The sequence below is a fragment of the Colwellia sp. 12G3 genome, assembly GCF_002836775.1.
Taxonomy (GTDB): Bacteria; Pseudomonadota; Gammaproteobacteria; order Enterobacterales; family Alteromonadaceae; genus Colwellia.
Genome location: NZ_PJAQ01000054.1, coordinates 115,343 through 173,013, shown reverse-complemented (window position 1 = coordinate 173,013; position 57,671 = coordinate 115,343). Strand labels below are relative to the sequence as shown.

Sequence of the window (57,671 nt, the reverse complement as noted above, 5' to 3'; positions counted from 1 at the left end):
GAAGAGCTGCAAACAGTCAACGCTGAGCTACAATCCAAAGTTGATGATTTATCGTGGGTCAACAACGACATGAACAATCTGCTCGATAGTACCGAAATCGCCACTATATTTCTGGATAACGAGCTGCATGTGCGACGCTTCACCGCCCATGTGTCCCATCTATTCAAATTAATATCAAGTGATGTCGGTCGCCCACTTTCTGACATTTATACTAATCTAAACTATCTCGAACTAGAGCATAATGCGAGGATGGTGTTACAGACTTTGTCATCCATAGAAGAAGATATAACGGCGAGCGATGAACGCTGGTTCAAAGTCCGCATCATGCCATACCGGACACAGGAGAACGTAATTGATGGTGTGGTCATTACCTTTATTGATATCACCGAAAGTAAACGGATAGCAGCGGATATTGAAAGTGCTCGAAAAGAACTGGTGATTATTAATGAATCTGCGAGTCAAGCTCATCAATTTGCAGACTGCCTCATCAATACCGTGCGTGAACCCTTAATTTCTTTGGATCAAAATCTCAGGGTGGTCACCGTCAGCCGTTCTTTCTATGACTTATTCAAAGTAAAGCCGGAACAGACCATCGGGCAACTTATTTATGACTTAGGCAACAAACAGTGGGATATCCCCAAGCTGCGAGAACTGCTGGAAAAAATTCTCCCTGAAAAGACCAGTTTTGACAACTATGAGGTTGAACACGATTTTGCCAGCATAGGCAATCGCACCATGCTTTTGAATGCTCGACAGATTGAACAAGAGAAGGGACAGAAGCGAAGTATTCTGTTGGCTATCGAGGACATCACCGAGCGAAAAAAGAGAGAAGCGGGCCTTTAAAATACCCAAAAATAACTGGAGAACAGTTTAGAATACTTCGAGAGAATTTTTAAGTTGTCAGCATACATGGTTTGTATTGCCTCTCTAGAAGGAACTTTTAGGAAGGTTAGCCCTGCATTTACTGAAACTCTTGGGTTTTCTGAAAAAGAGTTTCTTGCTAAACCTTTTGCTGACTTCGTTCATCCGGCTGACAGAGAATCTACTGAAGATAAAATGGAGCCTCTCGCAAGAGGGTTACCGATTATACGATTCCCAAACCGTTATATATGCAAAGATGGCTCTTATAAATGGCTTGAATGGACAGCTCGCTCTTTTGTCGACGGAGGAGACATATATGCTATTGCCTATGATATCACCAAGCTTAAACTAGCAGAAGAAAGACTCAAACTTGACACTAATGTATTCACCCATGCAACAGAAGGAGTTTTTATCACCGATGCACTAGGTGCCATTATTGATGTAAATGATACATTTACTGCTACAACGGGATATAGCCGTGAAGAGTCAATTGGGCAGAATCAGAGTATGCTTAAATCTGACCGACAAGTCCCCGAGTTTTATGACGACATGTGGCAAGTACTACTGGAAAAAGGGTTTTGGTCTGGTGAACTATGGAACCGTCGTAAAAGTGGGGAAATATATGCCCAAATACTCAACATTAGTTCAGTCGAGGATGTTAGTGGTGAAATAAGTAACTACATCGCATTTTTCACTAATATTACATTGAAGAAATAGCATCAAAATTAATTAAAGCATATTACCCATTATAACGTAATAACAGTAATAACAGTAAATTAGGAGAGTATTTTCTGATTAACACCGAAACAGAAGTTCGAGGCATTCTATAAAAAGTTTTCCATGATAAGTTGACCGCTTGTAGCATTAAGTAGTCTACAATAAATAAATACATTCATTTTAAAGAATATTTATCCTGATGAAAAAGCATAGAACAATCGATGGCGTGGTCATTATCTTTATTGATACTAGCCAAGCTAAAGAACGGACTAAGCTTAATAAGGCCTAGTGAATAGTCATGCAATCAAAGTCATATAAGCCACCCTCAATAGCGATTCGCCAGCAAGCCGAAGCGAAACTGAAAAAACAAGCTCAGGTTGGGCGTAACAAAGGCGCCTCAAGCGAAGAAAGCGCCAAGAAGATGCTACACGAGCTGCAAGTGCATCAAATTGAACTGGAGATGCAGAACGAGGAACTCCAACAAGCACGAATAGTTGAAAGAAAGTCTGCTCAACGCTATACAGCGTTATTTGAGTTTGCACCGATAGGTTACTTTGCGCTCGATATGAGTGGTACCATCAGTCAGGTTAATTTGCGAGGTGCTAGCCTATTGGGTATTGAACGAATCAACTTGGCAGGAAAAAACTTTTTGAATTACATCGCGGATCAACATCAAGAGGTATTCAAGACATTTCTGGTAGCAACATTTGAAGACGAAGGTATACAAACCTGTGAGATTTTAGTGCAGCTTGATACTCGTACGCTGTGGCTCAGTGTTGAGGCTAAATTCGGTGACTTTGGTACTGATTGTCTTATCGCGTTAATTGACATCACCCCAATGAAAGAACATCAAACGCAACTAGAGCACATAGCCCATTTCGATTTACTGACCAACCTACCTAATCGTGTATTACTTTCTGACCGATTATCTCAAGCCATGTTGCATTGTAGTCGAAATAAGCAGTCACTCGCTGTCGTATTTTTAGATTTAGATGGTTTTAAAGCCGTTAATGATACTTATGGGCATGATCTGGGGGATGAGCTGCTAATTGCACTGTCAGTCAGTATGAAGAAGGCGTTACGTGAAGGTGATAGCTTAGCTCGTATTGGCGGTGATGAATTTGTGGCCGTATTAACTGACTTAAACACCGTTGAAGACTGTGAGCCAGTATTAGAGCGATTCTTATTGGCATCGTCTGAGCCTGTTACAATCGATAATGTGGTATTAAATGTATCAGCCAGTATTGGCGTCACCCTCTACCCGCAAGACAATGTGGATGCAGACCAGCTCATGCGCCATGCAGACCAAGCCATGTATGTGGCTAAAGAATCAGGTAAAAACCGTTATCACTTATTTGATACCGTTCAAGATGACGCGGTTAAAGTGCGACGAGAAAGCTTAGAGGGTATTCGCAGCGCATTAGATAATCATCAATTTGTGCTTTATTATCAGCCAAAGGTTAATATGCGAACAGGTAAGGTGATTGGAGCTGAAGCGTTAATCCGTTGGCAACATCCAGAGCGAGGGTTATTAAATCCAATCGAATTTTTACCTGTTATTGAAAATAATCCCATGATGATTGAGCTGGGTGAATGGGTTATTGACAGTGCACTGACACAAATGAGCCAATGGCAAGCCATGTGCCTTAATCTCCCTATAAGTACTAGCGTAAACATTGCCGCAGTTCAATTACAACAGCCTGACTTTGCCCAACGACTAACGACACTGTTGGCGGCCCACCCGGATATTGAACCGCGCTATTTAGAGCTAGAGGTGCTGGAAACAAGTGCTTTAGAGGATGTAAATCATGTTTCAGCAACGATGCATGCTTGTATGGTACTGGGCGTAAACTTTGCCTTAGATGATTTTGGCACAGGCTATTCTTCCCTAACTTACTTAAGACGATTACCAGCAAAAATAATTAAGATAGACCAGACCTTCGTACGCGACATGTTACATGACGCTGATGACTTAGCCATTGTTGAAGGGGTAATAGCCTTAGCTAAATCCTTCAAACGTGAAGTGATTGCTGAGGGTGTGGAAACGATTGAACACGGTACTGAGTTGTTGCAACTGGGCTGTGATTTGGCACAAGGTTATGGCATTGCCAGACCAATGCCTGCAAGTGATATTCCAGCGTGGATTAATGACTGGAAGCCTGTTGCTAGTTGGCAGAGATAAATAAACGACAAGGCTACTTGAAACTAATAGATTAAGTATTAAAGCTAACGTCCGTATTCGTTCTTTTACCCCTAAAAACCTTAAAAATTTACCTTTACTAAGGGCAGCAATGTGTTCACAGTTGCCAATAGCAGCATTAAAATTAACGTCAGCTTATAGGTGTGATGCAGAAGCTTTGATTTTATCACTCTAAGTTTCCGCCTAGCGCACAGAAAAGTCATAAAAACGGAATAGTGAAAGGTCAGCTAACGTATCTAAGTGAACATAAATTTGACTAATTTTGAGGACTAATTTAGCTCAGCAATGTGGCAGATAATGACCTTAGAACAATGAGATCTTTTAAGTTTGTCTTCACCAAAAGCTAACATCAAAAAAGTGCGCTTAGTTGACGTAAGGGATTGAAAATATTAATGTCTCATTAAGTGGCAATAGTGACGTTTTAGCGATATTGTTTATACAATAGAAGTCCAAATAAAATTGCTACACCTATGCTACAAATCAATTACCAACAAGTCCTTAAATGGCCGTTAGGCACCGCTAGTGTCTGAGCTATTTCCGCTGCAAATGGAGCAGATATGACAAAAATTTTTGCACTCGCAACAATTATACTTCTACTTGGCACGTTGCCTGCCATGGCATCAGATAGATTTATAAAAAAATTAACACTTCCCTCTGGCCAAACAATTGTAATTTCAGAGGGGGAATTCGAGGCTAGATCCATAGGCAGTTTCAGTATTCGACTGTACCAAACTGCTCCAGCCGGTGATGAAACGACTTTTTTCATTAGTGGGCTTATCAATGCTCGAGATGGCTTCATAGAGAAGGCAATACTTAGTGATATAGATAGTGACAATAAGCCAGAGGTCATTGTGATCATTCGTTCTGCAGGGACTGGTGGCTACCTTTCTGCTTATGCATTCGAAATAAGCAATGACCAGAAGATGAACTTAATCTCTAAAGTTGAGGGTCTTCAAGCAGAAGCAAACCCTATCTCGGCTCTAAAGAAACCAAGGGCCAGATAAATGCCTAATAAATCACTTAACCGGACGTGCTACGCTAACGCTTCGCACGCCTGTTAGTTCTAACGTTAGCGATACAAAAACTAATCAAAACTCACTTATAGACAGTTAGTTCAATGTCATGAAAGTGGCGACGATTATCATAATTAATTAACTATGGTTTGTTCTTTAGGTCAACGGATAGCCAGCTACTGCCCTTAGAGTTATATTTTAGAAGTTAACTATTTCAAAGTTTAATTAAATTTTTTGAAAGGATTTTCTGTACTTAAACGTAATAATTCCAGTTTCTGACTTTAATTAACGGTTTCCATCTTTATTCAACTCCTAAAATTGCCACTACAAACAAAAAAAGCCCCACTTACAAAGTGAGGCCTTTTATTTAGGATATTGTTTCCATCTTTATTTAGACGTTTCCAACTTTATTCAGAACCCACAATTGCCAGGCTAATCGGTCATCATTACTCGACCGTAACTGATTTCGCCAAGTTACGTGGTTGATCTACATCCGTACCTTTGATTATCGCTACATAATAAGAAAGTAGCTGTAATGGTAAGGTGTAAACGATTGGTGCGATAATATCGTCACAATGCGGTACGTTAATTACTTTCATGGTATTGTCACTTTCAAAGTGCGCATCAACATCGGCAAACACATACATTAAGCCACCACGTGCACGAACTTCTTCAACATTTGATTTAAGTTTTTCGATTAAATCATTTTTTGGTGCGACAACAATGACTGGCATTTCCGCATCAATAAGCGCTAGAGGACCATGTTTAAGTTCACCAGCGGCATAAGCCTCTGCATGAATATAAGAAATCTCTTTCAGCTTCAATGCACCTTCCATTGCGATTGGGTATTGATCACCACGGCCTAAAAATAACGCGTGCTGTTTATCAGCAAAATCTTCGGCTAAATCTTCTATTGAAGAAGCCAGTGCTAATACTTCATCAAGTTTTGCCGGTAACGACATTAATGATTGCGTAATTTCGGCTTGCTTCTCATCAGACATACCATGATGTTGACCAATAGCTACGGTCATCATTAATAAACCAACCAGCTGAGTAGTGAAAGCTTTGGTTGATGCTACACCAATTTCTGCGCCCGCTTTAGTCATGAAAGCAAGATCTGATTCACGAACTAACGATGAACCCGGTACATTACAAATAACTAAGCTTGACTCATAACCTATTTCTTTCGCTAAACGTAAAGCCGCTAAGGTATCTGCAGTTTCGCCTGATTGCGAAATAGTTACCAATAAAGAGTTTTTAGGCACAAAAGATTTACGGTATCTAAACTCACTAGCGATTTCAATATTACAAGAAACACCCGCTAGCTCTTCTAACCAGTATCTTGCAACCATGCCTGAGTGGTAACTCGTACCACAGGCAATAATTTGTACGTGTTCTACATTTTTAAATATCTCATCAGCGCCTTCGCCAAACGTGTTGATATCTAACATGCCATTTACTAAACGACCTTCTAATGAATTACGGATAGCAGTAGGTTGTTCGTACGTTTCTTTTAACATGTAGTGACGGTATTCACCTTTATCACCACTGTCATGCGAAACGTTAGCATCTTTCGCTTCACGTTCAACGGGTTCGCCATTGGTGTCGAATATACTCACGTTGAAGCGACTAATTTGTGCGACATCGCCTTCTTCAAGGTAAGAGAATTTACGTGTTACTGGTAGTAACGCCATAATGTCTGAAGCAATAAAGTTTTCGCCTAAACCATAGCCGATAACTAATGGGCTGCCAGAACGCGCAACAATGATGTTGTCTTTATCGCGACTATCCATGACAACCGTACCGTAAGCACCATCAAGCTGCTTAACAGTTTTTTGTACTGCTGATAATAAAGTATCACTGGTTTTTAGTTCATGATGAACTAAGTGCGTAATAACTTCGGTATCAGTTTGCGATAAAAACTCATAACCTAAACCTTGTAGCTGACTACGTAAGGTTTGATGATTTTCAATAATGCCATTATGCACAACCGCAATAGTACTATTAGAAACATGAGGGTGAGCATTTACTTCGCTTGGTACACCATGTGTAGCCCAGCGTGTATGTGCTATGCCAGTGCCACCCGTTACAGGTTGCTGCTCTAATGCTTGGGCAAGCTCTTGTACTTTACCTAAACGTTTTGTCGTTAATAGTTCGTTATTGCTATTGATCACTGCAACACCAGCAGAATCATAACCGCGATACTCTAATCGCTTTAAACCTTCTACTAAAATATCTGCTACATCGCGTTGCGCTACTGCGCCGACTATACCGCACATAATATTGATTCCTTTTTCATTTTTACATATTTAATTGTTTGAGCTTGGTTAACGTTATTAGCTGTAGTAACTTAGCTAAGTTAACCTTTGGCGATTATTAATTTTACGCCTTGCTCAGTGAGAGCTGTTCGCATTTCTTCAGAGAGACCGTCATCGGTGATCACTGTATGAATTTGCTCCCAGGTGAGTTCTAAATTTGGGATTTTCTTAGATATTTTATCTGATTCAACCATCACGATAACTTCGCGAGCTACTTCAGCCATTACTCGGCTCAAGCCAATTAATTCATTAAAAGTAGTCGTGCCGCGCTTAATATCGATACCATCAGCACCGATAAATAGTTGGTCAAAATCGTACGACCGTAAAACTTGTTCGGCAACTTGTCCCTGAAAAGCTTCAGAGTTAGCATCCCAAGTTCCACCGGTCATCAATAATGTTGGTTCATTTTCTAATGCGTGAATCTCGTTAGCAATGCTAAGTGCATTGGTCATGACCACTAAGCCTTTTTTATTGGCTAATTCACTGACTAAAGCAGAGGTGGTTTGACCGCTATCAATGATAATGCGGTTATGATCACGAATAAGCATCGCTGCTTTTTTCGCAATGAGTAGTTTTTGTTGCGACAGAGGATCTGCTTTTGTTTCAGTAATTTCACTTGGCAAAGCCACCGCGCCACCATAACGTCTTAGCAACAAGCCACTGTTTTCTAGTGCAGCAAGATCTTTTCTGATGGTAACTTCTGACGTATCAAATTGCTTGGCTAAGCTATCTACGCTCACTTCGCCCTGGGCATTTAAGTCGGCAATTATATTATGACGACGTTGTTGAGTATTTCTTTTCGACATGGGATTTAATGGTTAACTTATATAATTAATTTATTGCGAAAAGTTTCGAACTACTTAACTTAGTTTCGCTATTGGTCGTATTATGTTTCATACCGAAAGATAATGCAATTTTTAGTTATAACTTATCTAACAAATAATGCTCGAATTTTAGACATAAAAAAAACGCTATAAAAATAGCGTCTTTAATAAGGGACTTAGTTTTTCAGATAATTAACTCTTTTTTACTGGACGCTGCCAGCCAGCAACATTACGTTGTTTAGCGCGACCAAGTCCTAAATCACTGTCTTCTACTTGTTTAGTTATCACTGAGCCTGCACCAATTGTCGCAGATTTACCAATAGACACTGGCGCTACCAATGAACTATTAGAACCAATAAAGGCATTATCACCAATTACGGTTGTTGATTTATTTACACCATCGTAATTACAGGTAATTGTTCCCGCACCAATATTTACCTTAGTGCCAATTTCTGCATTACCAAGGTAGCTTAAGTGCCCTGCTTTACTACCAGCACCTAAGGTGGTGTTTTTCATTTCAACAAAGTTACCGATATGCGAATCTTTTTTCATTACCGTGCCCGGACGAATACGAGCAAAAGGACCAACAGAGCAATCGGCTTCAATAATGGCATCTTCAATAATACTGTTAGCTTTAATTTCAACATTTTCGCCAATAGTACTATTGATAATAATACAGTTCGCACCAACGAGTACGTTATCAGCCAGTGTTACCTTACCTTCAAAAATACAGTTCACATCAATGCTCACTTCAGTGCCTGTGGTTAAGTTACCACGAACATCAATACGTGCCGGATCACGTAAACTAGCGCCAGCAATCATTAGTTCTTCAGCAACACGGGCTTGAAAAGCACGTTCTAGCGCAGCGAGTTGTACACGGTTATTAGCGCCCTCGACTTCCACTTCAGTGTCAGGGTGTGCGGTAGCAATAACTTTACCTTCCCCATGAGCGGAAGCGATAATATCGGTAAGGTAATATTCGCCTTGAGCATTATCACTTGATAGGTTACTTAACCAACGTTTTAAATCGCCGCCATTAGCTAATAAAATACCGGTATTCGCTTCATTAATTTTAAGTTGCTCTTCACTGGCATCTTTTTGTTCAATAATACCAACGACTTGTTGTTGTCCGGCAATTTCTTCACGAACAATACGGCCGTAGCCCATTGGGTTAGCTAAGTTTACCGTTAATAGCGCCATGCCATTTTCTGGTTTAACCGCTAATAAACGCTCTAGCGTAGATACTTTAGTTAACGGTACGTCACCATAAAGTACTAATACATTTTCATCATCTTTCAAAAAAGGAGATGCTTGGTCAACCGCATGACCTGTACCTAGCTGTTCTACTTGCTCAACAAACGTTAAATCATCACCTGTAACACGCGCTTTTAATACTTCTCCGCCAAAGCCATAAACCACATAGATATTACTAGCACCAAGTTGGCGAGCACTATCGATAACATGAGCAACCATTGGCTTGTCGGCAATACTATGCAGAACTTTAGGTAAAGAAGAGCGCATGCGAGTACCTTTACCCGCAGCAAGAATAACAACAGAAAGTGACATGATAAATCCATTCATTGAGCATTTTTAAGAGCGCGTATTGTAACCAAGTTTCTACTGACTATGCTAGTACGCTTGATTAATATAGTTACTCTTTATTTGTTAGCTGACCGCTAGATCGGTTATTACGGCAATAGGAGCTGCTTGGTATTGGTTAATTAAGCTGGCTAATTCGGGCTTACAAGACCCACATTTAGTGCCACACTGTAGTTTTTCGCCCAAGGCATCAACACTGCTACAACCTTGCCCTATCGCTTTATTAATGGTTTTTTCACCGACATTAAAACAACTACACACCTGTTTACCTTGATTAAACTCTTCACTTGAAATGCCGAGTAAAAGTGATTGTATTGTGGCAAATGCTAGCGTTTCTGTACTAAAAACGTGTTCAAGCCATGACGGTTCAATTTCAGGCCAGCCACTTGAAAAATAGGCTAAAAAGGCAAGTTTACCTGCTTGTAAACAAACAATATAACACTGTTCTCCTTGTTGAAAGGTTAACCACTCTCCAGATAAACCACTCGTTTTTTGGCTCCACAACAAGGCATCATTCGTTGGTTGATGAAGTGCCACTTGATATACATCACCATAAATGGCGGCACTTTTAACCCAAAAGTCTGCGCTGAGATTCACGTCGCTAGTGGTGTGTACGCTGACATATTGTTGATATATTTTTTTGCTTAAGGCAACAGCGCCTTGCTTACATTCAGCCTGTCCTGAAATAGGATCGACAATACTTTGATACAGAGCGCTAACGTTGCCATGTGAGGCATAGCTTTTGTTCCAATGGATTGGCATAAAACATTCGCCAACGCGTTGTTGATTATCAATTTTCACATGAGTAATCGCCTGCCCTGTCTTTGCGTTAATAGTAATCATATCGTTATCTTGCACGGCTAAGTCTTTGGCATCTTTAGGATGTAAATATAGATAAGGCTTGTCTGTATGTGCGGAAAGTTTACTGGTTTTTCCTGTACGGGTCATGGTGTGCCATTGGTCACGCATTCGACCACTGTTTAGCAGGAAAGGAAACTCTGCTGACGTTCGTTGTATTGGCAACTGTGGGCTAACCGCAATAAACTGTGCCTTAGTTGACTGTGTGTTAAATTTACCTTCAGCATAAACCCGAGCACAGCCTTGCGGGTACTGCTCATTAACAGGCCATTGAATAGGCGCTAACTGATGGTATTCTTGCTCGGTTAGTTGACTTAAACCCGATAAATCAAGCAGTCGTTCACCGTTATTTTCAAAAGCAGTTAATTGGGTGTATTCTTTAAAAACATCGCTAACGTCTTCGAAATCAAAGCCATCAAAGCCCATTGCTTGCGCAACATCGCGAATAATTTGCCAATCATGCTTGGCTTGCCCAGCGGGTGAAACCGCATTGCGCTGACGAGAAATTCGTCGCTCTGAATTGGTGACCGTGCCATTTTTTTCCAACCATGGTGTCGCCGGTAATTTTACATCGGCAAAAGCCAAGGTATCGTTTTGCTCAACACAATCTGACACAACTACTAGCTCACACTTTTTCAGGGCTGCGGTGATTTTATCGCGATCAGGTAAACTAACCACAGGGTTGGTTGCCATTATCCATACCGCTTTAATTTCACCACTCGCTATTTTATCAAACAGTTCAACGGCCTTCGCGCCTTGTTTGCTTGCCATAGTGGGTGATTGCCAAAAGCGCTGTACTTTGTCTTGGTGTATAGGGTTATCAATATCCAAATGAGCGGCAAGTTGATTGGCTAAACCGCCCACTTCTCTACCACCCATGGCATTGGGTTGCCCTGTGATTGAAAAAGGTCCACAACCCGCTTTGGCTATTTTTCCGCTGGCTAAATGACAGTTAATAATACTTTGGCATTTATCAACACCAGAAGACGATTGATTGATACCCATAGAATAAAAGGTAACAGCACTTTTGCTTTGACAGAACAATTGATAAACAGCCGTTAGCTCTGCAACGCTCACTTGGCAATACTCAGCCACATTAGCGATTGACCAAATGGCCGCCTCTTTTAGGGTCTCTTCAAAACCCTCGGTGAACTCGTCTATATAATCCGCATCTAAACCGCCATTTTCAGCTAAATAATTCAAAAGACCATTAAAAAATGCCCCATCAGTGCCCGCCTTTAGTTGCACAAAATTATCGGCTAATTCACAGGTGGCGGTTTTTCTTGGATCAATGACTACGACTTTCATCAACGGATTGATTTTTTTAGCGCGCTCAATACGTTGATACAAAACAGGATGTGTCCACGCAGCGTTAGAGCCAGTAAGTAATAGCAGTTCAGTTTGTTCAAGGTCTTCATAAGTACAAGGCACTACATCTTCGCCAAACGCGCGCTTATATGCAGATACCGCTGACGACATACAGAGTCTGGAGTTAGTATCAATATTGCCCGAGCCGATATAACCTTTCATCAATTTATTGGCCAAGTAATAATCTTCAGTCAATAACTGGCCTGACACATAAAAAGCCACGGCGTCTTTACCGTGCTTTTTAATAATATCACTGAACTTATTTGCAACATGGTCTGTCGCTTGTTGCCAGCTCACTTGCTCGCCTGAAATCTCTGGCACTAATAAACGATTAGTTAAATCAATAGTATTAAGTAAGTTACTGCCTTTAACGCACAATCTGCCATAATTTGCCGGATGATCTACTGAGCCAACTAATGACATTGCTTTGCCATCTGCTACGCCAATATCAATCCCGCAACCAACGCCACAGTATGCGCAAGTACTTTGGATAAGTGACGGTGTACTTTCTGTCACAGCGGGTAAAACGTGCGCTGAAGCAGGTATTAATCTGCTCATACTGAACTCCTCAAACAAGGTTTAACCTATCTATCAAACAACTGACTAAATAAGCGTATTTATCGAACGAATAACTTAGGTACAAGTTAATAAAACACTTGTACTTGTTCGTTTTCAATACGAATAGGATAAACCGCAATGCGGTGTTCTTCTTGTAAACATTGACCTGTTTTTAACGAGAAATGCTGTTTGTATAAGGGTGAAGCCACCACTGGTTCATCGTCAATAGAACCAACAATGCCACGATAAAGCACGTTGGCTTTACCGATAGGGTCGTAGTTTCCTACGGCATATATTTTTTCTTCGCTGTTAGGTAAATGAAAAATAGCAATTTGTTCTTCGTTACCTGCTTCGTTAGCAAGTAATGCGCTAATACCTGAATCTTTAACTAAGTCTGCTGATCCGCAGATAGTACGCCATAATTTATCAATTGTTGTAGTCATGTTGTTATGCTCCTATTAAGCTTCTTCAGCTACTGCATCAGCAGTTTCAATCTCGTTTTCCATAGTATCGATCAGGGTTACGGCAATTTTTTCTGCGCCACGTGCAGGTCGAATTTGCTCGCGCTCAGTAACAAACTGGATATTACTATCACCTTTATCTGAGTTAACAAAAGGTTGAAAACGCTTCAAGGCTTCTGGATCTTCTATCGTTGTTTTCCATTCACATTGATAAGTACCAACAATAGCTTCCATTTGCGCTTCGAGCACATCGTTAATGCCTAAGCTGTCTTTCATGATAACGTCTTGTAAGTAAGCTAAACCGCCCTCTAAGTTATCCATCCAAACTGAAGTACGCTGTAATCTGTCACCCGTTTGTACGTAGAACATCAAAATACGATCAACATATTTTACTAAGGTGTCATCATCTAAATCGGTGGCAAATAAATCACCGTGACGTGGTTTCATGCCGCCGTTACCGCCGACAAAAAGGTTCCAACCATTTTCTGTGGCGATAATGCCGATATCTTTACCCTGCGCTTCAGCACATTCACGGGTACAACCTGAAACACCAAATTTAATTTTATGTGGTGCACGTAATCCTTTGTATCTGTGTTCTAAATCGATTGCCATGGTCATGCTATCTTGCACGCCGTAACGACACCAAGTAGAGCCCACACAGGATTTAACTGTACGTAATGATTTACCGTAGGCGTGGCCTGTTTCAAAACCAGCATCCACTAACTCTTTCCAAATGGGTGGTAGCTGTTCTACTCGTGCGCCGAATAAATCAACTCGTGCGCCACCGGTAATTTTGGTATATAAGTTATATTTTTTAGCAACTTCACCAAGTACGATCAATTTATCTGGGGTAATTTCACCACCGGCAATGCGCGGCACCACTGAATAAGTACCATCTTTTTGCATGTTGCCTAGGTAAGTATCGTTGGTATCTTGTAGTGATAAATGAGGTTTTTTAAGAATGTAATCATTCCATACTGAAGCGAGTACTGAAGCAGCTACCGGTTTACAAATTTCACAACCTAAACCACGACCATGTGCGGAAAGTAGTTCATCAAAGGTTTTAATTTTTTCAACACTAATAATGTCAAACAATTCACGGCGTGAATAAGCAAAATGTTCACAAATGTCTTTTTTAACTTCAACACCGCGTTTTTCAAATTCGTTATCGGCAACACTCTTAACTAAGGCAGCACAACCACCACAACCAGAGCCCGCTTTAGTGCCGCTTTTCACTTGACCAACATCAACGGCGCCACAATCAATCGCGGCAATAATGTCGCCTTTAGTAACGTTATGACATGAACAAATTGTTGCGGTATCAGGTAAGGCATCAACACCTAGTGTTGGCTTATCAGCTGCCATTGGCAGAATAAGTCCTTCCGGAGATTCAGGTAATTCAATGGCATTAAGCATGTATTGTAATAAGGTATCGTATTCACTGGTATCACCAATTAGCACGGCACCAAGCAAGGCTTTTTTATCAGCTGAAACGACGATCTTTTTATAAACACCTTCAGGTTGGTTTTCGTAGGTGTAGGTTAATGAGCCTTCAGTTTTGCCATGTGCATCCCCAATTGAACCCACTTCTACGCCCATTAGCTTTAACTTCGTGCTCATATCAGCACCGGTAAATTCACCTTCTTCACCACTAATGTGTTTGGCTGCTACTTTAGCCATGGCATAACCTGGCGCCACTAAACCAAAGATAAAGTTATTCCATAAAGCACATTCACCTATCGCGTAAATGTTTGCATCTGACGTTTGACATTGGTTGTTAACAACAATACCGCCGCGTTCGCCCATTGCTAGGTCAAATTCACGGGCAAGGTTGTCGTACGGGCGAATACCCGCGGAGAATAAAATTAAATCTGTTTCTAATTCTGTGTCATCACTAAAACATAATTTATAACGGCTAGTATTACCTTTTTCGATTACGCTCGTTGCTTTAGAGGTATGAACTTGTACACCTAAGTCTTCAATTTTTTGTCTTAATAAACGACCACCGCCGCCATCGATTTGCACGCCCATTAATTGTGGGGCAAATTCAACAACGTGTGTTTTTAGACCTAGTTGTTTGATAGCGTTTGCCGCTTCAAGACCTAATAAACCACCACCAATAACCACACCGACTTTACTTACTTTAGCGCTGGCGGCGATATCCTCTAAATCATCGATAGTACGATAAACTAAACAATGGTCTTGATCTTTACCTGGAATAGGCGGCACAAACGGATAAGAACCGGTCGCTAGAACAAGCTTGTCATAGTGATATGTTTCACCACTTTGTGTACTAACAAATTTAGCCACTTTATCAATGGCAGTAACTTTGGCATTGGTCTTAAAATTAACGCCCAATTCTTCATAGTGCTCTGGGGTAGTCATCGCTAAATCTTCAGCTGTTTTACCACCAAAATATTCAGACAAGTGAACTCTGTCGTAAGCTAAACGAGACTCTGCCGATAGCACAGTGATGTCGTAATCGGTATTTTGTGCCATTTCTTCAACAAAATGATGGCCAACCATGCCATTACCTACCACAACAACTTTAAACTTTTTTAACAACTGCTTATCTGTACTCATAAGGGCGTAATCCTACTCATAATGCGTGAATGAAATAAAACCAATGAGTAAAGGACACACTCTTTATAAGGTTTTATTCAAGATGCCTTTAGTAGAGCAAGCTGAATGCCAATATTTTTTCCATCATAATAACAATCAGTTACAGCAAACCCACTCTTTAAAAGTGGTATCTTTGCACTAGAGTGAAGACTATTTAGCACTCAGACGGTGCAGTGTCCATCATGCTCATAACCTAACAAATTAATTAAATAATGGGGCTTCCAACTCGAGGTAAAAGTAAATTCTAAGGGGAGGGGTATGAGCTTTCGCTATAATTAACAACAATGTTCTTGATGGTATAAGTGAATAAGTGGCTATAAAACGAAAGCTTATTCCTGTTAAAAGTAGTGCGGCTAACTAAACCTGAAGCAGTTATGGCCCTTAATATATTAATAATCTATACCATCATTATTGGTTAATTAATAAATAAGGCAGATAACCATAATATGAAAAACAGCAGTGTCGCGCCTTGCCAAAATACTATCGGATTACGCTGTAAGAGTGGTTGGCTTTTGTATTCTTCCAATGCTGATGAGGTAGGTTTTCTCAGATCAGCTTTGAATTCAGAATAAGCCTGAAAACGAAATTTAGGGTCAGCTTGGGTTGCTTTGGATAGCACCATATCAAGCCAAAAAGGTAAGTCGCTACGAAATTGCCGAATACTGCGATACTGCCATTGTGAATAGTTATCTAAATGACTCTTTTCGTCATTAATAGCATGACTATGATTATTCATGTCAGCTCTTTGCATCGGTTTGTAAGGCAATTCTCCACACAGCATTTCATAAGCAATAACCCCCAAGGAAAACAAATCACTTTGATGGTCGGCATGTAAAGTCAGTAGTGTTTCTGGCGCGATATAATTCAATGTGCCTTGAGGTACTGTTTCAGTTAACACATCATTATTTTCCGCCAGTGAGGCAATAAGCGCGGTGCCATAATCAATAAGGAACACTTTGCCATAGGCATCAATCATAATGTTGTCAGGCTTTAAATCACGATGAATAACCTCTAAGCGCTGAAACGAACGTAAGGCGATAATAATCTGTTCAATAATATCACGCACTTGTGCAAGCTGAGGTTTTGGATTATCAAACATCCATTGCCCTAAAGTTTGCCCATCAATATATTCGCAAATGTGATAAAGAAACTGGCTATTTTCACTGCCGCGTTTTATTTTCATCACATGTGGATTACTGAGTTTTTCGCCTAACCAAGCTTCACGAATAAAACCTTGTAAGTAGTAGCTGTCTTCAGTGAGATTTTGTGAAGGGACTTTAAGTACGCAAGGCTCTTTTTGATCAGGGTGGGTAGCTAAATAGAGGTGCGAACGAACACTGTTATGAATAACTTTACACACTTTATAGCCATCGATTTTATTGCCCACAGCCAAAGCAGGTGGGATGACTTTATTGAGTAACTCTCGCTCAATCTCGATTAATGCTCTGTTAGGTGTGGCGCCAATTTGTACTAATAAGCAGCTGACATTATCTTTGCTACCATTAGTTATGGCTAACTCAGTCAAGGACTTGGACATTTTCTCTAAGTCTTGGCTAGTCGATTCCTTAGAGATGTTATTGAGCTGCCCCTTCAATTGTTGGGTAGGTATATAGTCATGCACTCCATCGCAGGTTAATACAAAAACATCACCTGCTTGAACGGCAACTTGTTGCACATCAACCTGTAAGCGGTGATCAGAACCTAAAGCCCGAGTTAATACACTATGAGATGGCCCCTGCTTTTGTTGATGGTCAGTCGTAATTGCCTCGAGTGAACTATGTCTATATAGGCTAATTCGAGTATCGCCGACATGAAAAATGTAAGCGGTTGAGGATTTGATGATCAACGCTGAAAACGTTGTTAACCATTGAAGCGAATAACCTGATTTGTTATCAACTTGTGCATTAAGCCACTGGTTTAAACTCGATAGCACTTTACTGGCAGACTTTTGGGTCGACCAAGTTGCCGGCGTTGCATAATAGTCTCCAATAAATTGTGTAACCGATATTTGAGCGGCTTCTGCCGCCTTAGTGGCACTAGAAACACCGTCCGCAATTACAGCAACAACACCTTTGGCGGTTAGCTCTGCGGGATTAGGCACTAAAGAAGCAAAAGCATCTTGATTGTCTGCCTTAATACCCGCACTGCTGTAACCACCCAAAGAGACCTCTAACTTAGTTTGAGTTGTTTGAGTTGTTTGAGTTGTTTGAGCAGTTTTTACGCGTGCTGTGCTGTCTATTGTCATTACTTTCTCATGGTAGTGTTGCTCATGTTAGTGATAAGCGGATCCGACTTAACTAACTAACTTGAATTAATTCTACTGTGCCATCTTCACGAATCTCAGTCATTGAACCCTTTGGCTCTTTCATAAAGAGTAACGTGATAAAACCAACGACAGCAGTCGCTGCAATCACTAAGAAGAAGTCTTGGTAGCTCACCATAGATAATACAGTGAGATAAACAACTGCACCAACATTACCATAAGCACCAGTCATACCCGCTATCTGTCCTGTTAATCGACGTTTAATTAAAGGTACTGCCGCAAATACTGCCCCTTCACCAGCCTGAACAAAGAACGAACATGCCATTGCCGTAACAACAGCCAAGACCAGTGGCCAAGTACTGTCAATAAGTGACATAGCCAAATAACCTACCGCTAAACCAGCCGTTAAGATGAGTAAGGTTTTTTTACGGCCAAACTTATCACTTAACCAACCGCCGCCCGGACGAGACATTAGATTCATAAAAGCATACAAAGAAGCGAGTAAACCTGCATAAACCATATCTAAGCTAAAGGTTTCAGCAAAGAATAAAGGCAACATAGAAACAACCGCCAATTCAGAACCAAACGTCGCAAAATATAAAATATTTAGTACCGCAACTTGTTTAAATTCATAGCGGTGCATCTCAGGGACTTCTTCGCTAAATAAGTGTCCGTTAATTTGAAAGGTTTTTCTTACTTCAACAATAAAGAGTGCAACTAAACCGACATAGGCAGCAATGGCCATATTACTTGAAAGTAAACTAACGCCTTCTGGAGAAAGTTTCCAAGTCAGTAACGCTAATGCGCCGTACATAGGTAACTTCATGATTAATAGTAAATAAAAATCACCAACACTGGTTACTTCCATCGCGCCTGTTTGTTTAGGCTTGAAGTAGGTCGCTCCCTTAGGTGTGTCAGTAACATTGGCATACCAAATGAAACTAAAAATTAAACTTAGTAAACCAGTAAGAGCAACTGAATAACGCCACGCTTCTTCTACCCCGAAAGCATCGCCAATAAAAAGGGCCAACATAGGTAAAGACATCGCTGCAGCGGCAGAGCCAAAGTTACCCCAACCACCATAAAGACCTTCAGCAGTGCCTAATTCATGTGCAGGAAACCACTCACTTACCATACGAATACCAATCACAAAACCAGCACCGATAAAACCAAGTAAAAATCGAGATATTGCTGCTTGTTCAAAATTTTGTGCTAAAGCAAACATAAAACAAGGCACACTACAGACCGCAAGTAACACAGCAAAAGTTAATCTAGGCCCATATTTATCGGTTAACATGCCAATAATGACACGTGCAGGTATGGTCAACGCGACATTTAAAATCAGTAATGTTTTAATTTCACTGCTGCTAAGGCCTAAACTATCGGCAATGACGGCAAGTAATGGTGCATGGTTAAACCACACCATGAAGGTAATGAAAAATGCCATCCAACTTAAATGGAGTATTTTCATTTTCCCTGTAAATGACCACAACTTTATGCCAACTTGATTACTCATTATTTTACCCTATAAAATGTATATAACTTTATAGAGCAAACTCAATGCCAGTGACTGATATTATTTTATAAAACTTAAATATCAATTAGATACGATAGTTAGCACTAAGCATTCAAGAAGAGAAATGCACTATTTATGGGGGCGACGCACCTAGGCAGTGCAGTGATATCAGCGGAGAAAAGCAGGTGAACGAGCCATTTTAGGGTGATGACTCAGCTTGATGTAATAGCTTTTTGTGCTACATGTATTGAATAGATGGTTGAATAGATGGTGAATAGATTGCAATATTCGATAAATTACGGCATTAAACGCTCAGAAGCTACCTCCATGTAGCTTCTTAGAGAATGCAGGAGCATATTCTCCTGAACAACCATTCTCTTCAATCAATGCCTTGCCTAAAGGCGTTTATAATTCCAGTTGAATCCTGCATCTTCAAGTGGAACGGGTATACATAGGTATGCGTTACCGCGACAGCATATTAAGCCTCGGTGGAAGCCTTACTAATGATGCCGACTTCAAGTGCCTCAAACCAATCTAAAAAGCGCTTAACATTGTCACCTTTAAATATTCTGCCGTGTTGTGGGCACATCATCTCTATATCTAGCTTACGTACACGTCTAACCCAATCATTTTTCGCCTCATTTGATGGCATCCAACGTTGGTGGAACATTTTCATCTTGCCAATATGTTCATCAAAGTCTTCAACAAATAGCGGCGCTTCAACACTTTCCAATGCAGCGCCAATGTCACCGGACATCAATATTTTTGCTTCGCCATCATAAACATTAAAATTGCCCGAAGAATGCAAATAATGCGCAGGGATAAAATCTAAGCTAACTTGATCTATTTTTAATGTACTACCTTCATCGGGTATGGCTGAATAGCTAATATTATGCATGCCAAAATGTCTTATAAAACTCTCCCATATCCAAGGAGAATGCAATGTTGCCGACGGTAATGCTTGGTCCCACAATCCCAGAGAAGAAATGATGTCCGGGTCTTGGTGTGATGCAAAAAGATGGGTTATTTTATCTGCGGGTAATTGTTTAATAACAGCGGCAAGCATTGACGAAAAAAGTTCAATGCCGCCAGGGTCCATTAATAAAGCATTCTTATGGGTAATGACTATATATTGGTTGGTATCAATAATTTCATCGGGTTTCTCATCATCACGACCAAACATTAACCAAGTATGTGATTTGCTCTCAAAAAGCTTATGCGTTTTCATCTATCTTCCTTGTGATATTATTTTTATAGCTATGATTATACCAAGTTGATTAAGTTCTTTCCCACTCAGCGAGAATTAAAAGGCTTAGAGGCAAGGCATTGATTGAAGAGAATGGTTATTCCCTTATCAAAATCAATAACGCAGCATGTAAACCTTTTAAACTCGCCCTCTGGGAGCTTTCTCGATGTTCACTAACATCGTTAAGTTTATTTGATTTAGAATGACTAAACCGAAACAAATTTGCCTTGTTATTGAACATCAAGCAGAGCTCTGAGTTGGGAAGAAATTTAATCAAATTGGTATTAGTATTCTTCTAGGGTAGAAACCATTTGCTGCGAGTAGTTAATATGCTCTTTAATTTTACTGGCGGCACCTTCAACATTATCAGCAACATTAATCAGTGCATCTTGATATTCTATGCCTGCCTGTGACGCTTCTACTCGAGATAAAGTCGCTAAAATCACCGCGTTACGTAGCTCATTACTGAGCATTATAAGTTCTTCACTCAGACGATCAATTTGCCTTTTATAGCTTTTTTCAAGTTGCGCTTGTTTAGCTTGGCAACGTTGATATACCTGATCTAAGCTACCAATGAATTGAGAGTCTTTTGCCTTGATAAAGACAATATTAAAATGCTCTATGGCAGAATCAGCGCGAACTTTATCTGCTGAAGTTTGACTTAATGTCGCTGCCAATTGATTTATACTGCGGGAAGATTTAATCGTTAATTCAGCCAAACGATCAATAAAGTCAGTCAGTGGCCGAAAACCAGCGGCTCGCTCACCGGCGCGTAATGCGACAGCTCGAGCGTTACTGGCAGTTAAGGAGAGTTGTTGGGCAATGCCCGTCGCTTGATCAAGCTTTGCAGCAATTTCTGCGACACAAACAAAGTAATTATTTGAAAATTCGGTCATTTTTATTGTTATCTTACCAACGGTCTATTAACTATAGACACAGATAACAAGGCATGTAGATTGATTTATTGATCTAAATCAAGATTTTAGCGGACAGTTCATTTCCTGACGATTACGCTTTCAAATAATACAGATAACGAGGTTACTGCACTGTTTGCGTGTAAAATTCGCCAATGTATTGGCCACCTTTAATTTTTACAATTAAACGTAGTTTATAGCTATCACCTTTATTCGCCAGTAAACCACTTAGCGGTGTATTGCTACGCCAATAATATGGGCTCTTTTTCATGCCTAAAGGATACGGTGTCATCTTGTCACTTTTATTGACTAAAAATAGCGTCGCACTATCTAATGGAAAAGTTGAATTAACTTCGGTAACACCAGCCTCGTCAGAAACATTTATTTTAAATTCACCTGAGATAAGTACGCAACTTTTATTGGCAATATCACAATGCCCTTCGGGTACTAGTTGCACTATTTTATCTTGAGAAGCTTCATTCTCTTCATAGAGATCGGCACCAATAAAACCAACAATTGCAAGAATAGGCGCGACCATGAAGGCAAGTTTTATGTGTTTATTCATAAGATTATCTTTTTAGTAGTAAGTTATGTTGGGGCGGTTTATCTTTCATTGCATTAGAACAAATTGCCCTAGAAAAAGAAAGGCTAGGCGACTGTTAAAATGGGTCGTCTAGCCTTTTAGTTTACGTGTTGGTTAAAATAACCATTTCAACTAACACTTTTCTAGTAATAGAGACCTAGTGATCGTGTGCTGCACTAACATCTCCAGGGATACGCATATTTTGTACCATAGCTTGGATATGTGCTGGCGCTGGACCAGTAAACTTAAGTACTACAAACGCTACACCAAAGTTAACTAATGCGCCAACTGAACCAAATGCGTTAGGAGAGATACCAAAGAACCAATCTTTACCCATGTCACCTAGGAATGAAGTACCTGGGATAAACATAATACCTTTGTGTTGGAACACGTATAACATTGTTACACCGATACCTGCAACCATACCTGATATTGCTGCTGTACCACTCATCTTCTTAGAGAAGATACCCATCATTAATGCTGGGAAGATACTTGATGCCGCTAAACCAAAGGCTAGCGCAACAGTACCTGCGGCAAAGCCAGGCGGATTTAAACCAAGGTAACCCGATACCAGTATTGCAATGGTCATTACAACACGACCTGCCAACAACTCATTTTTCTCTGACAAGTCTGGTGTTAAGACCCCTTTCATTAAATCATGAGAAATTGAGGACGATATCGCGAGTAATAAACCGGCTGCTGTTGATAGTGCCGCGGCTAAACCACCGGCTGCTACTAACGCGATAACCCAGTTTGGTAAATTCGCAATAGCAGGGTTTGCTAGTACCATAATGTCACGGTCAACTTTAATCATTTCATTCGTTGCTGCATCAGCAGTGTACTGAATTTTACCGTCGCCATTTTTATCTTCATACTTCAATAAGCCAGTTCGTTCCCAATCTTTAAACCATTGTGGACGTTCTGAATACTCAAGGTTTTGACCTGCTGTCGGCTCAATAGTATTCATTAAGTTTAAGCGAGCCATTGCACCAACTGCCGGAGCAACGGTGTAAAGAAGACCAATAAAGACTAACGCATAACCCGCTGAAGCACGTGCTGCTTGTACTGAAGGTACAGTGAAGAAGCGCATAATTACATGAGGAAGACCTGCAGTACCAATCATCAGAGACATGGTATAAGCGAACATATTCAATCCACCACCTAAACTCGCTGTGGTGTACTCTTTAAAGCCTAAGTCAGTAACAACCATATCTAGCTTATCAAGTAAGTAAACACCGCTACCGTCAGCTAATGTACTACCTAAACCTAGCTGTGGAATTGGGTTACCGGTAAGTTGTAATGAGATAAATACCGCTGGAATAGTGTAAGCAAAAATCATTACCACATACTGAGCGATTTGCGTGTAAGTAATACCTTTCATACCACCTAGTACAGCGTATACCCAAACAACGAACATGCCGATGCCTAAGCCTAAACCGTAATCAACTTCTAAGAAGCGAGAGAAAGCAACACCCACACCTTTCATTTGACCGATGATGTAAGTTAGTGAGGCAATGATTAAACAAGCTACCGCAACAATACGGGCAGTTTTTGAATAATAACGATCGAAGATAAACTCAGGTACAGTGAACTTACCGTGTTTACGCATATAAGGTGCTAATAGCATTGCCAATAATACATAACCACCGGTCCAACCCATCAAGAAGACTGAGCCACCATAACCCATGAAGGCAATCATACCTGCCATTGAAATGAATGACGCGGCACTCATCCAATCGGCACCAATTGCCATACCGTTTTGTAATGGGGTAATGCCGCCGCCCGCTACGTAGAAATCACTGGTAGAACCCGCACGAGCCCACCAAGCAATGGCGAAGTATAAAGCGAACGTGCCAAATACTGCGATGTAAGTATATAGTTTTAGCTCTTCCATCTCTTAGCTCTCCGCGTGATATTTTTTATCAAGCTTGTTCATTTTGGCACCATACCAAAAGATCAAACCTAAAAATGAATAAATTGAACCTTGCTGTGCAAACCAAAAACCAAGTTTGTACCCACCTAGACGAAATTCATTTAGCGGCTCTACCAAAAGTAAACCTAAACCAAATGAAACAACAAACCAGATTGCAAGACAGATAAAGATCAAGCGTAGATTTTCTTGCCAGTATGCTTCTTTATTTTCTTCCACAATAGTCTCCTAGCGACATAGCGTTTTTTAGCGATTAATTTTTTTATTTCGCTTTATTACGCCTTTCTTAAAAAAGAGTTAGTAATAATTTATGAACATTGCAGTAAAAGGAATACCCAAGTTACCTCGATATTCTGGATTCAGCGAGAATTTAAAGGCTTATATGTAAGGCATTAATTGCAGATAATGGTTATTCCCTTATCAAAATTAATAACGCAACATATAAGCCTTTAAAACTCGCCCAATGGGGCTACTGAGCAAATCATCTTCTTCGTTACATTCTTTTTTAAGGGAATAACCATTAATAAAAAAATGAGCCTTGAATATGAATCGCTCTGTTGTCCTGAAGCAAGAATCACGAGGCAGCTTGGGTATAAATATAGATTTCTGTCAAAACTTACCGGAAAGGGTAATAGTGGCAAAAATCCATATTCAACTTTTAACTGTTAATTAATTTAACAAGCTTTGTTTTGGCGGGATATTAGCCTTTAGTCTAGATTACCAAAAAAGCCGGTAACACCGATAAAACCTGAGTAATTAGTCTAATTAAAGCTGCGCTAATAAGGCGGGGAAAACGGGGGTCATGCTTCATTAATAAATAACATTAATTGTTATAAACAGTGATTGATAATCTATATCAAACTTTAGTCTAGGTTTAGGGAATAAGGCTTGTCTATACGACAACAAAACCCTAAATTAGGGTATTAACTTGCACACTAATGCCTGAGAGGTAAAAGCATGGACACCGAACTTTCAGAAATCAGCAGCTTTATTTATAGTATCCCGCCATTCGATAGCTTGCCCAAGCAAGTGTTAGCGCACTTAGTTCGTGAATTAAGCATCAATTATGTAAGAAAGGATGACTATTTACCGCCTAAAGGCATTAACGAGCCAAGATTATACATATTACGAAAAGGGGCTATCAGCTGTCTTTCACCTAATGGTGAGCTCGTTAGTCGCTTGGGTGAAGGTGACTTATGCGATGCCTTTTATCACGCAGGGACAGAAGCGTTAAATAGCAGTAAAACAACCAATGCTAACCAGCTACAAGTGCATACCGATGAAGACTGTTTAATCTATAGTGTCGAGGCCAGTGTATTGCATGATATCGGTGAGCGTTTTCCCAGTATCAGTGATTATTTCAGCCAAAATTCAGCACAGCGATTGAAAACTAAGATGACTCGAGTGAATGAAGAGGCCATTTTATCTTCCACTTTGATGAATACTTCAGTCAGTAACTTCTACCATACCCCAGTCGCCTCTATTAATGCTGAAAAAACGATTCAACAAGCTGCAATACAAATGAATGAAGAAGGTTACTCTTGTTTAGTGGTGATCGAGCATGATAATCCGGTTGGCATTGTCACTGATAAAGATATTCGTCGCCGCTGCGTTGCTATGGGGTTAGCGACCAGTAACGCCATTAGTGAGATTATGACGCGCGACATGTGTAGCATTGATGTAAAAAGCAACGCCTATGATGCTTTAATGAAGATGACAGCTAAGCATATCCATCACCTTCCTGTCACCAAACATGGTCAGCTTGTTGGTATGGTTACCGTCACTGATTTAATCAATAATGAAGGCCATAATGCCATTAACTTATCGAGCATTATCCACAAAGCTAGCTCGCTCACTGAGCTTAAAGAAATCAGCCAGTTTATCCCTAAACTACAGATCCGTTTGGCCAAATTAGGTAGTAGTGCCGATCATGTAGGTAAAAGTATTAGCGCCATTACCATGGCATTTACCAAACGCTTAATTGAAATGGCTGAATACAAGTATGGTCAAGCCCCCGTGCCTTATGCTTGGCTTGCTGCTGGTTCCCAAGCGAGACAAGAGCAGTTAGCTCATTCTGATCAAGATAATGCCATTATTATCTGTGATTCTATGAAGCCCTATGATGATGCTTGGTTTGAAAGTCTCGCCACTTTTGTCTGCGATGGTTTAGCTGAATGCGGCTTTATCTATTGTCCAGGCGATATTATGGCGACCAATCCTAAGTGGCGACAACCTCAAAGAATCTGGCATAATTATTTTTCTGCTTGGGTGGAAACACCGAGTCCGAAAGCCTTGTTAAATAGTAGCATCTTCTTTGATTTAGAGACCATTTATGGTGATGTCTCTTTACTTAACGACGTAAGAAAACAACTGCTGATAAAAACTCAAAAGAGTACGCTATTTATCGCGCACTTATCTAAAAACGCGCTGAATTTACGTCCGCCACTGGGGTTTTTCCGTGATTTTGTTTTAAAACAAAGTGGTAAACACAGAGCCACACTGGATTTAAAACATAATGGCATAGCCCCTGTGGTCGATTTAGCACGAATTTATGCACTTGCTGAAGGTATTAGCGCGGTAAATACCATAGAACGTATTCAACAAGCGGCAGGCACACCTTCACTATCGAGAGAAGCGGCAGATAACTTAATTGATGCCTATGAGTTTTTAGGTATGCTCAGAGTTGATCACCAAGCGAAAGAGTTAGTGCGAGGAGAAAGTCCTGATAACTACCTATCACCTAAAGAGATTTCTAAATTAGAGCGAGAGCATCTTAAAGACGCCTTCAAGGTTATTAAAAGCTTACAAGACGCTAGGCAATCGAGTTACTAATGACCAGTACAACCTTAGCAAATTCATCGACATTTGGCTGGCTGCTTGGTTATGAAGCCAAACGTAAACAGCTATTAAAAAAGGCTCCTGCAGGCGCATTACGTGATTTTTTATCGGTGCCTTTACCTAGTATTGACACCCCCCTTGATAAGGTAGAAATATTAGCTGTTGATTTTGAAACAACGGGCCTTGATGCCAAACAAGATAAGCTACTTAGCGTTGGTTTTATCACGCTTAAAAAACAACATATGTCACTTAAAACGAGCTACCACCAAATTATCAAAACCAAAGCGCAGCTTGAAGAAAGTAATGTCATTATTCACCACATTACCGACAGCCAAAAAGAACAAGGACAAGCATTAGAGATAGTGGTTGAAACGCTACTAAAAGCCTTAGCAGGCAAAGTAATGCTGGTACATTTTGCCCGTATTGAAAAACAATTTTTGACGGAAGCTTGTCTTGAACTTTATGGCATGGCGCCCACTTTTCCGATGATAGACACACTAGCACTTGCTAAGCGCCGTTTAGATAAACGCGATGTTGCCTACGACCCGTCAGAATTACGCCTAACCAATTTACGACGCAAGTTTGAACTGCCTGAACACCATGCTCATAATGCACTAAACGATGCAATTGCTACCGCTGAATTATTTATGGCACAAATGAGCAAAGCCAATAAAAACGGCGAAACCACGTTAAAAGATGTGCTGTTATAGTTAACCTGAACTCTGGATAAGCAGCACTTGCTCAATATTCCCCTTTATCCGATTACCAGCATTAAAACGTTGATAAATAACTCATTATTAATAAACGTTTTGCCTTGATAATCGAATAAATTGAAGCATTGGTATAGTTTATTGCTACTTAATTTTGTAAACTTCTCCCTTAACAACCGTAAGTTGTTGTTCTTAAATTAATATCAAGCACTCATAATCCAGAGTTCAGGTTAGTTAAGTCTTTTATTACAACAATTATTCACCCGGTTGCGGCCTTGTGAATAAAAAAAGCGACTAAGGATAAACCGTTAGTCGCTTTTAAAATTAATTATTCTTCAATAATAAGAGTTATCTCACCCCATTATTCAAGTTTATTATTTTTTTGCTTTTCTTGATAGACGAATACCAGCCAAACCGAGTGCTAACAAACCTAGACTCATTGGCTCTGGAACAGATGTAGAGTCAGAAGAGATATTGAATTGCATATTTGCCATCCAAGTACGCTCAAGACCTGTATAACCATTGTTGCAAAACTGCATGTTGCCACTACAATACTCATAACCATCATATGAAACACTTGGATCAAATGTCGCCGTGCCCGTTGAAGTATTGTATAAATCAGAACCACTTGCCGCAACAAGACGATATTGTGCACCGCTTAATAGGGTAAAATCGGCAATATCAGAAAAACGGAATTGACCTTCAATAGTATCAGAACTTTGCACTGACGTTGACGTCAATAAGCTACCGTCACTTTCTAAATACAAACCAACTTGAATACCACCAGTTGTTATAAAGCCATCTAGGTTATTATCGTATGCGCCAAGTGCTGTAACAGTTAAATCTTGTGAACCGACAGTAAAGATCTCTCCAAACGACCAGTTACCATTGCTATAACCACTGTCCGAAGATAGTGAATAAAGTGGTGTTGCATGAGCAGTTCCCATCAACATGGTACAAGCAATTGCCAAAATAAATTTTTTCATTTTTAATCCTTTTAATAAATAATAATTTGACCTGCCAACCTATAAGCAAAGAACGAGCCAAACACTCAACACCCTGTTTTCACTACTTATTTACTTTTTGTTTACATCTGTAGCTTTTCATGTGTAAATTTTATTGACATCGTTTGTCACTAAAGAATTAATTTTAGCAACGTTAGGTTTAACTTTGCTTTTATGTTACTAATACCAATATGTTCGCTACTGGTTTTCCTCTTTATCTCACTTAAGTTACAATCACCACAGACGCCCCATAAGGAAATTTATGAATAATTTATTGAACGCAGAAAATACCGGTACACCACTAATAATCATTGAAAAAAACACTTATCCAACTTGGCTTGTAAGCCAAGATAAGCAAGCTCAAACGTGGCTATCCAATACGCAGTTTTCAGGTAACGGTTTAGCCCTTATCCCAAATAGCCAAGGCGAGATTAACCAAGCTGTATTTGTCGTTGCTGATGCTAGCGATTTCTTTGCCTGTGGTGACTTAATTAAGCAGTTACCCCAAGGTCAATATTTATTAAATGCAGATGCTAAGCATGTTGAAGCAATTAGCTTTGGTTGGTTAGTTGGCGCTTACCAATATGATAGATATATCAGTAACAAGTCAGATAAAGTATTAGCCAGCTTAGCAATTAACAATGCTGATGCTGTAGAAAGTGCAATTAAATTTGCACAAGCGACTGCCTTAACGCGTGACTTAATCAATACACCTGCTGCCGATATGATGCCGGAAGATATTGCCAAGGCTTCGTTAGCGCTAGCAGAGCAATTTAACGGTGAGGTTAAGCAAATTATTGGTGATGAACTGCTTGTTCATAATTATCCAACCATTCATGCCGTTGGTCGCGCCAGTGTTCATACGCCTCGTTTAGTTGATATAACATGGGGTGATAGTAAGAACCCACAAGTTACTTTAGTCGGTAAGGGCGTTTGTTTTGATAGTGGTGGTTTAGATATGAAACCGGCTGCTGGCATGCGTAACATGAAAAAAGATATGGGCGGTGCGGCGCATGTTTTAGGTTTAGCCCAATTAATTATGGCGCATAACTTACCTATTAATTTACGTGTTTTAATTCCTGCCGTTGAAAACGCAGTCTCAAGCAATGCGCTTCGCCCTGGTGATGTGGTTACTACCCGTAAAGGTCTGACGGTTGAAATTCACAATACCGATGCTGAAGGTCGCTTAGTTTTATGTGATGCCTTAGCAGAAGCTGAAAACGATGAACCTGAACTAATCATAGATTTTGCTACGTTAACAGGTGCTATGCGTGTCGCCTTAGGTACTGAATTACCTGGTTTCTTCTCAAATAATGATCAAGTTGCCACTGATATTACCACTGCAGGTCTTCGCAATAGTGATCCGGTATGGCGTATGCCATTGCATAAGCCTTATGATAACTTGTTCGACAGCACTATCGCCGATATGACCAACTGCCCTACTCAGCCATTTGGTGCCGCTATTTCTGCAGCATTATACTTACAACGTTTTGTTGAAAAAACAGATTGGGTTCATTTTGATGTAATGGCCTTTAATGTGCGTCATTTATCAGGTCGACCATTAGGTGGTGAAGCATTCGGTATTCGTGCAGTATTTGATTACTTAGCAGCTCGATTTAAATAGTTAAGAATATTCATTAAAATCGTCACAGCTAAAACCTAAAAAGCCTGCACTTTTATCTCTGCTAGATAAAATGCAGGTTTTTTTGTATTGAATAATCTTTGCTAGTTATACCTTTCTATTAAATTATTTAACCACTACCTAAACTAACACCTTGATCTAAGCCCTAGAGTGGTCTGCAGATACCTAGGTAATCTCTATTTAATCTCGATTATCACTCTTTTCATCGAATTTTATACAATTACCATTGGTTTAACGCTCAAAAAAACATAAACTCAGGAGTGCTCTTTATTCCTTTCTTTTTCAAATAGACCTCTAGGACTAGATATGAAACCAAAAATAAACGCGTTAAAACAGGCCTTAGCGATCAGCTTAGGTTTGCTTACTTGTTCAGTCGCATCGGCAGAGCAAGCAAGTAAAATTATTACCGCTGAAAACCTTGCGACCCTGCAATCAGTAAGTCAAGCACAAGTAAGTCCAAGTGGTGAGCACATTGCTTACACGCGCTCAGTGCCTCGTGAAATTTATGTTGAAAAAGATGGTACTAACTGGGGTGAACTCTATCTTGTTAATGATAAAGGTGAAGAGCGTCCTTATATTACCGGTAAAGTAAATGTTAGCAATATTCAGTGGTCTGCTGATGGCTCACTGATATATTTCTTAGCAAAAATGAACGATGACAAATTCACTACGCTTTATCAAATTCCAGCAAACGGTGGTCAAGCGCAAAAAGCCCTTGTGTTAAAAGATACCAGCATTAGTAACTACTCACTTAGCGCTGATAACAAAAAAATCGCCATTTTAGCGAAGAAAGCAAAAGAAAAATCCGTTAAAAAGCTGACAGATTTAGGCTTTAAAGCAGAAGTTTTTGAAGAAGAGTTAACTAATCAACTTTTATACGTCACTGACCTTACCCAATCTGATAAGGCAATCACTCCAGAAGCATGGAAAATTAAAGGTTATGTTTCTGATGTGCATTTTTCACCAACGGGTAAAGACTTGTTAGTAAAAACTCAACCAACTGCACTCATTGATGACAAGTACATGAAGTCACAATGGCATATTTTTGATATCGCGAAAAAAACCGTTAAGACTTCTTTTGCAACTGAAGGTAAATTAGGTGCCGCTGAATTTTCATACGATGGCCAATATGTTGCACTACACGGTGCACAAAACAAACATGATCCTGCCACAGGTCGTTTATTTATTGCTAATGTTAGCTCAGGTAAAGTAGATAACTGGTTACCAAACTTTAAAGGTCACGTTAGTGACTTTGAATGGTCTAATAAGCGCAATGAATTATTTTTTATTGCCAATATAGGCACCCAGTCTGTTATTGCCAAAATTAAACCTGGCTCTAATGAATACAAAACGGTTGTTGCCGGTGGTAAATTTATCGCGGGTAACCTGAGTATCTCTAATTCAGACAAAACGGTTGTTGTTAAAGCGAATACAGCACAGCATCCAAACGAAGTATTTCTGTTGCGCGGTAAAAAAGAAATTCGTTTAACTGACTCAAATACTTGGTTAAACGATATAGCGCTTGCGAAACAAGAAAGCATTACCATTAAAGCCCGTGACGGTGTTGAGATTGGTGGTGTTTTAGTTTATCCACTTGATTACAAAAAAGGTCAACGTTACCCATTAATCATGTCTGTTCACGGCGGTCCAGAAAGCCACGATAAAGATGGTTGGATAACCGCTTACTCTCGTCCTGGCCAATTAGCCGCTGCACAAGGTTATGCTGTGTTTCATCCAAACTACCGTGGTAGCACAGGTAAGGGCGTAGACTATTCTAAATTGGGTCAAAACGATTATGCGGGTAAAGAATTTGATGACTTGGTTGACCTTAAAAATCACCTCGTTAACATTGGTTTAGTCAATGAGAAAAAAGTCGGTATTACCGGTGGTTCATACGGTGGTTATGCTTCCGCTTGGGGCGCAACTAAGTTAACTAAGCATTTTGCCGCCAGTGTTATGTTTGTTGGTATTTCTAACCAGTTATCAAAATTTGGTACTACCGATATTTCTAACGAAATGAATTTAGTGCATGCGCGTTCGTATCCGTGGGACAAATGGCAATGGTATCTAGAACGTAGCCCTATTTATTGGGTAGAGCAATCACAAACGCCGTTACTTATCATGCATGGTAAAGCCGATCCTCGCGTACATCCTGCACAATCGATGGAAATGTACCGTTACATGAAGGTACATGGTAAAACAGTTCGTTTAGTTTATTATCCAGGCGAAGGTCATGGAAATAAACGTGCTGCAGCTAAGTATGATTACAGCTTACGTTTAATGCGTTGGATGGATAACTATCTAAAACATGATAACAAGCCAATGCCTGCTCATGATTTACCCCATGCAGCTAACTTAACAGCAAAAAAAGACGCTGATAAGCTATAAAGAGCAGTCGCTTTAGTTAAAATATCCCCCAAAAGGTCAGCTTTGCTGGCCTTTTTTATTGCCTTAAAAACAAGATAAATGTGCGTTAAATCAAACGCCAGAAAGATAACTCAAATAAAAACAAAATACCCGTTGCAAATGATAATGATTGTCATTAGAATTCGCACCATAATTTTATTGCACACTTTTTTACGCTTATATTAATTAAGGTTTTAGTTATTTATGAAGTTTTCTCCACTCTTTTTAGCCGTCAGTGCGGTGCTTTCCTCTACGGCAGTTTTTGCTAATACACCTGATAATTCAGCCGTTAGTACCCCAGACAGTTCTCAAAAAAACAATGCACTGGAAGTCATTGAAGTTAAAGGCAGTTATTTTCATGGGTATAAGGTTGATAATGCTAATGGTGCCATGCGTGGTGATATTTCATTATTAGAAACAGCACAATCAGTCACCGTTATTCCTGATACAGTAATTAACGAACAACTCGCCACGACCTTAGGTGAAGTACTGGTAAATGACGCCAGCTTAACCGCTGGTTCAAAACAACGTAACCGTGAAGTATTTAACTTACGTGGCTTTGAATTAAGCTCATCAAATGGTTACTTACGCGATGGTCATCAGCATTGGTCTCATTACCAACAACCGATTGAAACACTTGAAAGCATTGAGGTAATCAAAGGCCCATCAAGCATACTATACGGCCAATCGGGTCCTGGTGGCTTAGTTAATATGGTTACCAAAAAACCAACGGCTAACAGTATTTTTACCCTAGGCGTGGATTTTGACCAAGAAGGCTCATCTCGCTTAACGTTAGATGCAGGTGGCGCACTTACTGACGATGAATCGCTGCGATACCGCGCAAATTTAGTAAAACAAGATGTGACCTATCTGCGTGAATATCAAAATGGCGAGCAAAGAAAGCGTGAACGTTTCCTTGGCGCACTTGTGGTTGATTACGATGTGAATGACGATTTACTGGTTAGCGTTCACTACGATAGAACCAACGATAAAGCGGGCTTAGACACCGGTGCTTGGCTTGATGATGCAGGCAAGGTTATTGGTGATGATAAAACGATTCGTGATATGTCATGGGCATTTACCGACATCACAGTAGAAAATTACGGTGTTGATGTTAATTATATATTAAATGATTCATGGCAAGTAAAAGTGGGCTATAACGAGCAAACGTTCGAGCGTCAACGTTTTGAGTCAGCGCCGAAAAAACCTAGTGGCTTTGTTGAAGGTGATAGCTATACCTCAAAACCTTATGATCGTTATGATGATTGGCAGTTTACTACTGGCTTCATTGATTTTACTGGTGAATTTGAGCTGGCTGGTGTTGAGCATAACTTGCTGATCGGTGCTAACTATCTTGATTATTCTTACGACCAAGTGAAATATAAGGCTGGAGAGAAATCGTTTACCTATGCTGCGGGTCAAACTGAGCCCCCTCGCCCTGATATTGACTATTCCGCCCCCGATAGCACTTCTAATAGCGAATACGACTATTACGGTATTTATATCCAAGATTTAATAACGATTAACCAAGCGTGGCAAGTGATGATTGGTGGTCGATATGATCAACAAAGCAAAGAAGGTGCTGATAATGAATCATTACTGCCTAAAGCGGGTTTGCTTTACCATCCAAGTGATAGCACTACTTTCTATGCCAGTTATAGCGAAGGTTTTGAACCTCAACGCAGTGAAACCATTAATGATGATGACGATTTAAACTACGGCATGGAAATCGATGCCATGACCTCTGAGCAATATGAGCTAGGGGCAAAATGGCAACTATTCGATGATCGCTTATTACTGACATCAGCCATATTCGATATTACCAAATCCGGCGTGTTAGTGACCGAGTATTATGAAGACGATAGCTACCGAACTTCACAAGTAGGCGAGCAACGTCACAAAGGCTTTGAAATGGCAGCGCAAGGCGCGGTTACCGATAAACTTTTTGTTATGACATCAGTTATGAATCTTGATGCAGTTTATGAAAATGATGAACAGTACACCGGTAAAACACCTGTTGATGCTCCAGAGTGGTCAGCATCCATTTGGTCTCGTTATGAAATCACCGAAAACCTTGCCATTAATGCTGGCGCTTTTTATGAAGGCGAGCGCTTTGCTGATACTGATAATACGATTGTTAAAGAGGCTTATACCCGTATTGATGTGGGTGCTACCTATAAAATAAACGTAAGTAATACTGATATTAACTTACGCTTTAATGTGCAGAACTTATTTGATACCGACTACCTTGCTGGTGGCGGCATATCTAACGTAACCGTGGGTGATAGCAGAAGTTATCGCCTTGCCATGCAAGTGGCTTTTTAATCAGCCTACTAAGGTAAAATAACAACAAAGAGCCTAGCGGTTAAAGCAAAAATCAACTGCTTTTCCCTAGGCTTTTTTGTTACTTTTCCCGATGATATTTCCATTAAATTTAAGCCATTCAACACTAAAGTCTAATGCCCGCACCATTGTTTTTAGTGTTAGCCTCGTCATTAGTTATTTCTATACTTTCTAAAAAGTTGGCAGGGAAGTTAACAAGTATAAGGAACTTATTTAACCATACTTTACGGTGCTTCGTGCGCTAAGCTGTTAGTGAGAATAAAATGCATAAAAACCGCTTTCCTACCATAGTATTACTATCGACTTTAATAACCTTGTTCGCTTATTTTAGCCATTTCTATATTACTTCAGCACTCATTACTGCAGCCTGTATCTTTATTTTTAGCAGCGTTTCGCTGGTAGTTTTGTCCAAGATGATGCTTAAACAAAGCCAAAAACGTGCTGAAACTTTAGCTAAGCAAACCCCTAGCAAAGTTGAACTAGGCATAATTGGCGGTGAAATTGATAGTAAAGCAAGTGAACTTGCGATTAATTCCGCCGAAATTAGCTTTTTCTTAACGCAGCTAAGTGGTGCAATAAACAAATCGAGTGATGATGTTGATCGCCTAGCGACTGCAGCAGAACAAATGTCAGCCAACAGTAAACAAATCAACGACAATGCCGTGCTTGCTTCTCAACAGGCCAGCCATGCTATGACAGCAAGTAACGCGAGTTCAAGCCAACTAGCTGACAATATCAATATTGTTAATCAGCTTAGCCAATCAGTAAATAATGCCGCAGATAAAATACACTCACTTCAACAAAAATCTCAGGCGATTCAAAGTATTACTGATGTTATCGATGGCATTTCCTCACAAACTAATTTACTTGCGCTTAATGCCGCCATTGAAGCCGCACGTGCGGGGGAGCAAGGTCGTGGTTTTGCGGTTGTCGCTGATGAAGTACGAGCTCTTGCGGGGAAAACAGCCGACGCTACGGCACAAATAGGTGAGATGCTGAAAAAAACCAGTGATGAAACCAGTGAAACAACAAAGGTCATGTCTCAAATTGTGGAACAAACGAATAGCGTAGTCACCACAATGACAGCTTTGTCACACGGTTTTGCTGAAATTGACCAACTGATGACTGACTCCTCTGCAGCTAGTGATCAGATCAGCCATGCATTGAAAGAGCAAGATTTTGCCGCAGAAGAGATTTCATCTTCGGTAGTTCGTTTACATGATTTTTTATTGAGTAAAAGTAGCGAGACTCAAGCCGCATCAATTCAAGCGCAATCTCTGTCCAATAGTACCGAATCAATTTTCGTTCATATTTCGTCTTTTGAAAGTAATTCTCTCATTGCGAATATGTGTCAACAGGCACAACTTGCCGCCAGCCAAGTCAGTCAATTATTTGAACAAAGTATCGAGAAAAACATTATCGCTCAGCAGAAGTTATTCAACTTTAATTACCAACAATTAGGGTGTAGTGAACCAAAAAAATACAGCACCTCTTTTGATACATTTACCGACCAACACTTACCTAAAATTCAAGAGCCCTTATTAGTACAATTTCCTCAGATGATTTATGCCGGTGCAGTTGATATCAATGGCTACTTCCCAACGCATAACAAGTGTTTCTCTAAACCTCTAACGGGTAATGCCGAAGTTGATGTTATCAATAATCGTACTAAGCGACTATTTAATGACCCAACAGGCATTCGTTGTGGCAAGCATACTGACAAATTTCTTTTACAAACTTATAAGCGTGATACCGGTGAAATTATGCATGATGTGTCTGCGCCAATATTTGTTCAGGGGAAGCACTGGGGCGGTTTTAGAGTTGGCTTTAAAGCCAATTAATTGTCTAAACAGCTAAAAATCGACTAAAGTCTACCCTGTTTTTGTAGCAATGTAGACTTAGGTCTAATTCCTTTTGTTCACTTTACACTCTAACTTATTATTCAATCACAAAAAGTAACAACTAGACAAATTAAAACTAAAATAATAAGAGGCATTTAAGACCTCATAAAAGATTAAAAGCTTGAATCAATCACATAACAATAAGTCACGTAAAAACAAATAAAACAAAATGGGGAATACCATGTTCAATAATTCATTATTTAAAGTTAAAAAATTAGTACTCGCAACCACTTTATTAGCCGTTACGGGTGCCGCTAATGCCGGTTACACTATTAATTTAGATGACGGTGACAGCCTAACTTTTGGTGGTTACGTTAAAGTTGATGCGCGTTATATGAGTGGTAATATTGCCGCAAACAATTACTTTATTGGTAGCGCTACTGCGCTAGACAGTGACATTTCCAACTTTGGTATTTCGGCCAATGAAACCCGTTTTAACACTAAATATGTTCATGGTGACGTCACCGGTTTTATTGAAATAGATTTTTACGGTGAAGGTACCTCAGGAGGAGGAAATGAAATCATTTCTAACTCTTCTAAACCACGTTTACGTCACGCTTTTGTTCAATATAAAGATATCTTAGTGGGTCAAACGTGGACTACCTTCCAAAATACCAGTTCACTGGCAGAATCCGCTGATTTTGGTGGCCCGTTAGTAGCCTCTGCCTTTATCCGTCAAGGTCAGGTCCGATATACCAATGGTGGTTTACAACTTTCCATTGAAAACCCTGAAACCTATGGCGGTGTTCATGGCGAGGACTCTATTCCAGACTTTATTGGTAAATATACCTTTAAAGGCGACTGGGGTAATGTTTCTGTTTCGGGTCTAGCACGTCAATTACAAACTGTTGATGGCTCTGAATCGGCTGTGGGTTTTGGTGTTGCTGGTCGTATTAATACTTTTGGTAAAGATGATGTTCGTTTCCAAGTACACGGTGGCAATACCGGTCGTTATGTCGGTGTTGCCGCAGCAACTGATGTAGCAATGAATAATGAGGGTAAAATGGATGTTGAAGAAACGACTTCAGTGATGGTTGCTTATCGTCATTTCTGGACTGAAAAACTTCGCAGCTCAGTATTCTTTGGTAATACCACGACAGATCTTACCGACAGAGATCGTACTCACGTTGGCGTAAACTTATTCACTAACGTAACTAAGCAGTTATCGTTTGGTATTGAAATAGGCCAGTTTAGTGCTGACAGCTTGTTAGATGCAAACAAAAATCCTATAAGTGACCCTGACTCTACTTACGTACAATTTTCGACTAAATTCGTATTATAGTTTTATCGTCTGAGCCAACAAAGCACAGAGAAAACAATACTGTTTAGTATTACAACTTGCGTTAGTTAACCTCTTTTGAGGTTATTTTATAGGGAAGCATTTGCTTCCCTTTTTTTATGCGAAAATATAAGCTTGTCGATTCTAGATTAGCTATTGATAAATAAATCTTTTTATACCTATAATGAATCAACACTTTTCCGTAACCGGTTAATAAAATGTCTCATGATATCGCTAAACGCAGCTTTCTCGCGGTACTGATTTTTATTACCTTTATCGTGCCCTTGATTCTTGTTGATGAAGTGTCTTTGTTAACAAACTGGTTATTCATTTTTATCAGCTGGTTTGCTGTCATTTTGTTATCGGCTATACCCTCCTCTAAAACTAAAGGTAATAATGCGCAATTCAAACAGACAGATGATACGTTAAGAAATAATCGTCTGTGATTTCATTTGCACAATTACTCAGCTTACTTGCTCTCTATATTGTTTCTCTTTTTTTATTGGCTCAATGGGGTCAATCCAACAATAAACACGCCAAAAAAATTCGTAACTCTGCCAACACTTACGCCTTAAGCCTGGCTGTTTTTTGCACTTCCTGGACTTTTTTTGGCAATATCGCTGTCTCAACCAAATCAGGTTTATTCCCAGTTGCTTTATATTTAGGTACCACCATAACTTTCATTTTTATGACGCCATTATTAAAAAAAATGGTGCAGCTCAAAAATGAATTTCACTCAACCAGTATTGCTGATTTCATCTCAGTACGTTATCAACGTTCTCAAGCATTAGCTGCGTTGATCAGTGTCTTGTGTTTAATTGGTATCACCCCTTATTTAACCATTCAATTAAAATCAGTTATCGATAGTTTTCAATTACTTACAGTGGACTCTCCGCAAGCTCAAATATTTATCGACTACTTTGATGTGCTTATTGTTTTGATGATGGCTTTTTTTACTATCATTTTTGGTGTCCGTCATATCGACCCTACGGAAAGACATCCCGGTATGATGGTGGCGCTTGCTGGTGAGAGCATCCTAAAGTTGGTTGCTATGCTCATTGGTACTTTGTGGATTTGTTATGTGATAAACCCTGGCATCTTCAGTATATTCGAACAAGTCGCTAAAGAGTCTGAGTTTAATGCTAATGTACTGACTATCTCTACCCAGCAGTGGCTCAGCTTCATGTTAATTGGCGCATTAGGTATTATTACCTTACCCAGACAATTTCATGTGGGTATTGTAGAGTGTAGCGATGCTAAGTTTTTAGATCGTGCTAAGTGGCTTTTTCCGCTCTATTTATTACTGATCAATGTCTTTACTTTTCCGGTAGCACTTGCAGGCTTACTTACGCCCGAGTCATTAGAATCAACCAACTTATTATTGTTAACCCTGCCCTTAGCTAACCATGCACCTTTCATTGCCCTCATTAGCTTTCTTGGTGGTTTTGCTGCGGCAACTGGTATGATAATGATCAGTGCGATGACATTATCAACCATGTTAACCAATCATATTTTAATGCCCATTATCATGCAGACACCTAAGTTGTCTGTTTTAAAACGTCAAATATTACCCTTGCGTTGGTTAATGGTATTGGTAGTACTCTTTTTAGCTCTACTCTATTATCGCGTTATTGGTGACTCACAGCTGATAGTTAATATTGGCACTATAAGCTTTGTCGCCACGGCTCAATTTGCACCGATACTTATTGGCGGACTCATTTGGCGCAGGGCTAACTTAGCCGGCGCAATGAGCGGACTTACCGTTGGAGCTTGTTTTTGGTTTTACTGCTCCTTGTTACCCTCTTTAATTCGCTCCGGCTGGTTAAATTGGCCTATATTATCTCAAGACAATGGTTTTTTTTATTGGTTTAATCCAGAGCAACTTTTTGCCATACAAGAGATATCGCCCTTAACCAACGGTCTTATATGGAGTTTACTTGCCAATATTCTTTGTTATGTTGGCGTTTCTTTATTCACTAAAATGTCTGAGGAAGAACAAACCATTGCACACCAATTTGTTGATATAAAAAATATCCATCTTCAAGACCATTTTTCTGATGGTACACCCGCCAATATTAATGTGCTCAGTAAAAAACACTTGGTCAAACTTGTTTTTATGCAATATATGCCTAAAGCGTTAGTGGAAATAAAAGTACAACAATCACTCGAAAAAGCAGAAATTCTAAACAAGGAAAACATCACGATAGTTGAATTATCCTCTCTAAAAAATGCAGCGTTAAATAGTTTAGCTGGTGCCATTGGTATGGCCTCTGCTTATAAAGCCTTTAAACACATTAACTTAATAAATGCAGAAGAAGAACAACACCTCGCTAGCTATTTTTCTCACTTTTTTGCTCAATTACAACTCTCTCCAAAAGAACTATTTGAACAAGTTAATTTTCATCAGCAAAAACGTGAACTGCTAGAGAGCCATGCTAACCAACAGCTAGAGACCATAGAAAAATTAGAAAATGAAATAGTACAGCGTTTAAAAGCAGAGCAAATAGCGAACTCCCTTAATGAAGATTTAGAAGAGAGAGTCACAGAAAGAACACAAGCATTAAGCCAAAGCAATGCTGAACTTAATCAAACACTTGAAGAATTAAAGTTCACGCAAGTACAACTGCTAGAAAACGAAAAAATGGCCTCGCTAGGCGGGTTAGTCGCGGGGGTTGCCCATGAAGTTAATACCCCGATCGGCATAGTCCTCACATCAATCAGTTTTATGAAAGAAAGGTGTATCAACATTGTTGATGCAATGAAAAACAAGACATTAAGTGCCAAACAATTAACCAAGTTTACTGATGAACTCGATTTAGGTTTTGACCTCTCGCTTAGAAATATTACTCGCGCGGTAGAATTGATTGAAGGCTTTAAACTGATAGCCGTTGATAGTGTTGTTGATGATGCTCGCACACTTAATGTACACGATTATTTAGAAGATATTATTAGGTCACTGCAACCTAAAGCAAGGCAAGCTCAAGTGACTATCAAGCTTACTTGCGCTAAAGATGTATTAATCACTTCATATCCCGGTGCCATAGCACAAATAACAAATAACCTTATTATCAATAGCTTAGTACATGCATTTGATGAAAGTTCTGATGACAGTAGCGAAATAACCATTGAAGTTAAGCGTTTAGCTCAAAGTATTGAACTGTATTATGGCGATAATGGTTGCAAGCTAAATGAAGAAACAAAAGCGCAGCTATTTGAACCGTTTTATACCACGAAAAGAGGGCAAGGGGGTTCAGGTTTAGGAGCGCATATTGTCTACAACCTAGTCACCCAAAAATTAAAGGGCAATATAGAGCTAATAACAGCCCAGGCTCAAGGAAAAACCTTTAAAATAACTATTCCTCATACTATTAGTCCAGAATGAGAAAAAGCTCCTGCCGCGTCTGATTAATTGCTATTTCAAATGACTATTTTATATTTAACTTGCGAGTGATTATGGTAAAAATTGAACTAAACTAACAAATACAGCTTATTAATTTCAAAGAGAATTTTATGAATTTTTTACGGAAATTTACCATACAGCAACGATTATCTATGCTGGTGGCATTAATCATTATTGGCCTTTCAGCACTCGATGTTATGAGCTTGTCAGCAGAATATAAATCGATGATGGTGCAAAAAAAGAATACCACCAAAGAATTAATTGATAGTACTTACGGTATTGTTGAGCACCACTATGCTTTGCAGCAATCAGGTGAGCTTAGTGAAAGTCAGGCAAAGGAACAAGCGCTGAATATTATTGCCAGTTTACGTTATGACACAAATAACTATTTTTGGGTGAATGACTTTACTCCCAACATGGTAATGCATCCGGTGAAACCGCAGCTAAACGGAAAAAATGTAGCAGGTGTTAAAGACCCTGATGGTAAAACCTTATTTGTCGATATGGTGAATATTGTCAAAGCAAAAGGTGAGGGTTTCGTTTATTACAAATGGGCCAAGCCTGGCTTAGACGAGCCGGTCGATAAAATAGGCTTTGTTAAAGGCTTCACTCCATGGCAATGGATTGTTGGATCGGGTGTTTACCTAGATAATATTGAAGCTACTTTTGCCGCACAGCGCAACAGGGTTATTATTGACAGCCTAGTGATCGCCTTGGTCATCATCGCGTTAAGTTATGTTATTGGTAAGAGTATTTTATTACCGACACGTTCTGCTGCTGCGTTAATGAAAGATATAGCGCAAGGCGAAGGTGATCTCACGCATTCCTTAGATGATAGCGGTCAAGATGAGATTTCTCGTTTATCTAAATATTTTAATGACTTTACGGCAAAAATGCGCCAATCATTACAAGATGTCGCCGATAATACCGCACAAGTGTTAGACCATGCTGAGGCGGTATCTGGGGCAAGTGATACCGTGCAAACCCTTATACAAAGTCAAAATGATATTACTGCGCAAGTAGCTACCGCGATGGAAGAAATGACCTCACAAATTAGAGAAGTGAGTGACAATGCCAGCTCTGCAGAACAAGCAGCGAATGATGCAAGAAGCAACACTTCGGATGGCAAAGAAATTATTTCAAATACCATTACACAAATGCAATCGCTATCGAGCAACATTGATGAGGTTAGCCAAGTAATTGCTAGTTTGGCCTCTGAGAGTGACAATATCGGCTCAGTACTGGATGTGATTAGAGGCATTGCCGAGCAGACCAATTTATTAGCACTAAACGCCGCAATAGAAGCAGCACGTGCAGGTGAGCAAGGTCGTGGTTTTGCCGTAGTCGCTGATGAAGTGCGTACCTTAGCGAACCGAACAGAACAAAGTACCAACGAAATTCAGAAGATGATACAAAAGCTGCAAGCGGGTGCACAAGATGCGGTTTCTGCGGTGAAAGTTAGTCAGGATATATCACTAAAAACAGTAGAGCAGACAGCTAAAGCGGATGATTCTCTTTCTGAAATAGACCGTTTAATGGAAGTGATCTCAGATATGAATACGCAAATCGCACGTGCTACTGAACAACAAAGCCAAGCAGCCAATGAAGTTAATGGCAGTATTAATGATTTAGCGGGCATGACCGATGAATCGTTGGCAACAACAGCGCAACTTAGTGAGACTAGCCAGCAATTAAAAGTAAGTAGCCATGGTATGTCTGAGGTCGTAGGTCGTTTTAAAATCTAATATCATTTACATTAATTTAGTGATCAAAATTCATCGAGAATAACTTTTAACCATAAAAAAACCAGTAACATTTTTCATCAAAAGTGTTACTGGTTAAACCATCAAAAATTTTAAAGTCGAATCGAACTCCGAAGAATCCCAAAGTGGTACTTAGTGGTTATGTGTCCTGGAGCATAACCACTAAGTTCCGTGCTTTGCATATACCAAATCAAATATGTTTATTCCTAACTCAGAACTATGCTTGGAGAACTAGAGCAAATAAAATTTGTGCTGGTTTAGTCATCCTAAATCAAACAAATTTGTGCAGTTATTGTTTTCCAAGCAAGCTCCCTAGGGCGAGTTTAAAAGTCTTATATACTGCGTTATTGATTTTGATAAGGGAATAACCATTATCTTCAAACAATGCCTTGCCTATAAAACTTTTAATTCTCGCTGAGTGAGAACAAACTTAATTGAATTGGTATTACCTATTTAGTGAGAGAGCATTCACTGCCTAAGCAACAAGACAAATGATAATCATTCTCATTACTATAGTCAACACTATTTCGACAATTAGTTAGAAATTGTCTGCTTTTATTTCTTCAGCTTAGCAAAAGCATCGGCAAAAGCGTTACCCATCACAGCATTGTCTACTTTCTTACCTTGTGAATGACCTTGTGACCTACTTTGCCCATTGTTTTGCTGTGCAGGTGATTTTCCTTGCTGATTTTTATTACCTGTGTGGTTTTTCACTTTATTAGTGGCGTTACTAGCACCTTGAGCTTGTGTCGGCTTTTTAGTTTGCTCCGTTGCTTGTTCATCCAAGCGCATAGTCAAACTGATTCGCTTACGAGCCGCATCAATTTCTAATACCTTAACCTTGACAATATCGCCTGCTTTGACAATTTCACGCGGATCACTGACAAACTTATCGGTTATTGATGAAATGTGGACTAAGCCATCTTGATGCACACCAATATCAACAAAAGCACCAAAGTTAGCAACATTAGAGACTACGCCCTCAAGTATCATGCCTAAGGTTAAATCAGCCATGGTAGTAACGCCTTCAGCAAAACTAGCGGTTTTAAACGCTGGCCTAGGATCACGATTCGGCTTAGACAATTCTTTGATAATATCTTTAATGGTCACTTCACCAAAATCATTATTGGTTAGTTGATCAATGTCGAGTAATTTTAGTTGCTCATCATTATTAAGTATTTTGCTAACATCAAGTTGTAATAACTTAAGGATTTTCTCAACTACAGGATAACTTTCAGGATGAAGTGCTGATTGATCTAACGGATTGTCACCGTCAGTGATACGTAAAAAACCTGCGGCTTGTTCAAAAGCCTTAGGCCCTAAACGAGCGACTTTCTTCAGCTGCTTTCTGTTGGTAAAGCGACCTTCGCTATCTCGATAAGCAACTATATTGCTCGCCATGGTTTTGTTTAACCCTGAAACACGTGTTAATAAAGCCGCTGAAGCACTGTTTAAGTCAACGCCAACCGCATTTACACAATCTTCAACGACGTCGTCAAGGGTTTTACTCAGTTGACTTTGACTCACATCGTGCTGATATTGGCCAACACCGATAGCTTTTGGATCAATTTTTACTAATTCAGCTAATGGATCTTGTAGACGTCGAGCAATAGAAACGGCGCCACGAATTGACACATCTAAATCAGGAAATTCGTTAGCGGCAAATTCCGAAGCAGAATAAACAGATGCGCCAGCTTCACTGACGATCATCTTAGTAAGTTGTATTTTACTTTCCTCTGCTTTGAAAAATTGAATAACTTCAGCAATTAATTTATCACTTTCACGTGAGCCGGTACCATTGCCAATAGCCACTAATTCAACGTTATGCTGACGACAAATATTGACCAAGGTTCGTATCGATTTATCCCAATGATTTTGCGGGACGTGTGGGAAGATGGTCGCGGTATGTAATAATTTTCCTGTGCCATCAACAACGGCAATTTTACAGCCCGTTCTTAAACCTGGATCTAAACCTAAGGTCACTTGTGCCCCAGCAGGTGCTGCCATCAATAGATCAGCAAGGTTATTTGAAAACACGTCAATTGCTTGTGTTTCTGCTTGCTCGCGTAAACTAGTGACAAGTTCATTGCTTAAACTAATATTTAGTTTGGCTTTCCATGTTAATTGCACTAGCTTAGTTAAAAACTCTGCCGCAGGTTGTTTATTTCCGGTAGATAGGCAACGTAACGTTAAGTGTTCAATGATAATCTGCTCAGCACTATTAAAAATAGCAGTCTCTTGTCCTGGGTCAACGTCAATATTAAGCTTTAAGAAACCTTCATTCCTGCCGCGTAACATGGCAAGCATACGATGAGAAGGTACTGATTTCAGCTTTTCGCTGTGCTCAAAATAATCACGGAATTTTGCCCCAGCTTTCTCTTGTCCTTTAACAAGCTTGCTGGTTAAATGCGCCTGTTTTAATAAATGAGCACGTAATTTCGCTAGTAAATTGGCATCTTCACTAAAACGTTCCGCTAAAATATAACAAGCACCTTCCAACACGGCATTCACATCAGAAAAACCAGCGGCTTCATTGATAAAATATTTAGCCTCGGTTGTTGGAGATAGTTGCCAGTTATTAAAGAGCTTATTCGCTAAAGGTGCGATACCCGCTTCACTGGCGATTTTACCTTTAGTACGACGCTTTGGCTTATAGGGCAAATATAAATCTTCTAAGCGAGTTTTGTTATCTGCTTGAGTGATTAATTTTTCGAGTTCAACGGTGAGCTTATCTTGTTGCTTAATACTCACTAAGATAACTTGTCGACGGTCTTCTAGCTCACGTAAATAGCTTAAACGCTGCGCTAAATGGCGAAGATGATTATCATCTAAACCTTGGGTAGCTTCTTTACGATAGCGGGCAATAAATGGCACAGTGGCACCATCATCAAGTAAAGTAATAGCGGCATTTATTTGTACCGCGTTAACATTGAGTTCTTGAGCGATTTGCTCGGCAATAGTTAACATTGAAAGGCAGTTCCAGCAGGATAATATGTTGGTTAGCATAATAACAGAAAACTGTTCTGACGAGAATTATACTGCGACATTCAATAGTATGGCTTTACTACAACTTAACGCAATGCACTGTATTTCCACCTTTCGCTTTTGCTTGATAAGCAGCTTGATCGGCCAAATCAAATAAAGATTTATAGTTAAAACTCCCCTGCTCCGTTGAACTGACACCAAAGCTTGCTGCCACGACCACTTCAACTCGACTCGTTTCTATAGCATGTATTTTGCTACAAATTTCATCGGCTTTACTGATAGCTTGTGCTTGGGGACAATGCGGAAGCACCACTAAAAATTCATCACCACCTAAACGTACGGCAATGTCTTCCAAACGACAATTTTGTTGTAATACCGCCGCAATATTTACTAATACTTCATCACCTTGATCATGGCCGAACGTATCATTAATGTATTTAAATTTGTCGAGGTCGATCATGAGAAGGCTTAATGGATATTTATGCCGTTTAGCTAAACTCAACGCTTTATCAATAAAGGAATTAAGAAAATAACGGTTATATAAACCTGTTAACTGATCTGTCATCGCAAGCTTTTCTAATGCTTGCTGTTGACTGATTATTTTCAAGTGTAGTTGCCGTGCCACAATCAGATTTTTAGCTCTAACTGCCAACTCAGCTTGCAAGACAGGTTTGGTAATAAAATCATTCGATCCTACCTTTAACACATTAATTCTTTCACTGGCTTTAGACGTTGCTGACATAGCCAAAATTGGGACTAACTTTTTATCATCATCGCGGGCTCTAATCTCTTGTATCATTTCAATGCCATCTTTTTTTCCGGCTAAAATAATATCGAGTAAGACTAAGTCGTAACAATTTTCTTCGAATAAAACTAAACCCTGTTCCGCAGAACAGCTGTGGTCAAAAGTTAAGCCCATTTGCGTAAGAATATCCATCGTCATATTGGCAAGTGTCAAGTGGTCTTCAAGGTATAATATATGTCCTGAAACCCTGCTAATGGTTAGGTCACCTTGCGTTAATTTAGTTAAAATGTCTTTTAGCTGATTTAACTGATGTCGTTGACACACATGATTTATGTCTGCCGTTTTCATTTGCAATAGTTTCGACGGATCTTGCTCACCTGTCATAATGACAATGATGGTGTTAGCTAAATTTTTCTGGGATTTAATTTGACTCGCGAGTGTGGTTGCCAGCGTATCTGATAGATTCATCGCAATAATAATGAAATCTACCGGTTCTTTTGCTAACGCAATTAATGCTGCTTCACCGGTGGTGACAACTTCATGACTGATGGAAAAACCATTGAGAAATTCATTTAACAGTAATTGATACATTTTTGAGGGTTCAACAACCAATGCCTTCATTCACACGTCCAACAATATGAGTAAACTATTTTACAGTATGGTTGGTGATCATTAGTTATACCAATTGGACTAATTTATATTTAATATTGCCAACAAGCAGCTAATTAATTATGTAAAATAACACCATGAAAAAATCAAACTATATAACCCGCGCAGGCTGGGATCGTTTAGATAAAGAACTTAAATTTCTTTGGAAAGACGAACGCCCAAAAATAACGCGCTCAGTCAGTGAAGCAGCGGCACAAGGTGACCGCAGTGAAAATGCTGAATACATCTATGGCAAGCGCCGTTTACGTGAGATAGATCGCCGTGTACGCTTTTTAATGAAACGTACTGAAGATTTAACCATAGTCTATCCTGACGTTCAGCAAGAGGGACGAGTTTTTTTTGGTGCTTGGGTCACTTTAGTCAATGAAGATGATATTGAAGTTATTTATCGTTTAGTTGGTCCCGATGAGTGGGACGTTAAACGAGGAGAAATCAGTATAGATTCTCCCATGGCTCGCGCGTTATTAGGTAAAAGCGTTGATGATGAGATAGTAGTGCACGCTCCTGATGGTGAGCGAGTTTTTGATATTGTCAGTATTAGCTACAAGCTAAAAGAATAGAACCAATCGTTATCTATTCTTTAGCCAGTACATTTAACTTTATAATCTAGTAATCAAATTGCACACCGACACGAATATTAGCACCGCGTCGCATCTCGGTGCCATCTAACATGACCGTATCTAAGGTTGTTGCCACATCAATATTGATGAACTTCATCACAGTCACCCCAGCGTTGATATAACCCAGTTGTGAACCCGCTAAGTTACGGCTAAAACCTAAGCGAGCACTTGGCAACCACCAACTATCGGCTGCATAGCCACCTGTTAAGGTGAACCATTGATAATCGTCACGCATAGGGTCTGCAACAGAATTAACGTCTAATTCAGCGTTTAAACTCCAATGACGTTGGTCGGTAAAAATGCCAGCTTCTAACTTAAACTGACGCTCCATAGTATAAATACTCTCTTGATTAAGTTGATTGACGATTCTCACTGACGTAAATGAACTTCTATCAAAATCAGGAAATTCATATGTCTGCTCAAGTATATTATTTACCGAAGCGCCCAACTGGTAGTGCTCTGCTGCCCAAACGATTCCTAAATCGACATCAAAACCATTTTCATAAATAAAATCAGCATTTTTAATATCATCAAACAATTCGTCGGTATCGCTGATATCACCAATACGTGTACCTACATTAGTTAATCCCACCCGATAAAAGGTAGGTTTTATGCCCAAATATAAATCGCCTGCATCACTTTTTATTACATTACGACTATAAGATAAGGAAAACTGCGCTATTTTCGTTGCTTTAATCAGTAACAAACTGTCATTTTCGACAGACAATTTAATTTTTTTATTGGCGGGATCATAAAAGAGGGTCATGCCGTCAGAGAGATCAATTTCTTGTATCGGATCATTTTCGTCAAAATCAGGAATTGTTTTCAATTGCTCTTTTGCGTAGTCGGCATCAAGGGTTAATTCCTCAAAAATACCAACGGCTTTTGAATTACCTTTGTACGCCATACCGAATAATAAAGTTCCGCCAAAAAAATCTTCATTTAATACAAAACTCGCATTACTGGTAGCTTCAGCTTTACCGTAACCTTCAGATGCAATTAAGGCTAGCAAACCTGCAGTAGACACTACTTTTGTTTTAAGAATATCAAGGCGATCTTCTAATTCAGGATTCTCAGCAAAAACATCATCCCAAGTATAATTGCTGGTCGGATTTTCTGGCGTAGGTGGTAATTCAACCTCACTACCATCATTAACCTCACTCGGTGGATTATACAGTATTGATAATTCGTCAATTTTGGCAAATAAGTCATCTAAATCACCATACTCAATACCACCACCAATTTCAATTGAACCACCCGTCATCACATGAGGGTCTTTACGTGCAACAATTAATGCTGCTGCCGCAGGATTGCCCGCATTTGATAAGGATTTTTGTGAATAATTGAGACTAGCACTACGTGGCTGAATATCAGCCCAAGCGGTGTTACTTAGTAGTGACGCACTAAGTAAAGTAACAGCAGCAACCAAGGTATTGTATTTAGTTGCGACGTCAAAAGACTGTTTTTTAAACAAATTTATCGAAAAAATAGGCAAAATATCTACTCTGTTAGGGTATTAATTATAAATAATTGTATTATTAGTAGCCTATATTAACATGACACCGACAACTGATCACGTGTAACGCTGTTAAATTACAAAGTCATAACAACTTTGCATAATATCCCTTTCTTGCTAAACAATATTCACTGAACTTGTTCTATTTCACTCGTCGACTTCTAATAGGGATCTGACAAACATCAAGTACCGGCGGTGGTTTTTTGTAGAAAAAATCACTTTCACGTGCCCTACGTTTTATTAGGCGCTCCGCAAACATCGTTGACTCAGTATTCTCAACTTCAATATGAATTTGATCAGCTTTCTCAACATCACTCATTAATTGCATTCTAATTATTTTTGTAAAATCACGATGATCAACCGCGTAATCCCCCTCAACAACTTCAGTACGCTGTATTGCTTGCACATGTTGCATTCCGTAGACCACGCGACCAACAATGGTCATTATTTTGTCTAAATAACGTGGTGCTTGACCAATAACAAAATAAAAATGACTTGAGGCGGTATCTGCCTCATTATTTCTGGCCATTGCTATCGTACCAGGGCAATGTGTTAACCATGCTTTACTTGGACTGTCGTTATTACTGGCTTGATAAGCTATCGCAAAGCCGTCTTTAAATCCGGTTTGCTGTGCAAATAAATCCTGCTGCTGTACCGGAGTATAGGTCCATTTACTATCGGTTTGCCATTCCGACTCCATTGCTAATAGCGGAACTGACTTGTCTTTCTTACTGCCATCTTTTGGCCCCGCTTGTGCAACAAAACCGTCGATGACACGGTAGAATTTAGTGCTATCGTAAAAGCCACTTTTTGTTAAGTCGCTAAATTGCGCAACATTTTTTGGAGAGAATTGTGGTGCTAGCTCAATAACCACTTTGCCATGAGGTAAGGTTAATAATACCGTATTGTTAAGCGCCAATTGACGCCAAGGTGAATTTACTGAGTTATCCGCACCACAGGCGCTAATAAAAAAGAGCGTCGTTAACGTCAGGATACTTTTCAAAGAAGCTTTCATCGCTGGATTATCTATTTTTAAGGTAAGTAAATTAAATGCTATCATAGCCACCTTTAAAATTTCTATTCTTTGTATCATTCTATCTGGGAGTATTTCGTGAACAAAAGCCTTATCACTAACCTCATTGCATTGGCTTGCACAATAGGGGGCTATGTTAGCGAGCAGCATATTCTTTTTACCTTAGGATTATTTGCATTATCAGGCGCGATCACTAACTGGCTTGCTATACATATGTTATTTGAAAAAGTACCACTACTGTATGGTTCAGGCGTTATTCCTGCACGTTTTGAAGAGTTTAAAGTCGCTATTCGTCAATTAATGATGGAGCAATTTTTTACTGAAGATAATATTGACCGATTTCTTTCTGATAGTTCAGGAAAAGCCAGTACTCTTAATTTAGCCCCCGTCATTGATAAAGTAGATCTATCTCCAGCCTTTGACAGTTTAGTGTCCGTTATTGAAAATTCGTCTTTTGGCAGCATGCTTGCCATGGTTGGCGGTAGTGCAGCTCTACAGCCAATGAAAGAGCCTTTTATTGAGAAGATGAAACTCTCAATACAAGATATCGCGCAGAGTGAGCAATTTAATACTTTACTGCGAGAAGAATTAGAGCAGCCTGATATCATTTCCGGCATGCGGGATAAAGTCAGCGATATTATTGAAAAGCGCCTTAATGAATTAACACCACAATTGGTTAAAGAGATTGTTCAAAAGATGATACAAAAACATCTTGGTTGGCTCGTTGTTTGGGGTGGTATCTTTGGCGGTATCATTGGTGTTGTTGCTGCAATTACCGATAATTTTTAAGCGTGACTTAATTCTCACCATAGTTTAGTTCTTTATTAAGTACATCGTCATATACTTATAAAATAAAGAGCTAAACCCGTACAAATTAATCTTACTTTTGTCACTATAGGGCGTAAAAATTACTTTAATTACGCCCTCACTTTACGTTATGCTTGAGTGATTAAAAATTAGAGAGTTTTGACTCATAAGTGCGATAATGCCTTATTGACGTAACTCTCATCTAACATAAGGTAAACTTCTGTCATGTTTGGTCGTTTAAAGGCTTTGCCTGCTGATCCAATTCTTGGATTATTAGCTAAATATAGAAAAGATAACAACCCAAATAAAATTGATTTAGGTGTTGGCGTATTCAAAAACGAAGCAGGTCATACTGCTGTTTTAGATTGTGTAAAAAAAGCTGAACAACATCGTACCAATACCGAAGATAGTAAAGTTTACATTGGCCCAACTGGCTCTCCTTTATTCAATGACGAAATGGCTAAGCTTATTTTTGGCGCTGAACATAAAGTACTAAACGAAAACCGTGCTCGCACTATATCAACACCAGGCGGTACTGGTGCTTTACGCGTAGCGGCTGAATTTATTAAGTCTTGCAAAGACGGCGCGACTATCTGGGTAAGTAACCCAACATGGGCAAATCACACGGGTTTATTTGCTGCTGCTGGCTTAAACGTTAAAACGTACCCTTATTACGACTATGAAAATAAAAGCTTAGATTTTGACGGTATGTTAAATGCGTTGAAAGAAGTTAGCAGTGATGACGTAGTGTTATTACACGCTTGTTGTCATAACCCAAGTGGTATGGATTTAAACAACGAACAATGGCAACAAGTTGCTGAAGTAGCTAAAAGTGTTGGTTTCACACCATTGATTGATATGGCTTATCAAGGCTTTGGCACTGGTTTAGACGAAGATGCTTACGGTTTACGTCTGATGGCTGAAACAGTTAAAGAGATGATTGTTTGTAGTTCATGTTCTAAAAACTTTGGTTTATACCGTGAACGTATTGGTGCTTGTACTATCATTGGTGAATCTAGTATTTCTGTTGATATTGCTAACTCTGTTTTACTTTATGTTGTACGTGTTATTTACTCTATGCCGCCAGCACATGGTGCTGCGATTGTAGAAACGATTTTAAGTTCAGATGAACTTCGTACACAATGGCATAGCGAACTTAAAGCAATGCGTGACCGTATTAATGGCAACCGTAAATTAATCGTTGATAAGCTTGCTGAGAATGGCGTAACACGCGACTTTAGCTTTATCAGTCGTCAAAGTGGTATGTTCTCTTTCTTAGGTATAACCCCTGAGCAAGTACAACAATTACAAGATGAATACAGCATTTACATGGTCGGTTCTAGCCGTATGAGTATTGCTGGTATTGCGAACAGTAATGTTGATTACTTAGCAAAATCTATTGCTAAGGTGCTTTAAGCCTTCATTATTAAGAAGTCTTAACACCATTTAAATCTGGCTGAGCTTTTTTTATTCTAATAGAGTAAAATAACGCTTAGCCTTTTTTATTGGCTGTCATTCTACTGAAACTCAAGGAAAACTCTGTGATTGTTCCCGGTAATTTATTTATTCTGTCTGCGCCAAGTGGTGCAGGGAAATCAAGCCTTATCAATGCCTTGTTAAAACAAGATAATTTGGCTTCGTCAAGAGCGATGCAGGTATCTGTTTCTCATACTACCCGTGATGCCCGTCCTGGCGAAAATAATGGCGAACATTATCACTTTGTTAGTGTGACTGAATTTAAAAAACAAATCGAAAATAATGCCTTTTATGAGTATGCCGAAGTATTTGGCAACTATTACGGCACGTCTGAAGCAGCTATCGATGAACAGCTTGCACAAGGTGTTGATGTATTCCTTGATATTGATTGGCAAGGTGCTCAACAAGTTCGCATGAAAAAACCAAGTGTGACTACTATTTTTATTAGCCCACCTTCTAAAGAAGAGTTAGAAAGTCGTCTAAGAGGTCGAGGTCAAGACAGTGAAGAAGTGATCGCCAGTCGTATGGCACAAGCTCAAGCTGAATGTTCTCACTATAATGAATTTGATTACATTATCGTTAATGACAATTTCGACCAAGCCCTGCTTGATCTAACCATTGTGGTAAATAACCAGCGCCTTAAATGTCGCCAACAAAGCATTGCTCAGCAAGAATTATTTAGTAAATTATTAAATAGTGAAGTAGCTCAGTCTGCTGAATAAGTAATAAAATAAGAAATGTCCCCTGTTGCGTGGATAGAATACCAATTCAATTAAAGTAATTCCCATTTCAGGGCTATGACAGAGGTTCAATAACAAACTAAATTTTTTTGAACTAGTCATTCTAAATCAAAGGGATTTTGTGCCGTTAATGAGTCTCTGACAAGTCCCCGAAGGGCGAGTTTAAAAAGCTTATATGCTGCATTATTGCTTTCGACAAGGGAATAACCATTCTCTTCAATCAATACCTTGCCTCTAAGCCTTTTAATTCTCGCTGAATGGGAAATTACTTAATTGACTTGGTATTACTTGCTTAATTAGTGAGTGCCCAGTAAACTACGCAGCTATTTTGTAAGTTGGTTTATTAGTTGGAGTGCCCAGATGGCTCGCGTAACTGTTGAAGATGCCGTAGAAAAAGTCGGTAATCGTTTTGATTTGGTGCTAGTTGCATCACGTCGTGCTCGTCAAATTGCAACTGGCGGGAAAGATCCATTGGTAGAAGTCGAAAACGACAAACCAACGGTAATCGCTTTGCGTGAAATCGAAGCAGGCTTAATTACTACAGACATTATGAACACTTCTGATCGTGCACAACAAATTCAGCAAGATACTGCTGAATTAGATGCTGTTGCAGCGATTGTTGGTGGTCAACAAGAAGATTTTAGCTAGAGTTAATTCCTTCATCAAGAAGAATTAGTTTTAAGTCATTAAAAACGCGTACCTCATTCTGTTTTATACCAGAAAATAGGTTACGCGTTTTTTATTGTCTTTTTATTGGTTAAGCTTTATTTTTTCCTTGTAAATAGAGCGTATTGCCGCGTATGCTATTTATACTTATGATACTTCAATCAATGCCTTGCCTTTAAGCCTTTTAATGCTCGCTGAACCGTGCATTTAGAGGTAACATGAGTATTAACTAGGGTATATACTCGAATTGCCCCCATTTCCCCTCTCAATTTGGAGTATTAGGTGTACCTATTTGAACCTTTAAAAGAACTTAGCTCTACTTACCTATCAAAAGTACAAATAGATTTGCTAAAACACGCCTATATTGTCGCGCGTGATGCCCATGATGGCCAAATGCGTTCTAGTGGTGACCCTTATATAACTCATCCCGTTGCCGTAGCGATTAACCTAGCCCAGATGCACTTAGACCATGAAACCCTCATGGCCGCTTTATTACACGATGTTATTGAAGATACCGAAGTTACTAAAGATCAATTAGCTGAATTGTTTGGCCATACCGTGGCAGAACTCGTTGAAGGTGTTAGTAAACTCGATAAGCTTAAATTTGATAACAAAGAAGAAATGCAAGCGGAAAACTTCCGTAAGATGGTACTTGCCATGGTGCAAGATATCCGTGTTATTTTAATCAAACTTGCCGATCGTACTCATAACATGCGTACCCTTGGTGCTTTACGTCCCGATAAGCGCCGTCGTATTGCCCGAGAAACTTTAGAAATTTATGCACCAATAGCTAACCGTTTAGGTATTCATGATATAAAAAATGAATTAGAACGCTTAGGTTTTGAAGCCCTGTATCCCATGCGCTCACGTGCGTTGAAATCCGCAGTAAAAAGTGCCCGCGGTAACCGCAAAGCGATCATTGATAATATTGAAAAAGAGATTGCGGCACGCCTACAAGAAAGTGGTATTGATGCGCAAATTATCGGTAGAGAAAAACACCTCTACTCAATTTATAGAAAAATGCTTAATAAAGAATTGATGTTCAATGAAGTCATGGATATTTATGCCTTTCGCGTTATCGTTCATGAGAAAATTGACAATTGCTATCGCGCTTTAGGTGCCATGCACAATCTATTCAAACCGATTGAAACACGCTTTAAAGATTACATCGCAATCCCTAAAACTAACGGTTATCAATCACTGCATACCTCATTAATTGGTCCCCATGGTATACCCGTAGAAATTCAAATTCGTACCCAAGATATGGATCAAATGGCCGATAAGGGTGTTGCTGCTCATTGGTTATACAAACAAGATGGTAGTAACACGGGCACAACAGCGCAGATGAAAGCCCGTCGTTGGATGCAAAGTTTATTAGAACTTCAACAAAGTGCTGGTAGCTCTTTTGAGTTTATTGAAAACGTGAAGTCTGACTTATTTCCTGAAGAGATTTATGTCTTTACCCCTGACGGTCGCATTATTGAGTTACCAATGGGCGCAACCGCAATCGATTTTGCTTATGCAGTGCACACTGATGTAGGTAATTCTTGTGTCGGCGTTAAGGTAGATCGCAAACCTTATCCTATGAGTCAACCCATTGATTCAGGACAAACCATTGAAGTAATTACTTCAGCAGCAGCTAGACCTAATGCAACTTGGTTAAACTTTGTTGTTACCGCCAAAGCGCGTTTACAAATAAGAACTTACCTAAGAAGTTGTGAAAAGACTGAATCACATGCTTTAGGCATTCGCCTATTAAGTCACGCTTTAGGTAAAACGAAGCTTGAAGATTTAGCACAAGAAAAAATTGATAAAGTCGTTCAACAAAGTGGCTATGCTACGTTTGATGAATTATTGACCAACATAGGTTTAGGTAATGCCCTGAGCATAGGTATCGCTCGACAACTTACCGATGGTTTTACCGAAGATAGTGACTTAATCACCACAGGTACCAAGACCAAAATGCCGATAAGAGGTACCGAAGGCATGTTGGTAAGCTACGGTAAATGTTGTCGCCCTATCCCAGGCGATGCTATTTTAGCTTACTTAAGTCCTGGTAAAGGTTTAATGGTGCACCAGCAAGGTTGTCGCAACATTAAAGGCCATGAGCAACGCAGTTTATTCCCAGTTAGATGGGACAGTGATATCGATAAAGAATTTATTGCTAAGTTACGGGTAGAAATTGTTAACCATCAAGGTGCATTAGCGTTACTCACCAATGTTGTAGCAAAGTGTGGTTCTAATGTTCACAGCTTAAATTCCGGTGAAAAAGAAGCAGGTTTATACGTCATAGACATGGAAATAACCTGTCGCGACCGTATTCATTTAGCTGACATTATTCGAAAAATTAAAGTGATGATTGATGTTCAACGCGTCATTCGAAATAAATAAAACAGTTATCTCAGGCAGTTAACAAGGCTGTCTCCAAAGATTGTTATTAAAGGAAGTATTATGAAAAGCATTATCAGTACAGACAAAGCACCTAGCGCCATTGGCCCATACAGCCAAGCAGTGAAAGTAAACAATACGGTTTATTTATCAGGCCAAATACCATTGGTTGCTGAAACAATGACGGTAGTTGAAGGTGGCTTTGCTGAGCAAGCTGAACAGGTATTTAAAAATCTAGTTGCCGTATGTGACGCAGCTGGTGGTGAAATTAACGATATGGTTAAAGTGAATATATTCTTAACCGATTTAAATAACTTCGCCACAGTTAACGATATTATGAGTCGTTACTTTAGTAAGCCTTACCCAGCAAGAGCTGCAATACAAGTCTCTAAATTGCCAAAAGATGTAGCCATCGAGATTGACGGTATCATGGAACTTCCTAGCGTTAACTAAAATATGTGTCATGAAAGATATTTAGTCGGCATTGTCTACGCAGTTCGTCCAAATCACTTATAAATATAAGCTCAATGGACTCACCGCTTGACGGCTTTGCCTAAATATCGTTCATTTAACATATTAAACTTTTTACTTTGACAGATTAAACAAAAATGACTCCTGAAAGATTAGCACGCATTAATACCATGTTAGACAAACGCCAACCTGATTTAACGGTTTGCATGGAAGGCTTACACAAATCTCATAACCTAGCCGCCGTAGTACGCACTTGTGATGCTATTGGTATTAGTGATGTTCATGCGGTATGGAAGAGTGAAGAGGCGGAAGTTCGCGGTGGTAGTGCCGCAGGTAGTCAAAATTGGATTGATGTCCATAATTACCATAAAACAGCCGATGCCATTGCCGCGTTAAAAGCACAGGGCATGCAGGTATT

Annotated in this window: 40 protein-coding genes (2 of these 40 running past the window's edge); 22 read left to right on the top strand and 18 right to left on the bottom strand. The window is 39.6% G+C overall.

Features of this window, described 5'->3' with window-relative positions; genetic code table 11:
* From CXF71_RS12570 to CXF71_RS12555, 4 genes are all read left to right on the top strand, one after another.
* Positions 1-843, top strand: partial view of a chemotaxis protein CheB gene (locus tag CXF71_RS12570; RefSeq protein WP_101233292.1) — the final stretch only. 2,127 nt of this gene lie to the left of the window's left edge; only the last 843 of its 2,970 coding nucleotides appear in the window; its start codon lies off the left edge, out of view; its stop codon occupies positions 841-843.
* Positions 844-858: 15 nt separating this feature from the next.
* Positions 859-1,578, top strand: a complete 720-nt coding sequence (locus tag CXF71_RS12565) for a PAS domain-containing protein (protein ID WP_269800815.1) — start codon at positions 859-861, stop codon at positions 1,576-1,578.
* A 298-nt stretch (positions 1,579-1,876) separates the two neighbouring features.
* Positions 1,877-3,760, top strand: a complete 1,884-nt coding sequence (locus CXF71_RS12560; protein ID WP_332871774.1) for a putative bifunctional diguanylate cyclase/phosphodiesterase — start codon at positions 1,877-1,879, stop codon at positions 3,758-3,760.
* Positions 3,761-4,335: 575 nt separating this feature from the next.
* Positions 4,336-4,782, top strand: coding sequence for a PliI family lysozyme inhibitor of I-type lysozyme (locus tag CXF71_RS12555; RefSeq protein ID WP_101233290.1), 447 nt, complete (start codon positions 4,336-4,338; stop codon positions 4,780-4,782).
* Between the two features lie 455 nt (positions 4,783-5,237).
* On the opposite strand, the gene glmS is transcribed toward CXF71_RS12555, so the two are convergent.
* The 13 genes from glmS to CXF71_RS12490 form a co-directional block, all read right to left on the bottom strand.
* Entirely contained in the window at positions 5,238-7,070 is a 1,833-nt protein-coding gene (gene glmS / locus CXF71_RS12550; RefSeq protein ID WP_101233289.1) for a glutamine--fructose-6-phosphate transaminase (isomerizing), read from the bottom strand.
* A gap of 80 nt (positions 7,071-7,150) precedes the next feature.
* Positions 7,151-7,915: a DeoR/GlpR family DNA-binding transcription regulator gene (locus CXF71_RS12545; RefSeq protein WP_101233288.1), complete on the bottom strand. Its 765-nt coding sequence runs from the start codon at positions 7,913-7,915 to the stop codon at positions 7,151-7,153.
* 210 nt (positions 7,916-8,125) lie between these two features.
* Positions 8,126-9,499, bottom strand: coding sequence for a bifunctional UDP-N-acetylglucosamine diphosphorylase/glucosamine-1-phosphate N-acetyltransferase GlmU (gene glmU / locus CXF71_RS12540; RefSeq protein ID WP_101233287.1), 1,374 nt, complete (start codon positions 9,497-9,499; stop codon positions 8,126-8,128).
* A 99-nt stretch (positions 9,500-9,598) separates the two neighbouring features.
* Positions 9,599-12,316 (bottom strand): nitrate reductase, encoded by a 2,718-nt coding sequence (locus CXF71_RS12535; RefSeq protein ID WP_101233286.1) that lies wholly within the window; start codon positions 12,314-12,316, stop codon positions 9,599-9,601.
* A gap of 86 nt (positions 12,317-12,402) precedes the next feature.
* On the bottom strand, positions 12,403-12,759 hold the full coding sequence (gene nirD / locus CXF71_RS12530; RefSeq protein ID WP_101233285.1) for a nitrite reductase small subunit NirD: 357 nt from the start codon (positions 12,757-12,759) through the stop codon (positions 12,403-12,405).
* Between the two features lie 15 nt (positions 12,760-12,774).
* Positions 12,775-15,360 carry a nitrite reductase large subunit NirB gene (gene nirB, locus CXF71_RS12525; protein ID WP_101233284.1) on the bottom strand — a complete coding sequence of 862 codons (2,586 nt, stop codon included), beginning with the start codon at positions 15,358-15,360 and terminating at the stop codon, positions 12,775-12,777.
* Between the two features lie 454 nt (positions 15,361-15,814).
* The gene (locus CXF71_RS12520; RefSeq protein WP_101233283.1) at positions 15,815-17,644 is read right to left on the bottom strand and encodes a bifunctional protein-serine/threonine kinase/phosphatase; all 1,830 of its coding nucleotides are present in this window, start codon (positions 17,642-17,644) and stop codon (positions 15,815-15,817) included.
* Between the two features lie 52 nt (positions 17,645-17,696).
* Positions 17,697-19,178, bottom strand: coding sequence for a NarK family nitrate/nitrite MFS transporter (locus tag CXF71_RS12515; RefSeq protein ID WP_101233282.1), 1,482 nt, complete (start codon positions 19,176-19,178; stop codon positions 17,697-17,699).
* A gap of 478 nt (positions 19,179-19,656) precedes the next feature.
* Positions 19,657-20,406 carry an MBL fold metallo-hydrolase gene (locus CXF71_RS12510; RefSeq protein WP_101233281.1) on the bottom strand — a complete coding sequence of 250 codons (750 nt, stop codon included), beginning with the start codon at positions 20,404-20,406 and terminating at the stop codon, positions 19,657-19,659.
* Between the two features lie 302 nt (positions 20,407-20,708).
* Positions 20,709-21,320, bottom strand: coding sequence for a chemotaxis protein (locus CXF71_RS12505; protein WP_101233280.1), 612 nt, complete (start codon positions 21,318-21,320; stop codon positions 20,709-20,711).
* 142 nt (positions 21,321-21,462) lie between these two features.
* The gene (locus tag CXF71_RS12500) at positions 21,463-21,903 is read right to left on the bottom strand and encodes a hypothetical protein (protein WP_101233279.1); all 441 of its coding nucleotides are present in this window, start codon (positions 21,901-21,903) and stop codon (positions 21,463-21,465) included.
* A gap of 175 nt (positions 21,904-22,078) precedes the next feature.
* A complete protein-coding gene (locus tag CXF71_RS12495; RefSeq protein ID WP_101233278.1) occupies positions 22,079-23,815 on the bottom strand; it encodes a sodium:solute symporter family protein in 1,737 nt (578 codons plus the stop codon).
* Positions 23,816-23,818: 3 nt separating this feature from the next.
* Positions 23,819-24,070, bottom strand: a complete 252-nt coding sequence (locus CXF71_RS12490; RefSeq protein ID WP_101230021.1) for a DUF4212 domain-containing protein — start codon at positions 24,068-24,070, stop codon at positions 23,819-23,821.
* Positions 24,071-24,808: 738 nt separating this feature from the next.
* Here CXF71_RS12490 and CXF71_RS12485 point away from each other — a divergent pair.
* Both CXF71_RS12485 and CXF71_RS12480 read left to right on the top strand, forming a co-directional pair.
* Entirely contained in the window at positions 24,809-26,683 is a 1,875-nt protein-coding gene (locus CXF71_RS12485; protein WP_101233277.1) for a putative nucleotidyltransferase substrate binding domain-containing protein, read from the top strand.
* Entirely contained in the window at positions 26,683-27,399 is a 717-nt protein-coding gene (locus CXF71_RS12480; RefSeq protein ID WP_101233276.1) for an exonuclease domain-containing protein, read from the top strand. Before CXF71_RS12485 ends, CXF71_RS12480 begins: the two co-directional genes overlap by 1 nt.
* 374 nt (positions 27,400-27,773) lie before the next feature.
* On the opposite strand, the gene CXF71_RS12475 is transcribed toward CXF71_RS12480, so the two are convergent.
* Positions 27,774-28,385, bottom strand: a complete 612-nt coding sequence (locus CXF71_RS12475; protein WP_101233275.1) for a PEP-CTERM sorting domain-containing protein — start codon at positions 28,383-28,385, stop codon at positions 27,774-27,776.
* A 280-nt stretch (positions 28,386-28,665) separates the two neighbouring features.
* Here CXF71_RS12475 and CXF71_RS12470 point away from each other — a divergent pair, with 280 nt between their 5' ends.
* The 8 genes from CXF71_RS12470 to CXF71_RS12435 all read left to right on the top strand — a co-directional run bounded on the left by CXF71_RS12470 (position 28,666) and on the right by CXF71_RS12435 (position 43,119).
* On the top strand, positions 28,666-30,027 hold the full coding sequence (locus CXF71_RS12470) for a leucyl aminopeptidase family protein (protein ID WP_101233274.1): 1,362 nt from the start codon (positions 28,666-28,668) through the stop codon (positions 30,025-30,027).
* 324 nt (positions 30,028-30,351) lie between these two features.
* The gene (locus tag CXF71_RS12465; protein WP_101233273.1) at positions 30,352-32,433 is read left to right on the top strand and encodes a S9 family peptidase; all 2,082 of its coding nucleotides are present in this window, start codon (positions 30,352-30,354) and stop codon (positions 32,431-32,433) included.
* A gap of 222 nt (positions 32,434-32,655) precedes the next feature.
* A complete protein-coding gene (locus CXF71_RS12460; RefSeq protein ID WP_101233272.1) occupies positions 32,656-34,776 on the top strand; it encodes a TonB-dependent siderophore receptor in 2,121 nt (706 codons plus the stop codon).
* A 281-nt stretch (positions 34,777-35,057) separates the two neighbouring features.
* A complete protein-coding gene (locus CXF71_RS12455; protein WP_101233271.1) occupies positions 35,058-36,635 on the top strand; it encodes a methyl-accepting chemotaxis protein in 1,578 nt (525 codons plus the stop codon).
* A 241-nt stretch (positions 36,636-36,876) separates the two neighbouring features.
* Positions 36,877-37,977, top strand: coding sequence for a DcaP family trimeric outer membrane transporter (locus tag CXF71_RS12450; protein ID WP_101233270.1), 1,101 nt, complete (start codon positions 36,877-36,879; stop codon positions 37,975-37,977).
* 215 nt (positions 37,978-38,192) lie between these two features.
* Positions 38,193-38,420, top strand: coding sequence for a hypothetical protein (locus CXF71_RS12445; protein WP_101233269.1), 228 nt, complete (start codon positions 38,193-38,195; stop codon positions 38,418-38,420).
* Positions 38,417-41,356, top strand: a complete 2,940-nt coding sequence (locus CXF71_RS12440) for an ATP-binding protein (protein ID WP_101233268.1) — start codon at positions 38,417-38,419, stop codon at positions 41,354-41,356. Before CXF71_RS12445 ends, CXF71_RS12440 begins: the two co-directional genes overlap by 4 nt.
* Before the next feature lie 128 nt (positions 41,357-41,484).
* A complete protein-coding gene (locus CXF71_RS12435; protein ID WP_101233267.1) occupies positions 41,485-43,119 on the top strand; it encodes a methyl-accepting chemotaxis protein in 1,635 nt (544 codons plus the stop codon).
* Positions 43,120-43,692: 573 nt separating this feature from the next.
* Here the strand turns inward: CXF71_RS12435 and CXF71_RS12430 are convergent.
* Together CXF71_RS12430 and CXF71_RS12425 are read right to left on the bottom strand one after the other, a co-directional pair.
* Complete coding sequence (locus CXF71_RS12430) at positions 43,693-46,104, bottom strand: Tex family protein (RefSeq protein WP_101233266.1); 2,412 nt, start codon at positions 46,102-46,104, stop codon at positions 43,693-43,695.
* A gap of 97 nt (positions 46,105-46,201) precedes the next feature.
* On the bottom strand, positions 46,202-47,488 hold the full coding sequence (locus tag CXF71_RS12425; protein ID WP_101233265.1) for a diguanylate cyclase: 1,287 nt from the start codon (positions 47,486-47,488) through the stop codon (positions 46,202-46,204).
* Positions 47,489-47,613: 125 nt separating this feature from the next.
* On the opposite strand from CXF71_RS12425, the gene greB reads away from it, so the two are divergent.
* Positions 47,614-48,096 (top strand): transcription elongation factor GreB, encoded by a 483-nt coding sequence (greB, locus tag CXF71_RS12420; protein WP_101233264.1) that lies wholly within the window; start codon positions 47,614-47,616, stop codon positions 48,094-48,096.
* Between the two features lie 46 nt (positions 48,097-48,142).
* Here the strand turns inward: greB and traF are convergent, their stop codons facing one another.
* The gene (traF, locus tag CXF71_RS12415; protein ID WP_101233263.1) at positions 48,143-49,651 is read right to left on the bottom strand and encodes a conjugal transfer protein TraF; all 1,509 of its coding nucleotides are present in this window, start codon (positions 49,649-49,651) and stop codon (positions 48,143-48,145) included.
* Between the two features lie 163 nt (positions 49,652-49,814).
* Positions 49,815-50,732, bottom strand: a complete 918-nt coding sequence (locus CXF71_RS12410; protein WP_101233262.1) for a peptidylprolyl isomerase — start codon at positions 50,730-50,732, stop codon at positions 49,815-49,817.
* 51 nt (positions 50,733-50,783) lie between these two features.
* Here CXF71_RS12410 and CXF71_RS12405 point away from each other — a divergent pair, with 51 nt between their 5' ends.
* The 7 genes from CXF71_RS12405 to trmH form a co-directional block, all read left to right on the top strand.
* Complete coding sequence (locus tag CXF71_RS12405; RefSeq protein WP_101233261.1) at positions 50,784-51,494, top strand: DUF445 domain-containing protein; 711 nt, start codon at positions 50,784-50,786, stop codon at positions 51,492-51,494.
* Positions 51,495-51,737: 243 nt separating this feature from the next.
* On the top strand, positions 51,738-52,928 hold the full coding sequence (locus CXF71_RS12400) for an amino acid aminotransferase (RefSeq protein ID WP_101233260.1): 1,191 nt from the start codon (positions 51,738-51,740) through the stop codon (positions 52,926-52,928).
* A gap of 125 nt (positions 52,929-53,053) precedes the next feature.
* Positions 53,054-53,710, top strand: coding sequence for a guanylate kinase (gene gmk, locus CXF71_RS12395; RefSeq protein WP_232771463.1), 657 nt, complete (start codon positions 53,054-53,056; stop codon positions 53,708-53,710).
* A gap of 378 nt (positions 53,711-54,088) precedes the next feature.
* Positions 54,089-54,376, top strand: coding sequence for a DNA-directed RNA polymerase subunit omega (rpoZ, locus tag CXF71_RS12390; protein WP_101230002.1), 288 nt, complete (start codon positions 54,089-54,091; stop codon positions 54,374-54,376).
* A 300-nt stretch (positions 54,377-54,676) separates the two neighbouring features.
* Positions 54,677-56,785 (top strand): bifunctional GTP diphosphokinase/guanosine-3',5'-bis pyrophosphate 3'-pyrophosphohydrolase, encoded by a 2,109-nt coding sequence (spoT, locus tag CXF71_RS12385; protein WP_101233259.1) that lies wholly within the window; start codon positions 54,677-54,679, stop codon positions 56,783-56,785.
* A gap of 57 nt (positions 56,786-56,842) precedes the next feature.
* The gene (locus tag CXF71_RS12380) at positions 56,843-57,235 is read left to right on the top strand and encodes a RidA family protein (protein WP_198559884.1); all 393 of its coding nucleotides are present in this window, start codon (positions 56,843-56,845) and stop codon (positions 57,233-57,235) included.
* A gap of 155 nt (positions 57,236-57,390) precedes the next feature.
* Positions 57,391-57,671: the 5' end (the start) of a tRNA (guanosine(18)-2'-O)-methyltransferase TrmH gene (gene trmH, locus CXF71_RS12375; RefSeq protein ID WP_101233257.1), read on the top strand. 427 nt of this gene lie beyond the right edge of the window; the window shows 281 of its 708 coding nt (coding positions 1-281); its start codon is at positions 57,391-57,393; the stop codon falls past the right edge of the window.

Coding starts and splice junctions, on each gene's coding strand:
- CXF71_RS12425 (WP_101233265.1), bottom strand. CDS start 47,488: ATGAAGGCATTGGTTGTTGAACCCTCAAAAATGTATCAATTACTGTTA.
- CXF71_RS12520 (WP_101233283.1), bottom strand. CDS start 17,644: ATGACAATAGACAGCACAGCACGCGTAAAAACTGCTCAAACAACTCAA.
- CXF71_RS12445 (WP_101233269.1), top strand. CDS start 38,193: ATGTCTCATGATATCGCTAAACGCAGCTTTCTCGCGGTACTGATTTTT.
- CXF71_RS12460 (WP_101233272.1), top strand. CDS start 32,656: ATGAAGTTTTCTCCACTCTTTTTAGCCGTCAGTGCGGTGCTTTCCTCT.
- CXF71_RS12500 (WP_101233279.1), bottom strand. CDS start 21,903: ATGAATAAACACATAAAACTTGCCTTCATGGTCGCGCCTATTCTTGCA.
- CXF71_RS12480 (WP_101233276.1), top strand. CDS start 26,683: ATGACCAGTACAACCTTAGCAAATTCATCGACATTTGGCTGGCTGCTT.
- CXF71_RS12560 (WP_332871774.1), top strand. CDS start 1,877: ATGCAATCAAAGTCATATAAGCCACCCTCAATAGCGATTCGCCAGCAA.
- CXF71_RS12515 (WP_101233282.1), bottom strand. CDS start 19,178: ATGAGTAATCAAGTTGGCATAAAGTTGTGGTCATTTACAGGGAAAATG.
- greB (WP_101233264.1), top strand. CDS start 47,614: ATGAAAAAATCAAACTATATAACCCGCGCAGGCTGGGATCGTTTAGAT.
- CXF71_RS12485 (WP_101233277.1), top strand. CDS start 24,809: ATGGACACCGAACTTTCAGAAATCAGCAGCTTTATTTATAGTATCCCG.
- glmS (WP_101233289.1), bottom strand. CDS start 7,070: ATGTGCGGTATAGTCGGCGCAGTAGCGCAACGCGATGTAGCAGATATT.
- CXF71_RS12545 (WP_101233288.1), bottom strand. CDS start 7,915: ATGTCGAAAAGAAATACTCAACAACGTCGTCATAATATAATTGCCGAC.
- CXF71_RS12470 (WP_101233274.1), top strand. CDS start 28,666: ATGAATAATTTATTGAACGCAGAAAATACCGGTACACCACTAATAATC.
- CXF71_RS12505 (WP_101233280.1), bottom strand. CDS start 21,320: ATGACCGAATTTTCAAATAATTACTTTGTTTGTGTCGCAGAAATTGCT.
- CXF71_RS12465 (WP_101233273.1), top strand. CDS start 30,352: ATGAAACCAAAAATAAACGCGTTAAAACAGGCCTTAGCGATCAGCTTA.
- CXF71_RS12455 (WP_101233271.1), top strand. CDS start 35,058: ATGCATAAAAACCGCTTTCCTACCATAGTATTACTATCGACTTTAATA.
- CXF71_RS12410 (WP_101233262.1), bottom strand. CDS start 50,732: ATGATAGCATTTAATTTACTTACCTTAAAAATAGATAATCCAGCGATG.
- nirD (WP_101233285.1), bottom strand. CDS start 12,759: ATGACTACAACAATTGATAAATTATGGCGTACTATCTGCGGATCAGCA.
- rpoZ (WP_101230002.1), top strand. CDS start 54,089: ATGGCTCGCGTAACTGTTGAAGATGCCGTAGAAAAAGTCGGTAATCGT.
- CXF71_RS12555 (WP_101233290.1), top strand. CDS start 4,336: ATGACAAAAATTTTTGCACTCGCAACAATTATACTTCTACTTGGCACG.
- CXF71_RS12475 (WP_101233275.1), bottom strand. CDS start 28,385: ATGAAAAAATTTATTTTGGCAATTGCTTGTACCATGTTGATGGGAACT.
- CXF71_RS12450 (WP_101233270.1), top strand. CDS start 36,877: ATGTTCAATAATTCATTATTTAAAGTTAAAAAATTAGTACTCGCAACC.
- CXF71_RS12400 (WP_101233260.1), top strand. CDS start 51,738: ATGTTTGGTCGTTTAAAGGCTTTGCCTGCTGATCCAATTCTTGGATTA.
- CXF71_RS12495 (WP_101233278.1), bottom strand. CDS start 23,815: ATGGAAGAGCTAAAACTATATACTTACATCGCAGTATTTGGCACGTTC.
- glmU (WP_101233287.1), bottom strand. CDS start 9,499: ATGTCACTTTCTGTTGTTATTCTTGCTGCGGGTAAAGGTACTCGCATG.
- CXF71_RS12535 (WP_101233286.1), bottom strand. CDS start 12,316: ATGAGCAGATTAATACCTGCTTCAGCGCACGTTTTACCCGCTGTGACA.
- CXF71_RS12430 (WP_101233266.1), bottom strand. CDS start 46,104: ATGTTAACTATTGCCGAGCAAATCGCTCAAGAACTCAATGTTAACGCG.
- CXF71_RS12510 (WP_101233281.1), bottom strand. CDS start 20,406: ATGAAAACGCATAAGCTTTTTGAGAGCAAATCACATACTTGGTTAATG.
- nirB (WP_101233284.1), bottom strand. CDS start 15,360: ATGAGTACAGATAAGCAGTTGTTAAAAAAGTTTAAAGTTGTTGTGGTA.
- CXF71_RS12435 (WP_101233267.1), top strand. CDS start 41,485: ATGAATTTTTTACGGAAATTTACCATACAGCAACGATTATCTATGCTG.